Origin of the sequence: Bradyrhizobium sp. 45 (assembly GCF_023073155.1) — a bacterium.
Taxonomy (GTDB): Bacteria; Pseudomonadota; Alphaproteobacteria; order Rhizobiales; family Xanthobacteraceae; genus Bradyrhizobium; species Bradyrhizobium canariense_D.
Genome location: NZ_JADPIX010000156.1, coordinates 1 through 47909, shown reverse-complemented (window position 1 = coordinate 47909; position 47909 = coordinate 1). Strand labels below are relative to the sequence as shown.

Here is a 47909-nt window from a genome sequence, read left to right as displayed (position 1 = left end):
GGGCGGTGGCGGCGCTGCTGGGCGCGGCGGTGCCGCAGCCGGCGGAGGCGCTGCCGGCGGATGGGGAGGTGCAGCTGCGGGCGGCGGTGCGGCCGGGCGCGCGGGCGCCGCAGGCGGCGCGGCCGCTGGTGGTCCCTTCGGCGGCTGCTTCGGTTTTCCGTCAGGGCCGGTCTCTTGTGGCTGCGCCTGCGCGACGACAAGCGGCGGCGCGCCTTGTGCATGCGATGCGGAGCTTGCGAATTGCATCGCGGTCAGAGCCGTGGTGGCAAGCAGCACGAAACGAAGGTTGGTCATGTGGTGAACTTCCCCGGAAGGTTCTTTGACGAAGTGTTCGGATGAACAGCTACGCGTTAGGCCGGATTGTGGCGGACGAAGCGGACGCGGCCCGATTTATTTCTGCACGCAAATCACCTCACTATGGTGACGTTCATTGCGCATTCAGACGCAGGTTGCAATTGCCTCGGATCTGATGCGTCGCCTCATGCGCGATCCCGCGGCGGACTTGCATCCGTCGCGGGATTCGGCGTGAGCGGTCCGTTCGGTCCGCGTGATGGAATCTCTTCAGGCATGCGGCCCGGCAATTCGTCGGGCGGCGCTGGCGAGCCGGGCTCGCGCACCGGCGGTGCGATTTCAGGCTGCGGATTGCTCGGCGGAATCCCCGGCGGCGGTTCGGTGGGCGTACCGGGCGTCGACGGCGGTATCTCGGGCGGCTCGATCGGCATTACATAGAGACCTTGCGGTTGTCGCCGAGATCGGGGCGCGTGTTCGTCACCGCCGCGGCCGCCATCTTCACATAGGAAATCACGGTGCCGGGCGAGTCCCAGAACTCGGCATCGTCAGGCGTGACCTTGAGCACGCGGATGTTCGGATCTTCCGCAGAGTCCCACCACGCCTTGGCCGGCGTCGAGAACAGCTCCTTGATCTTGGCACGGTCATTGGAGATCATTGCGGTGCCCGTCAGCGACACGTATTTCTGGCTGCCGGCATCTGCGAACGACAGGTTGATGGACGGATTGCGCGCGATCTCCTCGTCCTTGTGACGCCGCGCGTCGGTGAGGAAATAAATCGTGTTCGCGTTGCGGTCGAGATAGGCGCTCATCGGCCGCGCGCGGAGCTTGTCGCCATCGCGCGTCACCAGCATCGCGAATCCGATCGTCTTCATCAGATCCCATACGCGGTCGACGTCGCGGGCATTGTCGTTGGCCATGTCGTGCTCCTTCTTGCAAGGGACGACAACGGCGCGCGCGGAACGAGGTTCCGGCCGAAGGATGGAACTTATCTATTCCGGCGCGTGGCAAACCGCCTCGATGTTGTGTCCATCAGGGTCGAGCACGAAGGCGCCGTAATAGGTCGGATGGTAATGCGCCCGGATGCCCGGCGGCCCGTTGTCGCGCCCGCCCGCTGCAATCGCCGCCTTGTAGAACGCGTCCACCGTGGCGCGGTCCTTCGCCAGAATCGCGACATGCACCGGCTTGTTCAGCGCGCCCTCGCCGCCGATCCAGAAATCCGGCTTGCCGTCGGCGCCGAAGCCGGCGGCTGGATCGTGTCCGGTCTGCTCCTGCGTGACCTCCATGATCAGGCTGTAGCCGAGCGGCGCCAATGCCTTGGCGTAGAACGCCTTGGCGCGCTCATAGTCGGAGACCGGGAAGCCCATATGGTCGATCATTCGTAACATCCGTTGTTCGTCGTCAGCGCGACAGGAACGTATTGCTCCGCGTCTTGCGCGCAACCACGAAACCGCGCGCGACCATGTCGGCGATACAATCGTCCCGCCATTCCTTTTGCGACAAATGCTCGATTACCACCGCGCGCGGCCATAGCAATTGCGGCGCGTCGCGGAAGAAGCCGATCAAAACGCGATCCTCGAAGCCCTCGACGTCGATCTTCAGCGCGTCCACCTTGGTGACGCCGGCCTCGCCGAGAATGCGCGTCAACCGCAGCGAGGGCACCTTGATCGCCTCGGCGCTGGCCGTGCCGGTGACGACATGCGTGGCACCGAGATTGTCGCCGCCGCTCTCGATCATCAGCTCGCCGTCGCTGTCGCCGGCGGCCGCCTGCACCAGGCGCACCTGCGTCGCTTTCGACGCGGCCTGGTTGAACGACAGCCGTCCAAACGTCATCGGATGCGGCTCGATGGCGATCACTTTGCCTGATGGCCCGACCTGTCGCGCCATCACCAGCGCGAAGGTGCCGACATTGGCGCCGACGTCGACGAACACGCCGCCCTCCGGGGTGTGCTGGCGCAGGAAGTCGAGCTCGTCGAGATTGTAATCGGGATTGAACAGCGCGCCGCGCTCGGTGGCGCTGCCCTGGTGATAGAAGCGGAACGATGCGCCCTGGTATTGCACGTCGATGGGACCACCGCGCAGCAGGTTCACCAATCGCGACAGCCAGGGCCGGAACGCGCCGCGCTTCAGCCCCGATTGTGTCGCGAGGCGAATGATCGCGGCCTGCGCCGCGTTCGGCGCAAACGCGCCGAACGGCGCGGACGAAGGGGCATTATCGGTCGCCAAGTCAAAGTCCTCGTTGCAAGCGGCGCATGCATAGCCGGTTTTGCCGGGGACTCCAACGCTCGATCCGGGCAACAATCTCTGGGTCGTCCCGGCCTTCGCCGGGACGACGAAGAAAAGAGACCGCCCCTCACGCCGCCTTTTTCGGCGCCTTGCGCTGGCGCAGGAAGCGGCCGAGCAGCTTGCGCTTGCCCTTGCGCGGGATCAGGTCGATATCGCTGACGAGTTTTGCGCCGCCCTTGCGGCGCTCCAGCACGATCTTGCGGCTGTGGAAGGCTTCCAGCTCGACACGATGCGCGACGCTGACGATGGTGGCCTTCGGCAGTTCGTCGGTGATCATCTTCATCATCTTGTCCTGGCTCTTCTCGTCGAGCGCCGAGGTCGCCTCGTCGAGCACGACGATATCCGGGTTGTGCAGCAACAACCGCGCGAAGGCGAGGCGCTGCTTCTCGCCGCCGGACAGCGTCTGGTCCCAGGGTGCTTCTTCCTCGATCTTCTCCTTGAGATGGTCGAGGCCGACCTTGTGCAGGGCCTCGCCGATCTCCTCGACCGTCCAGTCGTCTTCCGCGCCGGGATAGGCGACGGCACGACGCAAGGAGCCCGACGGCACGTAGGGTCGCTGTGGCAGCATGAACAGCCGCCGGTCGGGATGGAAATTGACGCTGCCGCCACCCCATGGCCAGAGCCCGGCGATGGCGCGCACCAGCGTGCTCTTGCCGGTGCCGGATTCGCCGGCCACCAGCAGCCGCTCGCCACGCTCGATCACCACCTCGGTCTCGCCGACCACGGCGGTGCCGTCATCGAGCGTGACGGAGAGATCCTTCAGCTCCAGCATGGCGTCATTGCTGGTCTCGCCGCGCTTGATGCGGCCGAAGCCGTCGCCCAGCTCGGCGCGCTCGAGGCCGTCGAGCGACATCATCAGCGAGGCGATGCGGCGAGCGCAGGCATTCCAGTCGGCGAGCCGCGGATAATTGTCGACCAACCAGCCGAACGCGCTCTGCACGATGGTGAAGGCGGAAGCCGCCTGCATCACCTGACCCAGCGTCATGCTGCCGTCGAGGAATTTCGGCGCGCACAGCAGAAGCGGCACGACCGGCGCAACGAGGCTCGATCCCTGCGACACCAGCGTGGTGCGCATGTGCTGACCCGCGAGCCGCGCCCATTGCCGCAGCACGTTGGTGAAATTGCGGTCGATGCCGTCGCGCTCCTCCTCCTCGCCGCCGAGCAGCGCGATGCTCTCGCCGTTCTCGCGCACGCGCGTCAGCGTGTAGCGGAAATCGGCCTCAGCCTGGTTCTTGTCCTCGGAGACCTGCACGAATTGGCGGCCGATCACCAGGATCGAGCCCGATGCGATTCCCGCATAGAGCATCGCGGCGATCACCAGGAAGCCGGGAATGGTCACCGACGATCCCGCAAGGGTGACGGTGAGCGCGCCGCCGATCGTCCAGAGCACGACGATGAAGGTCACGGCCGACAGCAGCGCGGACGTCACGCCGGCGAGAAAATCCACCGGAGAATCGGTCGCGACGCGCAGATCCTCCGCGATCCGGTATTCCGGATTCTTGTGGTCGCCGCTGACGAGATTGAGCTGGTAATAGCGGCCGTTGCCAAGCCAGCGCGTCAGCACGCTTGCCGTCAGCCACGCCCGCCAGCGCCGCTGGATGCCCATGCGCGCGAACACTTGTGCCACGCCGAGCACGATGCTGCCGATCGCGAGCGGGAAGAATACCGCGGTGAGATGGAAGACGGTGGACGCCTCGCGCTTCTCGATCGCGTCGAAGATCGCCCGATTCCAGACATTGATGCCGTATTGGAAGCCGACGGTGAGGACGATCAGCAGGCCGAGGCCGACGGAGTAGAGCCACGCAAGCCGGTCGCCGTTGCCGCCCCAGAAGCCGCGCGCGCTGATCCAGAAGCGGGTGAGGAGATAGTCCTTGCGGGCCTGCTCGGCCTCTTCAGGCGACAGCTCCGGGTCGGGCTCGACCAGCTCGGGCGGCGGCGGAGCCACTTCCCCGCCGGTCTCGCCGATGATTTCGACGATGGGCGGCTTCTTGCCCGATTCGCGTTTTCTGACCGGCTTTTGCATGGCCGGATAACGCAAGCTAAATCAAAAGGTTCCCGTAGGTTCCGGGCGTCAGCTCACTCGGCGGCGCCGTCGCGCACCCGGCGCCGCGCGACCCGGTGCAGCACGCGCGATAGCTGATCGATCGCGTAGGGCTTCTGCACGAGCTCGAAATCGACCTTGCCGTCCTGGGACAGCGCCTCGCTGTAGCCGGTGGTCAGCACGACCGGCACGCCGATGCCGCGGTCGCGGACCGCCTGCGCGAGATCGAGCCCGGTCATGCCGGGCATCACGATGTCCGAGAAAACGACATCGAAGCGATCGGCATCCATGACCAGCTCGGCGAGTGCATCGGTTGCGTTGTCGATCAGCGTGACGCTGTAGCCGAGCTCGGTGAGGCCGTCGGCCGCGAAATTGGCGAGTTCGATATTGTCCTCGACCAGCAGCACCGACATGCCGCTGCCGGCCACGGCCGGGGCCGTATTCGGTGCCTGCCGCTGCGGCAGCAAATCCGGCGCCACGCGCGGCAGGTAGAGCGAGAAGGTGCTGCCGTGGCCGACCTCGCTGGTGACTGTCACCTCGCCGCCGGACTGCCGGGCGAAGCCGAACACCTGCGATAGGCCGAGACCGGTGCCGTGGCCGATCTGCTTGGTGGTGAAGAACGGTTCGAAGATGCGCTCGAGCCGCGTAGCCGGAATGCCGATGCCGGTGTCGCTGACGGCAATGCCGACGAAACCGTGTTTGCCAGCAAGGTCACGGCCGCCTGAAAGATCAGGGTTGCCCGAGACGGGAGCCCGCGTGTCCGCAATGGTCGCCGCGGCCTCGACGTTGAAGACGATCCTGCCCTTGCCGTGCATGGCATCGCGCGCATTGGTCGCCATGTTGATCAACGCCGTCTCGAACTGGCTTGCATCGGCATTGACGAGGCAGGGCTCGGCCGGCAGCCGCATCGCGATTTCGATCGCGGGTCCGAGCAGCGTCGCGAGCATGTCGTGCAGCGACTGCAACCGCGCGCCGACGTCGAACACCTCCGGCTTCAAGGTCTGGCGGCGCGCGAAGGCGAGCAGCTGCGATGTCAGCTTGGCTGCGCGCCCGACCGCGTCTGCGATGGCCGTGATGTAGCGCTGGCGCCGCTCCTCGCTCAGCTGCGGCCGGTTCAGCAGGTCAACGGAGGCGCGAATCACGGTCAGGAGGTTGTTGAAGTCGTGCGCGACGCCGCCGGTGAGCTGGCCGAGCGCCTCAAGGCGCTGGCTGTGCTTGAGCGCCTCCTCGGCTTCGCGCCGCGCGGCGGCCTCGGCCTGGAGATGCTGGGTGCGCCGGAACGCGAACGCCAGCAGCAGAAACAGCAGCGCGGTGGCGGGAATGCCGAACACCAGATGCTGGCCCATGGTGGCGAACCAGCGCGCGCGGATCGCCGAGGTCTCCAACCCCGCGCTGACATAGATCGGGTATTCGGCGATGCGTCGGTAGCCGATGCGGCGCTCGACCTCGTCCCATGGCCAGGCAATGGTGATGAGGCCATGCTCGGGGTGAGCTGCGATGCTGCGGCCGACCGGCCCGTTAGGATCGAGCCTGAGGTCGCGATCCAGCCGCGGAAGATGCGCCAGCACCACGCCGTCGGTGCGTCCCATGGCGAGGAAGCTGCCAGGGTCGGAGCCGATCCGGGCATAAAAGCTCTCGAAATATTCCGGGAGGACAGAGGCCTGGATCACGCCGATGAAGCTGCCGTCGTCGGAGCCGCGGCGGCGGCTGACCCCGAAGAAGCGCGCGCCCTGATAGGGCTGGCGCGGCGTCAGGGGAACACCGATGTAGCTGCCGATGGTCTGGTCGACATGGGCGGCAAAGTAGTCGCGGTCCGCAAAGCTCTGCGCCGGCGGCGGCGAGGCCAGGCTGTTGACCAGCGACTTTCCGTCCGCATCGAAGATCCATGCCGATTTGAGCTGCGGCAGCGAATCGGAGAGTTGCTTCAGGCGGCGGTGCAGGGCCGGCTCGCGCGAGCGGATGATGTCGTCGGGCATGCCGCGCACCACCTCGTTGATCTCGGCGAGGCTGCGGTCGATGGTCTCGAACACCTTGAGCGCATGCTCATGCGCGACATCGAGGGTGCGCTCGATCTCGCGGTCGGCGATATCTTTCGTCGAGGTGTAGGAGATCGAGGCGGCGATCGCGAACAGCGCAATCGGCAGCGCCAGGGACGCAGCCATCATCCACTGCAGCAATCTCAGCGAATTGCGTTGTGCGCCCTGCACGGTCGCTCCGGTCCCACGCCGGAGAGCTTACTTGAATTTCGCGCCGGGAAGGAAGCGGCTTGTGGCGGGAACCAGAGGTTGCAACCCGCCTGCTTGCGCGCGCAGGGGTGCAGGCAAAATCTACTCGAACACCTGCCCGTCGTAGAATGCCCCGGCCGTTCCGGCCGGGGATCGCAGCATGAATGACGCCTAGATCTGGCGCTCGACCATCTTGAGCTTGAGCTCGGCGATGGCTTCCGCCGGGTTGAGGCCCTTCGGGCAGGCCTTGGCGCAGTTCATGATGGTGTGGCAGCGATAGAGGCGGAACGGGTCCTCGAGATTGTCGAGCCGCTCGCCGGTCGCCTCATCCCGCGAATCCGATACCCAGCGGTTGGCCTGGAGCAGCGCGGCGGGACCGAGGTAGCGCTCGCTGTTCCACCAATAGCTCGGGCAAGAGGTCGAGCAGCAGGCGCAGAGGATGCATTCATAGAGGCCGTCGAGCTTCTCGCGGTCTTCGTGGCTCTGCTTCCATTCCTTCTGCGGCGTCGGCGAGGTCGTCTTTAGCCACGGCTCGACCGAAGCGTATTGTGCATAGAAATTGGTGAGGTCGGGGATGAGGTCCTTCACGACAGGCTGGTGCGGCAGCGGATTGATCTTCACCGCGCCGTCCTTCACGTCGTGCATCGAGCGGGTACAGGCCAGGGTGTTCTGGCCGTCGATGTTCATCGCGCAGGAGCCGCAGACGCCTTCGCGGCAGGAGCGGCGGAAGGTCAGCGACGGGTCGATGTTGTTCTTGATCCAGATCAGGCCGTCCAGCACCATCGGCCCGCAATCATGGGTGTCGACGTAATAGGTGTCGACGCTGGGAGTCTTGCCGTCGTCCGGATTCCAGCGATAGACGCGGAATTCACGGACCTCAGTCGCGCCCGCGGGCTTCGGCCAGGTCTTGCCGCCTGATATCTTGGAGTTCTTCGGAAGTGCGAATTCAACCATTTCGATAAAGCTTTCGCTGTTCGCTCAGTACACGCGCGCCGTTTAGTAAACGCGAGCTTTGGGCGGGATGTACTGGACGTCGTTGGTCATGGTGTAGTCGTGAACGGGGCGGTACTCGATCTTGACCTTGCCGGAATCTTCCAGCCAGGCCAGCGTGTGCTTCATCCAGTTCTTGTCGTCGCGCTCGGAGAAGTCCTCGCGGGCATGCGCGCCACGGCTCTCGGTGCGGTTGGCGGCCGAGTTCATCGTCACCACCGCCTGCGAGATCAGATTGTCGAATTCGAGCGTCTCGATCAGGTCGGAATTCCACACCAGCGAGCGGTCGGATACGGCGATGTCGATGATGCCGCTATGGACCTTCTCGATCAGGTTCTGGCCTTCGCTCAGGATGTCGCCGGTGCGGAACACCGCGCAATTGTTCTGCATCACGTGCTGCATGCCTTCGCGCAGCTTCGCGGTCGGCGTGCCGCCGGAGGCGTAGCGGTAGTGGTCGAGCCGGCCGAGCGCCAGGTCGGACGAATTCGCCGGCAATTCCGGCTGGCTGGCGTTCGGCGTGAGCTTCTCGGCGAGGCGCAGCGCCGCGGCGCGTCCGAACACGACGAGGTCGATCAGCGAGTTGGAGCCGAGGCGGTTGGCGCCGTGCACGGAGACGCAGGCGGCCTCGCCGATCGCCATCAGGCCGGGGATGATGGCGTTGTCGTCGCCGTCCTTCTTGGTCAGGACTTCGCCGTGATAGTTCGTCGGGATGCCGCCCATGTTGTAATGCACGGTCGGCACAATTGGGATCGGCTCGCGCGTCACGTCGACATTGGCGAAGATCTTTGCGGATTCCGAGATGCCCGGCAGGCGTTCGGCCAGCACCGCGGGATCGAGATGGTCGAGATGAAGGAAGATGTGGTCCTTCTTCTTGCCGACACCGCGACCTTCGCGAATCTCGATGGTCATCGCGCGCGAGACGACGTCACGCGAGGCCAGATCCTTGGCGGAGGGCGCATAGCGCTCCATGAAGCGCTCGCCCTCGGAGTTGACGAGATAGCCGCCTTCGCCGCGCGCGCCTTCGGTGACGAGACAGCCCGAACCGTAGATGCCGGTCGGGTGGAACTGCACGAACTCCATGTCCTGCATCGGCAGACCGGCGCGCAGCACCATGCCGCCGCCGTCGCCGGTGCAGGTGTGCGCCGAGGTGCAGGATGCATAGGCGCGGCCATAGCCGCCGGTGGCGAGGATCACGGTCTGGGCGCGGAAGCGGTGCAGCGTGCCGTCATCGAGCTTGAGCGCGATAACGCCGCGGCAGGTGCCCTGGTCGTCCATGATCAGGTCGATGGCAAAGAACTCGATGAAGAACTCGGCCGCGTGACGCAGCGACTGGCCGTACATCGTGTGCAGCATGGCGTGGCCGGTGCGGTCGGCGGCGGCGCAGGTGCGCTGCGCCTGGCCCTTGCCGTAGTCCATGGTCATGCCGCCGAACGGGCGCTGGTAGATCTTGCCGTCTTCGGTGCGCGAGAACGGCACGCCCCAATGCTCGAGCTCGTAGACCGCCTCGGGCGCGTTGCGCACCATGTATTCGATCGCGTCCTGGTCGCCCAGCCAGTCCGACCCCTTCACGGTGTCGTACATGTGCCAGCGCCAGTCGTCCTTGTGCATGTTGCCGAGGGACGCCGAGATGCCGCCCTGCGCCGCGACGGTGTGCGAGCGGGTCGGAAACACTTTGGTGATGCAGGCGGTACGAAGACCGGCTTCGCTGCAGCCGACCACGGCGCGCAGGCCTGCGCCGCCGGCGCCGACCACGACGACATCATAGGTGTGATCTTCGATCGGATAGGCTTTGCCGTTGGTGGCGGGAGCGCCGTTGCCCTTGCCATTGGTCTCTGTGGCCATGGGTTTAGACTCCGGAGGAAAGTTTCAGGATCGCGTAGGTCGAGGCGAGCGCCACGGCGAACGAGAAGAAGTTGTTGAGCATGATCGAGATGAGCTTCAGCTTCTCGTTATGGATGTAGTCCTCGATCACGACCTGCATGCCGATCTTCATGTGCCAGGCGCTGGCGAAGATGAAGAGCAGCAGGATCACCGCGATCGGCAGCGAGCCGAGAATCTGTGCGGCGCCGGCCTGGTTGCGGCCGAGCAGCATCATCACGATCACGATCACGGGGATCATCAGCAGCGTCATGGCGACGCCGGTGATGCGCTGGCGCCAGAAATCGGAGGTGCCCGAATGCGCCGCGCCGAGATTGCGCACGCGGCCGAGCGGGGTGCGCATGGAGGAGCCCTGCGGGGCGCCGTGGGATTCGTCGAAACTCATCGTCCGCCTCCGATCGCGTAGGCGATGATCCAAATGAGGACCGTGAGCACGATGCCGCCGATCAGGGCGCCCCAGGTCAACGCTTCGCGCTCATTGGCCTTGAAGCCGTAGCCGAGGTCCCAGACGAAATGCCGGATGCCGCTGAGCATGTGGTGCATCAGCGCCCAGGTGTAGCCGAACACGATCAGGCGGCCGATGATGCTGCCGGTGAAGGCTTGGACGTGGCTATAGGCGGCGGGGCCGGAGGCCGCCGCAATCAGCCACCAGGCCAGCAGCAGCGTTCCGGCGTAGAGGGCAATTCCGGTGGCGCGATGGACGATGGAAAGCGCCATCGTCAGGGTCCAGCGGTAGGTCTGAATGTGCGGCGAAAGCGGTCGTTCGATCCGTGCGGTCATGGGCTTCAATTGCTTTATTGCGGCCCAGCATGGGGCGCGCGGGGATCGCGAAAGGTCGGCTCTATTTACGGAGTCGATTTCACCTGCGCAATCACCAAATCGCCATAAACCGAACTTGAGTTCAGCTCTAGGCCCTTGATGTAACAAGGCCAATCGGAGACTTGGTATACCAGAGGGGTGGCGCACCGGCTAAAGATAGAATATAAATTCACCTCTTGTAATGAGAACCCGAGACGCATTGAAATTACTATTGGAACGGCTCCAAGCCGCTGCGGGCCGGCCAGGGTTCGAGCCAGTCAGTTCATGACGTTCGAACCGGTAGGGATGGTCGGCAAGCAATCTCCAAGTTCCGCGAAGCGCGCCGATTTTTCGCGAGACGGGCGGATATGCGCAGTCCGCATCCCACCCCGGACCGGAGATGCGGCGGTCGACCCGACAAATCAGATCGCCTAGAGCATTGCGGGCAGCCGTTTCCGAGCGATGCATCGGAGAAGTTGCGACCCATCGCCGGGGCAGGTCAGGGGTGATTGCGGGACTTGATATCAAGGAGATCGCCGAACTCGCGCTGCTGCTGATCGCAACCGGCGCGCTCTCCGGATTTTTGGCCGGCGTGTTCGGCATCGGCGGCGGCGCGATTCTGGTGCCGGTGTTCTACGAGTGCTTCCGCATCGCCGGTGTGCCGCTCGAGGTGCGCATGCCGCTCTGCATCGGCACTTCGCTCGCTGTCATCATTCCGACCTCGATCCGTTCGTTCCAGGCGCACTACAGGCGCGGCGCCGTCGATCTTGCGATCCTCCGGGTCTGGTGGCTGCCGATCCTGATCGGCGTCGTCGCCGGCAGCGTGGTCGCGCGTTACGCGCCGGAGCGACTGTTCAAGATCGTGTTCGTCGCCGTCGCTTGGTCGGCCGCGGTACGGCTGATCTTCGCGCGCGAGAGCTGGAAGCTCGGCGATGATCTGCCGAAGGGCCCCTTGATGCGGATCTACGGCTTCTGCGTCGGCATTTTGTCGACGTTGATGGGCATCGGCGGTGGCCTGTTCTCGAACCTGCTGATGACGTTCTACGGCCGCCCGATCCACCAGGCAGTGGCGACATCGTCGGCGCTCGCGGTCTTGATCTCGATCCCCGGCGCGCTCGGCTACATCTATGCCGGTTGGCCTGCGGCGGTGAGCTACCCGGCCGTTGCAGCCCTGCAGGTCCCGTTCGCGCTCGGTTACGTCTCGCTGATCGGCGCGGTCCTGGTGATGCCAATGAGCCTTGTGACGGCACCGCTCGGTGTGAAGGCTGCGCATGCAATGTCGAAGCGGACGCTGGAAGTCGCGTTCGGGTGCTATCTGTTCATCGTCGGCAGCAGGTTTGTGATGAGCCTGGTGGGTGGGCACTAATTGACGGACCGGTCCTTCAATCTCACTTCGCTGTGGCCCCACATTTGAAGATTGCCTTGCGCCTCCAGGAGGTCGGCCTCAACCAACGCCTGAATGCGGGCCGCAAAGACCTCAAAATCGACGGGAGCCGCTAGCGCTTCTTCCTTTTCGACCCTCTCAACCGCGCAGTACAGGACCATTGCGAACTTCTGCCATCGCGACTTCATGACAGAGAAAATGACGCGATCCAAATCGGTCTCCAGCATAGAGGACGGAAGTGAAACGTCTTCCCACCGGAGTGTGCTGTCGATGGTGGCAGGCCGTCCCGGCGGTTCAAGATCCGGAAATCGCTTGTAGATCAATCGCAGAAGCTTGAATTGCAAATGGAAAACCGCCGTTACGAGCGGATCTGCAAACAGCTTTCGGCCGTCATCGCCAACATCGACGATCGCGGCCTCCGCTCGCCGGAATGCTGCGGCGGCATCGAGCAGGTGCTTGTGTATCTTCTTAGCTTGCTCTCGGTTCATGTCCCCCCAGCCCGGAGCAGTTGCGCCCCTATTTCTTCGCGTAAAGATCCTTGTACGTATCCCGCAGCACGTTCTTCTGCACCTTGCCCATGGTGTTGCGCGGCAGCTCGTCGACCACGAAGACCCGCTTGGGCATCTTGAACTTGGCCAGCCGGCCGTCGAGCGCCTTCAGCACCGCGGCCTCGGTCACATCGGCGCCCTTGTTGCAGACCAGCACCGCCGTGACGCCCTCGCCGAAATCAGCGTGGGGCACGCCGATCACGGCGGATTCGATCACGCCGGGCATGGCGTCGATCTCGCTCTCGATTTCCTTCGGGTAGACATTGAAGCCGCCGGAGATCACGAGATCCTTGCCGCGGCCGAGAATATGGACGTAACCCTTGGCGTCGATCTTGCCGAGGTCGCCGGTGATGAAGAAGCCGTCGTCGCGGAATTCCGCCTTGGTCTTCTCCGGCATGCGCCAATAGCCCTTGAACACGTTCGGGCCCTTGACCTCGATCATGCCGATTTCGTCACGGGGCAGCTCCTTGCCGGTCTCGGGATCGGTGACGCGTACGGACACGCCGGGGAGCGGAAAGCCGACCGCGCCGGGCACGCGCTCGCCGTCATAGGGATTCGACGTGTTCATGTTGGTCTCGGTCATGCCGTAGCGCTCGAGCACCGCGTGCCCCGTGCGCGCCGACCATTCGCGATGGGTTTCGGCGAGCAGCGGCGCCGAGCCCGAGACGAACAGCCGCATGTGCTTTGTGGTTTCGCGCGACAGCGCAGCGTTCTGGAGCAGACGGGTATAGAACGTCGGCACGCCCATCAGCACCGTGGCACGCGCCATCAGCTTGATGATCAGATCCGGGTCGAGCTTCGGCAGGAAGATCATCGATGCCCGCGCAAACAGCGTCACGTTGGTCGCCACGAACAGGCCGTGGGTGTGGTAGATCGGCAGTGCGTGGATCAGCACGTCCTTGTCGGTGAAGCGCCAGAAGCCGACGAGCGAGAGCGAGTTCGACGCCAGATTGTCGTGGGTCAACATCGCGCCCTTGGAGCGGCCGGTGGTGCCGGACGTGTAGAGGATCGCGGCGAGATCGTCGTTTGCGCGCGCCACCGTGGTGAATTCGCTGCTCGTCTTGTCGGCGGCGTCCGTCAGCGAGCCCTTGCCGTCAGGCCCGAGCGTCTCGACTTTGGCCTTCACCTTGGCGGCGATGGGGGCGAGGCCCTCCGCCTTGGCGGGATCGCAGACCACCAGCGAGGGCTCGGCATCGCCGATGAAGTAGTCGAGCTCGTTGAGCGTATAGGCGGTGTTGAGCGGCAGATAGACTGCGCCGGCCCGCACCGTGGCCAAATACAGCACGATGTTGGTCACGGACTTCTCGACCTGCACCGCAACGCGGTCGCCGGGCTTCACGCCGCGCGCGACCAGCACATTGGCCATCTGTCCGGCCCGGGCGATCAGATCACCATAGCTGATGCGGACCCCGTCATGCGTCTCGATCGCGAGGCGCTTCGGATCGTCGAGGCCGTCGAACAGGCGGGAAAACAGATTGGCGTTGGCAGCTTGGTTCATGCAAGATTTCCTCGACCGCAAGGCTTGACCGCAACGATCGTCAGAGGCCGGTCAAAACCGAGGGCTGGATTAGCAAAAACCGCCCCGATGAAGCAACGGAGACAGTTTGCATGACCAAAAACGGGAAACGCGTGGCCTGGGTGACAGGCGGGGGCAGCGGGATCGGGGAGGCCGGCGCCGAGGCGCTGGCGGCCGACGGCTGGACGGTGGTGGTTTCGGGCCGGCGCAAGGACGCCCTGGATACCGTGGTCGCGAAGATCGCCCAGACGGGCGGGGCCGCCGAGGCCATCGCGCTGGACGTGTCGGTCGCCGCCGCGGCCCAGAAGGCGGCTGATCAAATCGTTGCGAAGCACGGCCGGATCGACCTGCTGGTGAACAATGCCGGCATCAATGTCCCTAAGCGGAGCTGGAAGGACATGGAACTGGAGGGCTGGGACCAGCTGGTCCAGGTCAATCTCAACGGCGTGCTCTATTGCATGCGCGCGGTGCTGCCGACGATGCGCAAGCAGCAGGACGGCTCCATCATCAACGTCTCGTCCTGGGCCGGCCGCCACGTCTCGAAAATGCCGGGCCCGGCCTACACCACGACCAAGCATGCGGTGCTGGCGCTGACGCATTCCTTCAACATGGACGAATGCGTCAACGGCTTGCGCGCCTGCTGCCTGATGCCGGGCGAGGTGGCGACCCCGATCCTGAAGCTGCGCCCGGTGGTACCGAGCGAGGAGGAGCAGGCCAGGATGCTGCAATCCGAAGATCTCGGCCGCACCATCGCGTTCATCGCGAGCATGCCGGCGCGGGTGTGCATCAATGAACTGCTGATCAGCCCGACGCATAATCGCGGGTTTATCCAGACGCCGCACAACAGGGATTGAGCGGCAGGTAGATCGTCGAGGCGCGTCATTGCGAGCGAAGCGAAGCAATCCAGCGGTGCATCCGCGGTGGCAGCCTGGATCGCTTCGTCGCTTCGCTCCTCGCAATGACGCCCCCCACGGAGAACCACGCACTTAGTTTCACCCATCACAAAGAAGTTTTGTTCGAAACCGCTTCGCAAACGCTCCCGTAGTTCGAGCCAACGACGGCGCTGCTGCTTCACACTCGCAGGTCGCAGCCACTGTTGTTGCCCAACTCGAACGCCGGCAATCGCCGGTCACAATCCAATCGGGAGACCCTCCATGTCGAAGCGTATTGCCTATCTCACCGCTGCGGCCTTCAGCGCGCTGGCCATCACCGCGACCGTCGTCGCGCCCGCCCGCGCCGAGGAAAAGACCGTCATGGTCGGCGGCGCCGCGATGTTCCCGTCCAAGAACATCGTCCAGAACGCCGTCAACTCGAAGGACCACACCACGCTGGTGGCGGCGGTGAAGGCGGCCGGCCTGGTGCCGACGCTGGAAGGCAAGGGTCCGTTCACGGTGTTCGCGCCGACCAACGCCGCCTTCGGCAAGCTGCCGGCCGGCACCGTCGACACTCTGGTGAAGCCCGAGAACAAGGCGACGCTGACCAAGATCCTCACCTACCATGTCGTGCCCGGCAAGCTCGAGGCGTCCGACCTCACCGACGGCAAGAAGATGAAGACCGCCGAAGGCGAGGAGCTGACGGTGAAGAAGCAGGACGGCAAGGTCTGGATCCTCGACGCCAAGGGCGGTACCTCGATGGTGACGATCTCCAATGTCAACCAGTCGAACGGTGTAATCCATGTGGTCGACACCGTGCTGATGCCGGCGACGTAAACACCGCGCCGTCCGGCTTCATCCCCGAACCGGATGCGACGAAATGGCGAGCCGGGGGTACCCGGCTCGCTTTATTGTGACCACGATAGCCAGCCGACATGGATTCGATGCCGAACAGGGCGTAACGAAAGCGGAAGCATCGGCGTATAATTGCTGTCAGACGATGTTCAGGACGGAACCGCCATGTCGAGCCTCACAGTCACCGACGAGCAGGTCAGCGCCACCCCGGCCAAAGTGATCCAGCCGGCCTGGGTCCGGGTCATGCACTGGATCAACGCTTTCGCCATGATCCTGATGATCCTGTCGGGTTGGCAGATCTACAACGCCTCGCCGCTGTTCGGTTTCAGCTTTCCGCGCGAGTACACGCTCGGCGGCTGGCTCGGTGGCGGCCTGCTCTGGCACTTTGCGGCGATGTGGCTGTTGATGATCAACGGCCTTGCCTATCTCGTCACCGGCCTTGCCACCGGCCGCTTCCGGAAAAAACTGCTGCCGATCACCCCATCCGGCGTGCTCCACGACGTCAGGGCTGCGCTGACCTTCAAGCTCGGCCATGCCGATCTCTCCGTCTACAATTACGTCCAGCGCGTGCTCTATGCCGGCATCATATTGATCGGCGTGATCATCGTGCTGTCGGGGCTGGGAATGTGGAAACCGGTGCAACTGCACTGGCTCGTGTCCCTGTTCGGCGACTATCCGACCGCGCGCTACATCCATTTCTTCTGCATGGCCGCGATCTGCGCCTTCCTGGTCATTCATGTTTTACTCGCGCTGCTGGTGCCGAAGAGCCTGCGCGCGATGATCATCGGCCGTTGAGTGGAGAGAGAGTCATGGCGAAGCGCTCATTCCTGATCCCGGGCGTCGACAAGCGGCTGCTGATCAAGGATTCCATCAAGACGATGCCAGAGGTCAGCCGCCGCCGCTTCATCGCGGGCGGCGCAAGCCTCGGGGCGCTGACGCTGCTCACCGGCTGCGACGTGATCGACTCGTCCTCCGCGGAGGAGATGCTGAAGTCGGTTTCGAAATTCAACGATGCCGTGCAGGATTTCATCTTCAATCCCGACGCGCTGGCGCCGACGTTTCCCGAGAGCGCGATCACAAAACCGTTTCCGTTCAACGCCTATTACGATCTCGACGACGCGCCCGATGTCGACGGTGCCGACTGGAAGCTCGAAGTCCGCGGTCTCGTCGAGAACAAGAAGTCGTGGACGCTTCCCGAGCTGTACAAGCTGCCGCAGGCTACGCAGATCACCCGTCACATCTGCGTCGAGGGCTGGAGCGCGATCGGCAGCTGGACCGGTACACCCATGCGCGACTTCCTTAAGCTGATCGGCGCCGACACCCGCGCAAAGTATGTCTGGTTCCAGTGCGCCGACAAGGACGGCTACAATTCTCCGCTCGACATGCGCACCGCGCTGCATCCGCAGACCCAGATGACGTTCAAATATGCGGGCGAAATCCTGCCGCGCGCCTACGGCTTCCCGATGAAGATCCGCGTGCCGACCAAGCTCGGCTTCAAGAACCCGAAATACGTGGTGTCGATGGAAGTCACCAACGACTACAAGGGCGGCTATTGGGAAGACCAGGGGTACAATTCGTTCAGCGGAAGCTAGCTGTTGTCGTCCCGGCGAAGGCCGGGGCCCATACCGCGAGGTCTATCGATTTTCGCTAGATGCCAATCCCGAACGACCAGTCTTCCCCAAAATGCTCCCTGTGGTTATGGGTCCCGGCCTTCGCCGGGACGACACTTGTTATGAGGCCGGCTCCACTTTCCGCTGGCACAGCGCGGCAACCGCGCCCAGCGCCAGCAGCGCCGCCGACACATTCAGCGCGTAACTCAAGCTCCCCAGCGCGTCCGTGATCGCGCCGACCACGATCGGGCCCAGCGTCTGGCCGACGCCGAACGAGATCGTCATCGCCGCGATCGCGGTCGGCCACACCTCGGGCGGATAGTTGAAGCGCACGAAGGCGGTGGTCGAGCCGACTACGGCGAAGAAGGCGACGCCGAACACGATCGCCGAGACCGCGAGCCATGCCGGCGAATGCCCGAGCATCGGCAGGGCGGCGCCGAGCGCGTTGGTGCCGAGGATGATGGCGGTGGCAAGACCACCGCGATCGAGCGCGAGCACGCGGCGCCAGGCCCACGGCGTGACGAAGGCGCTCAAGCCAATCAGGCTCCAGAACGCGGCCTGCGCTGCGGCCCCGCCGCCGCCGTCGCGCACATAGGCGATCATGAAGGTCATGTAGGCGATGTAACCCGCGCCAAACAGGAAGTAGCCGGCGAGGTAGATCAGCACCGGAAAAATGGCGAAGGCGCCGTGGCCGCCTTGCGAGAAACGCACGCCGCTCTCGATGCGGACCAGGAACAGCGGCACGGTCATGACGACAGACAGCAGCGTCATCGCCCACCACACGATCCACCACGAGCCCGGCCCGAAATATTGCAGCGTGAACGGGGCGATCAGGCCCGAGGCGAGAATGCCGATGCCGGGTCCGGCATAGAACAGGCTCAGCAGGAAATTGGCCCGCTCCGGGCGCGACTGCGCAATGGAAGCGGCCAGCGCGCCGCCGGCGACGAAACCGGCCGCGGCGCCAACGCCCAGCACGAGACGGGCCAGGCTCAGCGCAACGAAGTTCCCGGTCAGCGCGCAAGTCGCAAGCGCGGCGACGCAGGCCAGGGTTCCGCCACGGATCGCGGCCGACCAGCCGACCCGTTCGATCAACCGGGATGCCACAAGCGCGCCCGCGAGGTAGCCGACGGCGTTGATGGTGTTCATGAAACCGGCCGCCGAGTAGGACCAGCCGAGGTCCTCCCGCATGTCGGGCAGCACCAGCGAATAGGCGAAGCGGCCGATACCCAGCCCAACCGTCGCAGCCAGCGACAGGGTCAGGATCAGCCGCGCGGGATGGGCGTCGGGCGGGGGACGTTCAGGGGCGTGCAAATGGGTACTCCGGCATGCGCAGTGTGGCAGGCCCTGCCCGCGTTGCACAGAACCGAAGCGGCAATGGTGTCTTGCCAAGCACGCAACGCCGCTCTAGCACTCCGGCCGAAATCGACCTCAGAGGAAACGACCATGGCGACCCACAAACTGCTGCTGCTTCCCGGCGACGGTATCGGCCCCGAGGTGATGGGCGAGGTGAAGCGGCTGATCGACTGGCTCAGTTCGGCGGGGATCGCCAAGTTCGAGACCGACACCGGCCTCGTTGGCGGTTCGGCCTATGACGCACACAAGGTGTCGATCTCGGAAGGCGACATGGCCAAGGCCAAGGAGGCCGACGCCATCATCTTCGGTGCGGTCGGCGGTCCCAAATGGGACGCGGTGCCCTACGAGGTGCGCCCCGAAGCCGGCCTACTGCGCCTGCGCAAGGATCTCGGTCTGTTCGCCAACCTCCGTCCCGCGGTCTGCTACCCGGCGCTGGCGGAGGCCTCCAGCCTGAAGCGCGAGGCGGTCGAGGGCCTCGACATCATGATCGTGCGCGAACTCACCGGCGGCGTCTATTTCGGCGAGCCCAAGACCATCACCGATCTCGGCAACGGCCAGAAGCGCGCCATCGATACCCAGGTCTACGACACCTATGAGATCGAGCGCATCGGCCGCGTCGCCTTCGAGCTTGCGAAGAAGCGCAAGAACAAGGTGACGTCGATGGAGAAGCGCAACGTCATGAAGTCGGGCGTGCTCTGGAATGAGGTCATGACCCAGGTCCACAAGCGCGAATATCCCGACGTCACGCTCGAGCATCAGCTCGCCGATTCCGGCGGCATGATGCTGGTGAAATGGCCGAAGCAGTTCGACGTCATCGTCACCGACAATCTGTTCGGCGACATGCTGTCCGACATTGCTGCGATGTTGACGGGATCGCTCGGCATGCTGCCCTCGGCCTCGCTCGGCGAGGTCGACGTCAAGAGCAAGAAGCGCAAGGCGCTGTACGAGCCCGTGCACGGCTCGGCGCCTGATATCGCAGGCCAGGGCCTCGCCAATCCGATCGCGATGATCTCGTCCTTCGGCATGGCGCTGCGCTACTCCTTCGACATGGGCGCGCTCGCCGACAAGGTCGACGCCGCGATCGCCGCGGTGCTGGCCAGCGGCCTGCGCACCGCCGACATCAAGTCGGAAGGCACCACTGCCGCCTCGACCACGCAGATGGGCGAAGCGATCTTGAAGGAATTGCAGAAGCTGCACGCTTAGAGCCGTAGCCCGGATGGAGCGAAGCGAAATCCGGCGTTCTTCCCGCGTGTCGAAAATCCCGGATTGCGCTTCGCTCCATCCGGGCTACACGACAAACAAAAATGGCCGGGCGCGAGCCCGGCCATTTGATTCGGTCGATATGTCCGCCTCAGTACAGCGGGAAATTCTGCGGATAGCCGCCAACATCCTGCGGCGTGCTCAGCGGCTGGCGATCGATCGGGCGGTTGAGATTTTCGCGCGCGAAGGTCGGATAGCCTACCGCCGGCGGGAAGGCGTAGTCGGAGAACTTGCGGTCGCCCGGATTGACCTCGGTGCCGCCGTCGAGCCAGGAGCGCTTGCTCACATAGATGCGGGTGCGGCCCTGCTGATAGCTCGAATTGGGGCCGCTCGGGCCGTAATAGTGACGGCCGCTGTCATAGCGCTGCTTCTTGGTGTCGGCCGAGGCGGGTGTCGCGAAGGCTGAGGACATGGCAATCACGGCGCCGGCCGTAAGCCACATCGCCAGTTTGTTCGCGGCAGAGAAATTCGAGCTCATCACGTCCCCTTCAGGCGGCAAGCCGCCAATCAATTTCACGCTCATACTAACCCGGCCGGGGCGGCTGCAACTAGGTCTATTGGGTCACACCAGCGCTGAATAATCGTGCGCGCCGGCAAAAGTTGCATGGATACAGCCACTTGAGCTTGATGCCGATCAGAGCGCGCCGCGCAACTGCGCATTGGCGGCGCCGAGCAGCCAGTCCGACGCGCCCGGGGGCGCGCAGGGGCGGCGCTTCAGCTCCGCATGGGCGAACAATTCGGCCAGCTTCGGCTCGTTGCCCGAGGTCAGCAGCGTTAGCCGGTTCAGCGTGCAGGCGATCGCGGCGCGCCGCGCAGGCAGGCTGTCGCCCTGGCAGGAGAATCCGGAGATCTGGAGCGCCGGCTCCTCGCTGCGCTTGAGGTAGCCGAGGCAGGCCCGCGCGCCCTCCGCCGGACCGGTCGGCTGGAATAGGGCGACGGGGCCGAATTTCGTGTCGATCAGGCCGGCTTGCTCCAGCGGGGTCGCGGTGCCCAGTCCCATCCGGACGGCCAGATCCATTGTTGCTGGACGCGTCACGTCGAATTCGCCGCCTTCCCGGTAAATCTCGAGCTCGGCCACGGTCCTGTCTGCCTCGCTGGCCCAGCGCATCACGTCCCTGCGGCCGCCTTCGGGATGCCTGAAGATCGCGTAAGAAGCTGTTTTTTCTGACGAATCGAGCCGGCTAAGGGCGAAGGCCGGAGGCGACCGGTCGGCCACGCTCCAATCGGGCTTCAGCGCCGGATCATCGTCGCGCAAGTTGGGCAGCTGGCCGAGTGCGGCAAGGCCGAGGATGGCAAACAGTACCAAAATCCCCACATAGGCGAACAGGCGCGCCAGCGTGCCGACGACCTCGTCGGCGAAGGCTGCAAGCGCCAGATGGATCTGGGTGGGGTTTGCGGCCGTGCTGGCCTCGGGCGAGTGCATCCACGTCCCTAAGGCATGGTCCAACGTTGTCTTGAGGCCGGTTCTCGCATAGAAGCGCTGCTCTTCCTGTTTAAGCCTCAGCTTCAGGAAAGAGCTTTTTCGTCGGAGAGTGAACGATGGGTTACAAAGTCGCAGTCGTCGGCGCGACCGGCAATGTCGGACGGGAAATGCTCAACATCCTCGACGAGCGCAAATTCCCTGCGGACGAGGTGGTGGCCCTGGCGTCACGCCGCAGCATGGGCGTCGAGGTCTCCTACGGCGACCGCACGCTGAAGGTCAAAGCGCTGGAGCATTACGACTTCTCCGACGTCGACATCTGCCTGATGTCGGCCGGCGGAGAGGTGTCGAAGGAATGGTCGCCGAAGATCGGCGCCGCCGGCACGGTCGTGATCGACAATTCCTCGGCCTGGCGCATGGACCCGGACGTGCCGTTGATCGTGCCGGAAGTGAATGCGGACGCGACTGCGGGCTTCAAGAAGAAGAACATCATCGCCAACCCGAACTGCTCGACCGCGCAGCTCGTGGTCGCGCTCAAGCCCCTGCACGACAAGGCGACGATCAAGCGCGTCGTGGTCTCGACCTATCAATCGGTGTCGGGCGCCGGCAAGGACGCGATGGACGAACTGTTCTCGCAGACCAAGGCCGTCTACACCAACCAGGAGCTGATCAATAACAAGTTTCCGGCGCGCATCGCCTTCAACGTCATCCCCCAGATCGACGTCTTCATGGAGGACGGCTACACCAAGGAAGAGTGGAAGATGATGGCGGAGACCAAGAAGATTCTTGATCCCAAGATCAAGCTCTCCGCGACCTGCGTGCGCGTGCCAGTTTTCGTCGGCCATTCCGAGGCCGTCAACATCGAGTTCGAGAACCCGATCAGCGCGGACGAAGCACGCGACATCCTGCGCAAGGCGCCGGGTTGTCTCGTCATCGACAAGCATGAGCCCGGCGGCTACGCCACGCCGTATGAAGCCGCCGGCGAGGACGCCACCTATATCAGCCGTATCCGCGAGGACGCGACGGTGGAGAACGGTCTCGTGCTGTGGTGCGTCTCGGATAATCTACGCAAGGGCGCCGCGCTCAACGCGATCCAGATCGCGGAAGTCCTGATCAACCGCAAGCTGATCAGCGCGAAGAAGAAGGCGGCGTAAGCCGTGCTGCCGTAGGGTGGGCAAAGGCGCGAAGCGCCGTGCCCACCATCTTTCCACAATTGCTAGAAAAGTGGTGAGCACGCTTCGCTTTGCCCACCCCACAAGAGCTGCGGACCTACGCCATCTCGCGCGCGTTCCTGAATTCCTTCGCCGCCTTGTCCAGCACGAACAGTGATCCCTCCGCGACGCCGAAATAGGCGCCGTGGGTCTGCATCTGGCCGCTCTCGACCGCCTTCTGCACGAACGGGAAGGTCATCAGGTTTTCCAGGCTGCGGAACACCGCGGCCTTCTCGATGCGCTCGACGAATTGCGCCATGGTCTCGTGGTCGCGCTGCTCCACCACTTCGCCCGGCTTGATGAACATCTGCATCCATTTGCCGATGAAGTCGCCCGGCGTGAGCGGCTCGATCTTGTCGACGAAGGCGCGGATGCCGCCGCACTGGGCGTGCCCGAGCACCACGATGTGCTTCACCTTCAGCACCGTCACGGCATATTCCAGCGCCGCCGAGACGCCATGCGCGTTGCCGTCGGGCTGATACACCGGCACCAGATTGGCGATGTTGCGGACGACGAAGAGTTCGCCCGGCCCGACGTCGAAGATCACTTCGGGCGAGACGCGGCTGTCGCAGCAGCCGATCACCATCACTTCAGGGAACTGCCCCTTCACCGACAGCTCGCGGTAGCGGGTCTGCTCGGTCGGCAGCCGCTGGGTGGCGAAGGCCTTGTAGCCTTCCAGCAAATGCTCTGGGAATGTGGTCATGGCCTATGCCTAATCATATACCGCTGGGACGAACAAGCCTTTCGAATAGGCAGGCCAGATGCTATCGGCTTCGGTCGGAATGAGATGAGGAAACCGGAAGGAACGCTTGCATGACCCGCCCGCGCCGCAGCCATCTGTTCATGCCCGGCTCCAACCCCCGCGCGCTGGAAAAGGCGCGCAATCTCGCCGCCGACGGCCTGATCCTCGACCTGGAAGACTCCGTCGCGCCCGATGCCAAGGCAGTGGCACGCGATGGCATCGCGGCCGCGATCGCGGCCAAAGGGTTCGGCAAGCGCGAGATCCTGATCCGGACCAACGGCCTCGACACGCCCTGGTGGGCCGACGATGTCGCGATGGCGGCGAATGCCTCGCCCGACGGCATCCTGGTTCCAAAGGTTTCACGCGTGGAGGAGCTCGACACGATCGGCCGCCGTCTCGCCGAACTCGGCGCGGCGCCGACCGTAAAGGTCTGGGCCATGATCGAGACCGCGCGCGCGGTACTGCATGCCGAAGAACTCGCTGCCGCCGGGCGCGATCCAGCGCGGCGCCTGTCAGGCTTCGTGTTCGGGCCCAACGACATCTCGCGCGAGACGCGCATCAAGATGCTGCCGGGCCGCGCGGCGATGATCCCGATGATCTCCCATTGCATCCTGGCGACGCGCGCCCATGGCCTCGAAATCCTCGACGGCCCCTATAGCGACATCGCCAACTCCGATGGTTTCGCCACCGAATGCGCGCAAGGCCGCGATCTCGGTTTCGACGGCAAGACGCTGATTCACCCCTCGCAGATCGAAGCCTGCAACGCGATCTTCACCCCGCCGGAGGAGGAAGTCGCGCGCGCGCGAAAGATCATCGCCGCGTTCGAGCTGCCGGAGAACGTCTCGCGCGGCGCGATCCGTCTCGACGGCGCCATGGTGGAGCGGCTGCACGCCGACATGGCGCGGCGCACGATCGAGATCGCGGACGCGATTGCGGCGATGGGGAAGGGCTGAGGGCAGGCGGTTGCGCTCAAGCCGAACGAACATTGACGCGGTTACCGGTATGCTCGGGGAGCCGCGGTTCTCTGAACGACCACGATCCCGGCTTTTCCCGTTGCGGTGGTGAAAGACAATGCTACCCTCACGCTCGATATTGATCCGGGCAAGCATTTGATGCGCATTTTTTTCCTAGCAGTCCTTCTCGTTACGTCATTTCCATTCGCCACGCCGGCGCTTGCGCAGCAGGTTCGGGTTGCGCTCGTCATCGGTAACGGCGCCTATGAGAAGGTAGCCGAGTTGCCGAACCCGACGCGCGATGCGGCCGACATCGGCCGCGCGCTGGAGCGGCTCGACTTCAAAGTCACCCAGGTCAAGAACGCGACTGCGCAAGAGATGAGGAAGTCTGTCGTCGAGTTCGGCCGCTCTGCGGAGGGAGCAGACCTTGCGGTCGTTTTCTATGCCGGACACGGCATGGAGGTCAGCGGCGAGAACTGGCTGATTCCGGTCGGCGCAGAGCTGCGCAGCGATACCGACATCGAAAGCGAGGCCATCAGCCTGCGCTCGGTGAGCCTTCAGGTTTCGAAGGCACGAAAGTTGGGCCTTGTGATACTGGACGCATGCCGCAACAATCCTTTTGCCGCAAAGATGAGACGCTCGCTGAGCACCCGGGCCGTGGCTCGCGGACTCGCTCCGACGGAGCCATCCGATAACGTTCTGATTGCGTACGCCGCCCGGGACGGTACTACGGCAAGCGACGGGGATGGCCGGAACAGCCCATTCACGGCATCGCTCCTTCGCCACATTGAAACGCCGGGGCTGGAGATATCGTTTCTGTTTCGTCGTGTTCGTGACGACGTGATGGCGGCCACCAGACGCGAGCAGCAGCCTTTCGTATACGGCTCTTTGTCGAAGGAAGAGATTTACCTGAGAGCTCCGGTGGCGAGCGCTCAAGCGCCAGTCGCGTCGGCTCCCGCGCCTGCAGATGCCGCGGAGGACGAGAAGTTTTGGCTGGCTATCCAGACGTCCACGGTGGCAGGCCTCTACGAGGAGTTTCTGACCAGGTACCCCCGCAGCAGCCACGCCGCAGAAGCGCGCCAGCGGGTGAAGAATTTCAAGGCCAACGAAGTTGCGGTGCTCTCATCCCCAGCTGCCCCTCCGAAACCGGACGCAAAAACCGTCGTCCGAAATCTATTTGCGCCCGAAGATAACCAGAAAGTTGCAGCCATCGCGGCAGCTCAGCAACTCAAACTGCCAAGCTACGCTATATCGCCTGATCAGAATGATCCGCTCAATGCTAACTCCAGATTTGTCGGCGTGTGGTCCAACAAACGTGGATGGACGAATGGCAAAGGACGGTATGCCATGCTGATCGTTACGGAAGTCTCTGCCACCGGGTTAGCCAAGGGACACTACCTCTGGGGACCGCCGACAAAGGCATCGTGGGTGAAGGATGAGGCGGGGTACCGGTCGTTTGCCGAATACATTGTGAACGACAAATTTTCCATCAGCGGAACACCCGTCACCGTCAGGATGGACAAGAACGTCCTTACGCTGTCGTCCGTCAACAAGGAAAATCCAACTGAGAAGGCGAACATAGAGCTCCGCCCTGTCTGGAAGCTCGTGCCAGCGCCGGAGGATGCTTCAAGCAAGCGCGAGAAAACCTCGCAGCCTCGTGCCGCCAAAAAGGAAAGCGCGGCCGAACCGAGCCCGTCAGGCAATGTCAGTGGGACGAGCATGGAAGAGCGCTATCGTGCTTGCAGAAAACTCGTCAAAGGATTTGCCCGGCGCGAGGCTTGTGCCCGTACGGGCGTGATCTAGCACCGGCGGGACATCCTGCCGCTAAACTAATCCTTTGATAAGGGCAACGCCTTAGCGATGCGCGTGATCCGCACGGTCGAGCGACTCCAGTGTCGAGGCATTGGCGCAGAAGCCGTGATAGTTCTCCGCGGCGGTGCCGTCGGCCAGCTCGCGATCGCACTGGCCCTTGTGGCTGCAAAGCGCGCACACCCGCTCCATGTCGCGCAGCAGCAGCGGATGCGCGCGGCCGAGCCCTTCGGCACTGATGCCGAGCTGCTCCAGCATCTTCGGCAGCTCGTCGGCGGCGTGCTTGCCGTGACGGACCAGATCTTCCAGATCGTCAGGCGCGATCCGCAGGTCTTGCGCGATCCGGTCGAAATCGGCGCGGTCGAGCTGCCGGATCTCGTTCAGCTCGCGGCGATGCTTCAGCCAGCTTGCAAAGGACTCGATGAGGTCCTGGACAATGGGATAAGGCCTGGTTGCGGTGCTCATGCGAAGCTCCATTCGAACGACGGAATTGGAGCGAGATTAGGCACAATGGTGCAGGTGCGCGTTGCGCTGAATCAAATACAGCTCTCGTGTCCCGGACGCGCTGCAGCGTGAAGCGCTGCTCGCAGAGCCGGAGCCATCTCGCCGCATCGCTGGGCCCCGGCTCAGCAACGCACCGCTTCGCGCTGCGCTGCGTCCGGGCGCGAGAGCGCCGCACAGCGGAGAAAATTATGCGAACCGCTCCGCCGCCCACGCATACAGGCTGCCCGGGATCGGCTTCTCACCGCCGCGGCCCTTGGGCGAGATATGCAGGCCGATGATGTCGCGGTCGGTGACGAGGCCGAGATAGCTCGAGGGATCGAAGAACAGTTTTGGCTCGGCATGCACGGCGTAGAACGATTGCTTCGGCAAGGCGCAGTGCAGCTCGCCGGTGCGGCGCGCGAGCGCGGTGAGTGCCGCCGGCCCGAAGATCGCGACGCGGATGTCGGAGAGGCGGTTCGAGCCGCCGCGCAGGCGGCGCATCGCAAACGTGACGCGATGGCGCAGCGACAGCCAGTTCGGCGTCAGCTCCTCCTGCTCCATCAGCTCTTCGAAAGCGGCAACGATGCCGTGTTCAGGTGGAAGGTAAATCACGGAGTTGCCGAGCTGGCGCGGCCGCTCCCACGCGAAATAGGGCTTTGCCGGATCGATCTCGACGGGCCTGAGCAGCAGCACGTCGGCGTCGAGCCAGAGGCCGAGGTCCTTCGCCATCAGCTTCATGCGGAAGAAGTCGCTGAACTGAAGCGTGGTCCAGTCGCGCCAGCTGCCGTCCGGCTGCGGCGGTCGCAATCGTTCGGAGAACGCATGTGGCAGGATAGCTTCGGCATCGGCATTCTCGACGCCTGCGGGCAGGCCGGGAATGGTGTCAAAACTGTAGACCGTGACCTTGTGGCCGGCAGCCAGCTGCGAGCGCAGACAGGTCTGGCGCAAGGCGTCCATCGGGCCGTGCCAGAAGGTGACGATGTCGGGCAGCATGCGCGGAGCTTAGAGCATGATCCGGAAAAGTGTGCAGCGGTTTTCCGACAAGATCATGCTCGAAAGATACGGGATAATCAGAACAAAGAAAAAGCCCCGGCGCTTGTAGCACCGGGGCTTGAACAAAAACTTGAGATCAGGCCCAGGCGCGTTCGCGCTTTAGCTTGTCCTCATAGGTGTCGATCGAGGCCTTCTTCTCCATCGTCAGGCCGATGTCGTCGAGGCCGTTGATCAGGCAGTGCTTGCGGAACGGGTCGATCTCGAACTTGACCTTGCCGCCGTCGGGACCGCGGATCTCCTGGTTCGGCAGGTCGATCGTCAGCGTCGCGTTGGCGCCGCGCTCGGCGTCGTCGAACAGCTTGTCGAGGTCTTCCTGGGCCACGCGGATCGGCAGAATGCCGTTCTTGAAGCAGTTGTTGTAGAAGATGTCGCCGAACGAGGTCGAGATCACGCAGCGGATGCCGAAGTCGAGCAGCGCCCAGGGCGCGTGCTCGCGGCTCGAGCCGCAGCCGAAATTGTCGCCGGCGACCAGCACCTTCGCGTTGCGATAGGCGGGCTGGTTGAGGACGAAATCGGGGTTCTCGCTGCCGTCGTCCTTGTAGCGCTGCTCGGAGAAGAGCCCCTTGCCAAGGCCGGTGCGCTTGATGGTCTTGAGGTACTGCTTCGGAATGATCATGTCGGTGTCGACATTGATGATCTTCAGCGGCGCCGCGACGCCTTCCAGCGTGGTGAACTTGTCCATGGTTGCGCTTTCCCGGGATGGTCTAGGGAACCGGTATTTATCGCGATCGGGGCGGAAATCCTAGGCCGAATTCGGCAGATCTCGTCTGCCTAACCGGGCTCTCTGCTCAACCCGGCTCTTGAGCCTCGATCGCGGACATATCGTCGTCCGACAGGCCGAAATGATGGCCAATCTCGTGGATCAGGACGTGGCGAACGATATGGCCGAGGCTTTCGTCGTGCTCGGCCCAGTAATCCAGGATCGGCCGGCGGTAGAGCCAGACCATGTTGGGCAGCCGCGCCACGTCGGCAAAACTCTGCTGCGGCAGGCCGACGCCCTGGAACAGGCCGAGCAGGTCGAACTCGCTCTCGCATGCCATCTCGTCCAGGACTTCCTCGGTGGGGAAGTCGTCGACGCGGATGATCACGCCCTCGCACAGCCTACGAAACTCCGCCGGCAGGCGTTCGAACACTTCATGCGCCATCGCTTCCATCTCGGCCAGCGAGGGCGCTTTCAATTCCGTCCACATGGGCTTCTCATAGCGTGGGTTTCGCGGCGATGCATCCGGCTTTATAAGCGCGGCGAGGTTGACGAGCGCCGTCAAAACGGGGAGCGTAGGCCTCGAAGTGGACGTTCAGGTGGGCAGAAAAATGCGAGCGAAAACAGCGCTGACGCTACTGTGCATGGGGTTGTTTTCGCAGTTTTGCGTTGGCGCGGAGGCCCAGACCGCGGCTCCCGGGATCAGGCTGGCCCAAGCGGCCTCGCGAGACGATCTGCCGCCGCCGCGCAAGCGGACCCCGGCGCGCCTGCGCGTCACGCCCTATTACAGTCCGGATGGCGTCTATCCCCGCTACAATCCCGGTCCCGATGCGGTCCGCGAGTGCAACGCCACCTATGTGCAGGAATATCGCCCGAGCGGCACGGTGATCGTGCCGCATATGAGCTGCTACTGGCGCCGGGGCTGATACGAGCGCGATGCCGTCGCGCGCCGATGAAGCGCCATGTTGCAGGCAGAGGCCGTCATGATGAGATGGATCGCGTTGGCCGTCGCTGCCGGACTTGCCGCAGGCCTGCCTCACGCTTTTGCAGCGCATAGGGTGACGAAGCTGCCGGATGCCTCGGCAGGGCGCGCGGCGTTCGACGGAGGGCGACATGTGCGGCCCGACATCATGCATTACGCTCCGCGTCCTGATCCGCATTATTACGCGCGGCCGGTCTTCTACCGCCCCTATCCCTATGCCGTGCCGGCGCCATTCGTGTTCGGCTATGGACCGTGGCGGTGATGCACTAGCCTGCAGGCGCTTCCGCGGAATGCCGTTCATTCATGATGGGTTCACGTCGCTGTCCGTAATTTAATCTCGGGAGCGACCGCCAATGAACACGGATGACGCGAGCCGGGAGCGAGCGTCGCAACTCCGCTGTCCAGATTCAGGGAGAAGTCGATGCTGAGGATATTGGGTCTCAAGGCAAGCCGGATGCGCTTGCTCGGAATTGCGGCCGCCGCGACGCTGATGTTGTCGGCCGGCACGACGCGCCGCGCTGAAGCGATGACACCAGTCAATCCGACCGCGTTGCCTGCGGCGAAGGCCGCAAGTGACGACATGATCCAGGTTCGCCACGGCGGCGGCGGTGGTGGTGGACATGGCGGCGGCTTTCATGGCGGCGGCGGTTTCCACGGTGGAGGCGGCTTCCACGGTGGCGGAGGACATATCGGTGGCTTCCGCGGCGGTGGTTTCCACGCTGGTGGCTTCCGGGCCGCACCCGCCTTTCATGGCGGCGGCTATCGTTACGGCGGAGTTCGCCACTATGGCGGAGGCGGATTCCATCGCTACGGCATCTATCGTCCCGCCTATTACGGCCATCGCCATTTCCACCGGCGCTACTATGGCGGCTACTATCCCTATTACAGCCATCCGCGCCGCTGCCGGGTCATCTGGACCTATTACGGCCCGCGCCGCGTCTGCCGCTGGCATCGCTGGCACCATCCGTATCGCTATTGGTAAGCACGACCGAAATGAAAAGGGCGCCTCGACGGCGCCCTTGTTCATCCGGTGGCCTAAAGCCAATCCTTCAGTTTCCACGTCGCCGACGTCCAGCGCGTGAGGTTCTCCAGCTTCCATTGCTTGAACATCGCCGGCGGCCAGCGGCTGAGCTTCGAGGCCTCCTCGACCTCGGGCTTGGCGACCATGCGCAGCGGTGCCGCGCGCCGCCGGTGCTGGGGCGTCGCCGCGCTGATCAGATCGACATATTCAGGCTTGCTGGCCATGAGCTGGTGTCCTCGCGAAACGCTCGCGAGGACACAGTGTCGGCGCTGCCGATTAACGGCGGTTTGCCGCAATCACTCAAATTGCAGGGAGCAGCTTACCGCCACTCCCTGATGTCGACGAAGTGACCCGCGATCGCAGCGGCTGCGGCCATCGCCGGCGACACCAGATGGGTGCGGCCCTTGAAGCCCTGGCGGCCCTCGAAGTTGCGGTTCGAGGTCGAGGCGCAGCGCTCTTCCGGAGCCAGCTTGTCGGGGTTCATCGCGAGGCACATCGAGCAACCGGGCTCGCGCCATTCGAAGCCGGCCTTGATGAAGATCTTGTCCAGACCTTCAGCCTCGGCCTGCTCCTTCACGAGGCCGGAGCCCGGCACGACCATGGCGTTGACGCCGCCTGCGACCTGCTTGCCTTCCGCGATCTTGGCGGCGGCGCGCAGATCCTCGATCCGGCCGTTGGTGCAGGAGCCGATGAAGATGCGGTCGAGCTTGATGTCGGTGATCTTCGTCCCCGCGGTCAGGCCCATGTATTTCAGCGCGCGGTGCTTCGACAGGCGCTTGGCCTCGTCCGCGATCTTGTCGGGATCGGGCACGCTGCCGGTGACCGAGATCACGTCTTCAGGGCTCGTGCCCCAGGTCACGATCGGCGGCAGCTTCGCGGCATCGAGCCGCAGCTCGTGGTCGAAATGCGCGCCCTCGTCCGAGCGCAGCTTCTCCCAGTAACGCATCGCCGCGTCCCAGTCGGCGCCCTTCGGTGCCTTCGGGCGGCCGCGCAGGAAGTCGAACGCCTTCTGGTCCGGCGCGACCAGTCCGGCGCGTGCACCGCCTTCGATCGACATGTTGCAGACCGTCATGCGGCCTTCCATGCTGAGCGCACGGATCGCGTCGCCGGCGTATTCGAGCACGTAGCCGGTACCGCCCGCGGTGCCGATCTCGCCGATGATGGCGAGGATGATGTCCTTGCCCGTCACGCCATCCGGCAATTTGCCGTCGACAGTGACGCGCATGTTCTTCGCCTTCTTCTGGATCAGCGTCTGCGTCGCCAGCACATGTTCGACTTCCGACGTGCCGATGCCGTGCGCGAGCGCGCCGAACGCACCATGCGTCGAGGTGTGGCTGTCACCGCAGACGATGGTGGTGCCGGGCAGCGTAAAGCCCTGCTCGGGGCCGATGACATGGACGACGCCCTGACGCTTGTCGAACTCGTCGTAATATTCGATGCCGAATTCCCGGGCGTTGTCGGCCAGTGCCTTGATCTGCTCGATGCTTTCAGGGTCGGGGTTCGGCTTGGTGCGGTCGGTGGTCGGCACGTTGTGGTCGACGACGGCCAGCGTCTTCTCCGGCGCGCGCACCTTGCGTCCGGTGGCGCGCAAGCCTTCGAACGCCTGCGGTGAAGTGACCTCGTGCACCAGATGGCGATCGATATAGAGCAGGCAGGTGCCGTCCTCGGCTTCGTGCACCAGATGGTCGTTCCAGATCTTGTCGTACAATGTGGTCGGCTTGGACATGAGCGTCAGCTCCAGGAATGTTGTGTAGAGCGGGTTGCGCGGATAGCGCGCGGGCAACAAAATCGTCAGCGCAGCTTTTAGGCTGCGCGCGTAAGCTCTGACGTTGCCGAGGTCGCGAAGCGTCCGAAGAACCGGCCAGGCAGCCGCGAGCGATCGTCGATGACGACGCGCTTGACGGGCGAGAGGCTGGTCAAATCTGGAAACATTCCAAGAATATATAGCAGGCCGAACCGGAATCGCGAGGGCTTTGACGCGCACGGCTGACGCAACAAAAAAGCGCGGGGTTGGCCCCGCGCTTTTGGAAACTCGCCTGTAAGCGGAGCTTACTCGTTGACGGCAGCCGGACGGTCCTGCTTCTTCTCGACGATGCGGGCCGACTTGCCGCGAAGGTTGCGGAGATAATAGAGCTTGGCGCGACGCACCTTGCCGCGGCGCACCACCTTGATCGAGTCGATCATCGGCGACATCACCGGGAACACGCGCTCCACGCCTTCGCCGTACGAAATCTTGCGCACCGTGAAGCTCTCGTTGAGACCGCCGCCGGAACGGCCGATGCAAACGCCTTCATAGGCCTGCACGCGGGTGCGGTCGCCTTCGACGACCTTCACGTTGACGATCACGGTATCGCCGGGGCCGAATTCCGGAATCTCCTTGTTGGCGGAGAGCTTGTCGAATTGCTCTTTTTCGAGCTGTTGGATCAGGTTCATGGGTAAATCTCCATCGGCGCGCCCAGCCTTGGAAAACGGGGGCTGCGCGAAATTCGTTTATCCAGCCATTGCGGATGTGGCCGCTGCTATAAGGCAAGCCGGAGCGTTTGTCACCCGTCTGTCTTGTTTTTTGGCGTTTTTTGGCGTCCGCCCCGATTCGGGACTTTGCGCGGGATCCGGGCCCACAAATCCGGTCGCCGGGCCGCGGTCAGGGCCTCGGATTCCTCCCGCCGCCAGCTGGCGACCTTGGCATGGTCACCGGAGGTCAGGATCTCCGGAATCGGGGTTCCCTCGAACCGCTGCGGCCGGGTGTATTGGGGGTATTCGAGCAGGCCGTCCGAGAAGCTTTCCTCGGTTCCCGAGGCCTCCTTGCCCATCACGCCCGGAAGCAGCCGAACACAGGCGTCGATCAGGGCCAAGGCCGCGATTTCGCCGCCGGAGAGGACGTAATCCCCAATCGAGACCTCCTCCAGGCCCCGCCCGTCGATCACGCGCTGGTCCACCCCCTCGAACCGCCCGCAGACGATCAGAGGACCCGGGCCCTTGGCGAGTTCGAGAACCCGGGCCTGGGTCAATGGCCGACCCCTCGGGCTCATCAGCAGTTTCGGCCGGTCCGGCCCGATCCCGGCGGCATCGATCGCGGCCGCCAGAACATCGGCCCGAAGCACCATGCCCGGTCCGCCGCCGGCCGGGGTGTCATCGACACTGCGGTGGCGGTCGGTGGCCGAGGCCCGGATGTCCCGCGCCTCCAGCTCCCAGAGCCCGCCAGCCAGCGCCCGGCCGGCCAGGCTCACGCCCAGCGGCCCCGGAAACATCTCCGGAAACAGCGTCAGCACCGTCGCGCGCCAGGGTGAGGGGTTGGTCATCGGATCTCAGTTATTGTCGTCCCGGACAAGCGGAGCGCAGATCCGGGACCCAGAACCACCGCACTTCGTTTGGCGACGGCTGGCGCGATCAGCTTAGCTAAAAATTCTGGCACTGTGGTTATGGGTCTCGGCCTTCGCCGGGACGACCCGGGGAGGGATCCTCGCCCGCGATCTCCTGCGGCAGCGCGATCACGACGCGGCCGCCGGCGATGTCGACCTCCGGCACCACCGCATCGGTGAACGGCAGCAGCATCGTGGTGCCTGTGGGCGGCGCAATCTCGATGATGTCACCGGCGCCGAAATTGTGGATCGCGAGCACGCGGCCGAGCGCATCGCCGGCCATGGTGACGGCGGCGAGCCCGATCAGATCGGTGTGGTAATATTCGCCCTCGTCCGTCGCGGGCAGCTTTTCGCGCGCGACGTAGAGCTCGATGCCGTTGAGGCGCTCGGCCTCATCGCGAGTCGTGACGCCCTTGAACGTTGCAACCAGATGATCCTTGGCCGCGCGCGCCGTTGCGACCTCGAACTGGCGCTTGCCGTCCTTGGACGAAAGCAGACCGTAGCTCCGCACGGCAAACGGATCTTCCGTGAAGGTCCACAGTTTGACCGCGCCGCGCACACCATGCGCGGCGCCGATCCGCGCGACGCAGACCAGCGCCGGCATGATCTGGCCTTAACCCTTCGCGGCGGCTTCGGCCTGCGCCTTGCGCTCCTTGCGCGGCACGGCCTTCTCGGGGTTGTTGCGCACTTCGCGCTTCTTGACGCCGGCGGCGTCGAGGAAGCGCGATACACGGTCCGACGGCTGCGCGCCCTTGGCGAGCCAGGCCTTCACCTTGTCCATGTCGAGCTTCAGCCGGGTCTCGTTGTCCTTCGGCAGCAGCGGGTTGAAATAGCCGAGACGTTCGATGAAGCGGCCATCGCGCGGAAAGCGCGAATCGGCGACGACGACGTGATAGACGGGACGCTTCTTGGTGCCAGCGCGGGCGAGACGGATAACGACGGACATCTAAGTTCTCCTTCAAAGTACGTTTTGTTCGGTTGATTGGTATTCCGCGTTGCGCGAGACCGCTGCGATCTCCCGCGACGAATTCCTCATTTCTTCTTGCCAGGGAAACCGCCGAGACCCGGCAGCATCGGCTTGCCGCTCAGCCCGGTCAGGCCCGGAACGTTCGGCAGACCCTGGCGCAGCCCGGCAGGTAGATCCTTCGGCAGGCTGGGCAGACCCTGTCCGCCGCCACCCTGCATCTTCTCCTGCAGCGCCTTCATCTCTTCCGGCGAAGGCGGCTTCATGCCGCCGCCAAAGCCCATCGCCTGCGCTATGCCCGCGAGCGGACCGCGCTTGCCGGAGCCCATGGCCTTCATCATATCGGCCATGTTCCGGTGCATCTTGAGCAGCTTGTTGACCTGCTCGACGCTCTGGCCGGAACCTGCGGCGATGCGCTTCTTGCGGCTGGCCTTGAGCAAATCGGGATGACGGCGCTCGTCGCGCGTCATCGAATCAATCACCGCGACCTGGCGCTTCAAAATCTTGTCGTCGATGCCGGCGGCCGCGATCTGGTTCTTCATCTTGGCGATGCCGGGCATCATGCCCATCAGGCCGCTGATGCCGCCCATATTGGCCATCTGCAACAGCTGCTCGCGCATGTCGTTGAGGTCGAACTGACCCTTGCGCATGCGCTCGGCGGTGCGCGCGGCCTTTTCGGCATCGATGTTGGCGGCAGCGCGTTCGACCAGCGAGACCACGTCGCCCATGCCGAGGATGCGGCCGGCGATACGATCAGGATGGAAATCCTCCAGCGCATCGGTCTTTTCGCCGGTGCCGAGCAGCTTGATCGGCTTGCCGGTGACCGCGCGCATCGACAGCGCGGCGCCGCCGCGGCCGTCGCCGTCCACGCGCGTCAGCACGATACCGGTGAGGCCGACGCGCTCGTCGAAGGCGCGAGCGAGATTGACGGCGTCCTGGCCGGTGAGGCTGTCCGCCACCAGCAGCACTTCATGCGGATTGGCGGCGGCTTTGATCGCTGCCGCTTCCGCCATCATCTCTTCGTCGAGCGTGGTACGGCCGGCAGTGTCGAGCAGCACGACGTCGTAGCCGCCGAGCTTGCCGGCCTCGAGCGCGCGCTTCGCGATCTGCGCCGGCTGCTGGCCGGCGACGATCGGCAGCGTCGGAATGTCGAGATCGCGGCCCAGGACGGCCAGCTGCTCCATCGCCGCGGGACGGTAGATGTCGAGCGACGCCATCAGCACCTTGCGCTTGTCGCGCTGGACCATGCGACGGGCGAGCTTTGCGGTGGTGGTGGTCTTGCCGGAGCCTTGCAGACCGACCATCATGATCGGCACCGGCGGCACGGAATTGATGTCGATGGTCTGGCTTTCGGCGCCGAGCGTGTTGATCAGCTCGTCATGGACGATCTTGACCACCATCTGGCCTGGCGTCACCGACTTGACGACGGTGGCGCCGATCGCCTGCTCGCGGACCCGCTCGGTGAAGCTGCGCACCACCTCTAACGCGACGTCGGCTTCCAGCAGTGCGCGGCGCACTTCGCGCATCGCGGCGTCGACGTCCTTTTCGGTCAGCGCACCGCGCCCCGTCAGACGATCGAGAATGCCGCCAAGCCGTTCCGACAGATTGTCGAACAATGCCGTTGTCCTTTTTTCACCTCTCCCCGCAAGCGCGGGGCGAGGGAGCAGAAATCCAAACACCTTCACGCCCGAGGGCGCATCGCGCTGTCGGGCGTTGGCCTCTGGCCTCTGGGACCAGTCGGCGGGTCGAAAAGAAAGCCTTTCCGAGAAGTGCCGGGGTTAAACGCCGCTGACGCCCGAAAGTCAAGGAAAGTTAGGGTGGCCGGGGCTGCTTTGGAAGGCAAAGCCTTGAAAAGATGAACTTTCCGGCGGCGGGTTCCTTTTCCGCAGACCCCGCCCATATAGCGGTGATGTCCTCCCCCTCCGACCATCTTTGAAGCCAGTTCCGTGCCGATCACCCGCCGCCGCCTTTTCGGACTGCTCGCCGGTGCCGGCGCATTGGTCGGCGTGCCCTCCCTTTGGATGTCCCGCATGAAAACCTATGACGGCCGGGTCTCCGACCATTTCGACGGCCTGAACTTCTTCGATCCGGACGGCGTGCCGCCGAAATCGCTTCGTGAGGTCCTGCGCTGGCAATTCGGCGGCAAGCGGCAGCGCGCGACTTGGCCGGATTGGGCGCCGAGCCCCCATGCCGACGCCCCGCCCGACCGCGTCCACGGCGACAAGGTGCGGCTCTCTTTCGTCGGCCACGCCAGCTGGCTGATCCAGACCGGCGGCCTCAATATTCTCGTCGATCCCGTCTGGTCGACGCGGGTCTCGCCCGTCAGCTTCGCCGGGCCGAAACGGCACAACGATCCCGGCATTGCGTTCGACAAGCTGCCGAAGATCGATGTCGTGCTGGTCTCGCACGGCCATTACGATCATCTCGACATGGCGACGCTGTCGCGGCTCGCCAAGAATTTTGCGCCGCGTGTGGTGACCCCGCTCGGCAATGACGTCACGATGCGCAGCACCGATGCGACGATCAAGGTGGAAGCGTTCGACTGGCATGATCGCGTCGAGCTCGGCGGCGGTATCGCCGTGACCCTGGTGCCGACCCGGCACTGGTCGGCGCGCGGCATGTTCGATCGCAACAAGGCGCTGTGGGCGAGTTTCGTGCTGGAGACGCCTGCGGGGAAAATCTACGTCGTCTGCGATTCCGGCTACGGCGATGGCGGGCATTTCCGCCGCGTCGCCGAGAGGCACGGGCCGCTCCGCCTGGCGATCCTCCCGATCGGCGCCTATGAGCCGCGCTGGTTCATGCACGACCAGCACATGAACCCGGAAGACGCGGTGAAGGCGCTCGCGGATTGCGGCGCGCAAGCCGCACTCGGGCATCACCACGGCACGTTTCAGCTGACCGATGAAGCAATCGATGCGCCGGCGAAAGCGCTGGTCGAGGCGCTCGATGCCGCGAAGGTTCCGCAGGAAAGATTTGTGGCGATGAAGCCGGGGCAGGTGGTGGAGATCTAGCTTCGCCGTCGCTTCGAACCCGCTGTCGTCCCGGCCTAGTGCGCAATTGCGGCCGGGACGACAATCGAGTCTGTAGCGGCAGCTGCCCCTACTGCTCTTTCGCCTTGATCGCCCAGCTCACATTCACCGTCACCGCTAGCGTTTCCTCGCCCGGCGCGACCGCGGCCTGCGGTACGGCCATGGGAGCTGCGGCCATGCGTCCCTTGAACAGCGGCATCGGGGCGCCGCCTTCGGAGACGCTGAGCGGTGCACCCAGCGTGACGCCGGTCGCCTTGGCGTAGATCTCCGCTTTGCGGCGGGCGTCTGCGACAGCTTTCTCGCGGGCATCGTCGAGCAGTTTCGAGGCCTGCGTAACCTCGAAGGAGATGTTGCCGATATCATTGGCGCCGGCGCCGACCAGCGTGTCGATGATGGCGGCGACCTTGGTCACGTCGCGGATCTTCACGGTGACGCGGTTTGAGGCGCGGAAGCCGACCACGGGCGAGGCGCCGGTGGATTTGTTCTGGCCGTATTGCGGCTGCAGCGACAGCCGCGAGGTCTGGTAGTCCTTCTCGTCAATGCCTGCGCCCTTCAGCGCCAGCAGCACCTTGCCCATCGCGGCGTTGTTGGCGTCGGAGGCTTCCTTCGCAGACTTGGCGTCGTTGGCGACGCCGGCGTCGATCTGCGCCAGATCAGGCGCGGCGGAGATCGTGGCTTCGCCGCTCACCGAAATCGCGGACGGAAAATCGTCGGCGAGCGCAGGCGTTGCCAGCATCGTGGCGGCAAAGGACGCAACAAGGGAGGTCAAAAGGATGGCAGGCTTTTTCATCGGTTTCACTTCAGCGGCACGAAAACATTGATCACGAGCTTGTCCTCCGCCGTCTTCAGGGGATCGGTGAGGTATTCCTCGATGAAGGTGTCCTTGGCTTCCAGCTTCTTGTCGTCGAGATGATTGGTGATCGCCTCATAGGTGTTGTCCATGTTGTCGTAGGAGCCGCGATGAACGAATTTCAGCGCCTTGCCCTCCGGCGATTTGCCGACGCTCATGTCCTTGGGCAGGTTCTTCGGGTCCTGCTCGACCGGGATCTCGGCTAGGAAGGTGAAGCCGGTGTCGTCGGTCGAGGTGTAGACGATCATCGAATTGCCGGCGTGCTTGATGCCCTGCTTGTCCAGCAGCGTGTTCAGCGCCTTGAAGGCGTCAATCAGCGTGTCGAAGGCCGAGTCCCAATTGGCAGTGCCCTTGACCATCAAAACCTTCTTGGACTCGAGCGTGGTCTCCTGGCCGAAAGGATCGGCCGTCTGCACGGGAGCCGGCGTCGCGGCGGCAGCCGGGGGCGGAGTGGCCGGGCTGGGTGACGCACTGGCGGCTGGCGAGGGCGAGGTTGCAGGGGACGTTGCAGGGCTTGGCGTGGCGCTGGCCGCCGGCGAGGGCGTGGCGACGGGGGCAGCGCTCGCGGCCGGGGCGGGCGAAGCCGACGGGGCCGGCGAGGGGCTCGCTGATGCGGCCGGTGCCGGGCTCGGCGTTTGGGCCAGCGTGGCGGACAGACTAAACGACAAGGCCGCTGCCGGGATCAGCGCGGCCAAAACGAGACGACGAAACCTGAACATTTTTATTCTCCCCAATAGCTTATCCGCCAAGGCCTTACGTCCCCGAAGCCTTAGCCCGGCCGCATGTCCCGGATCGCGCGAATTGCGCCGTTCTAACACGCGAGCGCCGAATTCGTCCCATGACAGATGCGTCATGGCAGCGTCCTGGCTCTTGTCGGCAAATCACTGGCCAAGAGGGCCAAGGATCGCCATATAAGGCAGGCGAAATTCGGGAATTTTCATGAGCGCGCTGGCCAACCACGCATTTGCCAAGATGAACGGCATCGGCAACGAGATCGTCGTTGTCGACATGCGCGATTCCACCTCAAAGGTCACCCCGGACGATGCCCGCGCGGTGGCATCGCCGCGAGGCGGCGTGCCCTACGACCAACTCATGGTGCTGCAGAAGCCGCGCTTCGACGGCACCGAAGCGTTCATCAGCATCTACAACAGAGACGGCTCCGAGGCCGGCGCCTGCGGCAACGGCATGCGCTGCGTCGTGCGGCGCATCTTCGAAAAGACCGGCCAGAGCACGGCAACGTTCGAGACGGCCGCGGGCCTGCTCAATGCCTGGCAGGGTCCGGCGCCGGATCTTTATACGGTGGACATGGGCGCGCCGAAGTTCGGCTGGCAGGACATTCCGCTCGACCAGGAATTTCGTGACACCCGCTACATCGAATTGCAGATCGGCCCGATCGACAATCCGATCCTGCATTCGCCCTCGGTGGTCAGCATGGGCAATCCGCATGCGATCTTCTGGGTCGATGACGTCAACGCCTACGACCTCGAGCGTTTCGGTCCGCTGCTGGAGAACCATCCGATCTTCCCGGAGCGCGCCAACATCACGCTAGCCCATATCGTCGATCCCCAGCACATCACGATCCGCACCTGGGAGCGCGGCGCCGGCCTGACCAGGGCCTGCGGCTCGGCCGCATGTGCCACGGCGGTCGCGGCGGCGCGGCTGAAGCGCGCCGAGCGCAATGTCGAGATCACGCTGCCCGGCGGCAAGCTCGGGATCGAATGGCGCGAGCGCGACGATCACGTGCTGATGACGGGCACGGCGACCTTCGAATATGAAGGCCGTTTCGATCCGGCGCTGTTCGCGCCGGTCGGGTGATGAGCGTCGACATCGTCACCTTCGGATGCCGCCTCAATGCTTTCGAGGCCGAGGTGATCCGCCGCGAGGCCGAGGGCGCGGGCCTTTCAGATGCCATCGTCATCAACAGCTGCGCCGTCACCAACGAAGCGGTGGCGCAGGCGAGGCAGTCGATCCGCAAATTGAAGCGCGAGCGGCCGGGAGCGCGCATCGTCGTCACCGGTTGCGCGGCGCAGACGCAAAGCGGCATGTTCGCCGAGATGGCCGAGGTCGATCGCGTCGTCGGCAATGACGACAAGATGCGGTCGTCTGCGTGGCGCGAGGCGCGTACGGCGTTCGATCTCGGTACGAGCGAAAAAATCGCCGTCAGCGACATCATGGCGGTGAAGGAGATGGCGCCGCATCTCATCGACGGCTTTGCGAGCGGGCTGCCCCGCGTGTTCGTGCAGGTGCAGAACGGCTGCGACCATCGCTGCACCTTTTGCATCATTCCGTTCGGGCGCGGCAATTCGCGCTCGGTGCCGATGGGCGCCGTGGTCGATCAGGTCCGGGCATTGGCCGAGCGCGGCCATGCCGAGATCGTGCTGACGGGCGTCGACCTCACCAGCTACGGCACTGACCTGCCGGGCACGCCCAAGCTCGGCATGCTGACGAAGCAGATTTTGCGGCATGTGCCGGAGCTGAGGCGCCTGCGCATCTCCTCTATCGATTCGATCGAGGCGGACAGCGATCTGTTGGATGCAATTGCTGAGGATTCGCGGCTGATGCCGCATCTGCACCTGTCGCTGCAGTCCGGCGACGACATGATCTTGAAGCGCATGAAGCGGCGGCATACGCGCGGCGACGCCATCGCGTTCTGCGACCAGGTCCGCCGGCTGCGCCCGGATATCGCGCTGGGGGCCGACATCATCGCGGGCTTTCCGACCGAGACCGAGGAGATGTTCTCGCGCTCGCTCGATCTGGTCGAGCAATGCGGCCTGACGTTCCTCCACGTCTTCCCCTATTCGCCGCGTCCCGGCACGCCGGCCGCGCGGATGCCACAGGTGGCGGGCGGTGCAATCAGAGAGCGTGCGAAGCGGCTGCGCTCGGCCGGTGAGACCGCGCTCCTGCAGCGGCTGCAAGCCGAGATAGGCGCCACGCGTGAGGTGCTGATCGAGAGCGACGGTCAGGGACGGACGGAGCATTATCTGCCGGTGGCGATTGCGGGCGAGCGTGTGGGGAGTGTGGTGTCGCTGCGGATTGCCGGTCGCGATGGCGCGCGGCTGACGGTGTGATGCTTCCTTCCCTTCTCCCCTTGTGGGAGAAGGTGGCGCGAAGCGCCGGATGAGGGGTTGCTTCCGCGTACTCAACTCAATGTGGACTCGCGGAGAGAGACCCCTCACCCGTCTCGCCGCTGCGCGGCGAGCCACCCTCTCCCACAAGGGGAGAGGGAAAAACTACAACGCCCGCACCTGCCAGAAGCGCAGCGTCCGCCGCGCATTCTCCGGGGTCATGCGCGCGTAATGGCTTTGAGCCCTTGCGATATCGGCCGGCTTCATCGCGCCGCTCGCAAAGCGGCTTTCGAGCACGGCGGCGGTGGTTTCCCAGCTGAGCTGCGCTGCCTTGCACGGCACCAGCAGGCCGTCCTCGCGCAGGCTTTGCATCAGCGGGCGGATGACTTCGACAGTCGATCCCGACAATGCCGCCAATGCGGCCACCGCTTCTTCATAACGGCGCTGTGTTGCGAAGCCGAGCAGCGTCGCTTCGCTGAGCTGGCCGGTCGCCCTGAGACCTGCGACGGCGCGCTTGGCGCCTTCGAAATCGCGGACACCCGACATCTCGCGCTCGACACCGACGGTGACTGCGGCGATCGCGCTCTGGATCTCCTCGAACAGATGCGGCGGCGCGCGCGACAACAGGCGGGTCCGCACGGCCTCGCTCGCCGAGCGCAGCAATTGACGGCGCAGGTCTGACGGCAAATCGACGCGGACGCCGACGCTGACAGCGAGCTCGGGATCGGCCTCCGCCTGTCCGACGATGACGGCAAATCCGCTTCCGGAGACGCGCGCGCCGGGATTGGCGGCGAGCCGCCGGCTGACGCTGGGATAACGTCGCGCCAGCAATGCATCGGTGACGATCTCCTTCAGCCACCAGCGTCCGGCGACCGCGAGCAGATGCGGCTCGCCCTTGGATGATGCGATCTGCACCAGCGCGCCGTCGTCGAGGCGCGCGGATTCCTGCAGCACGGGACCAGCGATGCGGATTTCGTCATTGTTGGCGAGGCGGCGAATGACCGATGGCGGCGCCTGCGCGATCGGCGCGAGCTGCGCGCTGATCTCGGCGAGCGCTACGCGCGCGCCCATGTCGGCGATGGCGCGGAGCTCGATGGTGCCGATCATGCGATCGAGCACGTCGTCAAACAGTGCGATCTGCTCGTCGTCGAAACTGCCGGCGGAGGACAGGAACAGGTCGGTGACGCGGCGGGCTGTTGCCAGGCCCTTTTCCGCCGAGCCAGTCCGAAGCGCGGACTCGACCTCGTCGATGATCGATAACTCGGCCGTGGACATGACGCGCAGCTCGTCCTGAGCAGATTGACGGAAGCTTGTTCTAAGCAACCGCTATCATTAGAGACGAGCACTGAACGTTTCGTAAACTATAGGGGGCGCTGCGCGGCCTCCTCACCATGAGGGGCGAGCAGTCGGGCTACTCCCCGTTCCACCCGCAGGCGCGGAGCCGCTCGTGCATGTGGGGCGGGGCAGGCGCCACCACGCGGACCGGCTCCTTGTTGCGGGAGATCGGTACCACGATCTCGCGGGAATGCAGGTGCAGCTTCGGCTCGCCGAAGCGCGGGCCGTTGCCGTAAATGTTGTCGCCGAAGATCGGCCAGCCGGTCGCCGACGAATGCACCCGCAATTGATGGGTCCGCCCGGTCACCGGTTCCATGGCGAGCCAGGTCAGGCCATCGCCCCGGCCCATCACCTTCCAGTTGGTGATGGCCTTCTGGCCCTCGGGATCGGGCTTCTGCCACCAGCCTCGCTCGGCGTTCAGCCGTCCGAGCGGCATGTCGATGGTGCCTTCGTCCTCGGTGGGGCCGCTCTCGACGATGGTCCAGTAGGTCTTGCCGATCTTGCCATGCTTGAACAGCAGGCCGAGCGACGCCGTCGCCTTGCGATGGCGGCCGAGCACGAGGCAACCCGAGGTGTCCTTGTCCAGCCGGTGGGCCAGCACCGGCGGCCGCGGCAGGCCGAAACGAAGCGCCTCGAAGGAGGTTTCCAGATTGGCACCGCCCTTGGGTCCGCGATGCACCGGCAGGCCGGCCGGCTTGTCGATGACCAGCATCAATCCGTCGCGATGGAGCACGCGCGCCAGGATTTCGTCGGCCGTCAATTCGGGAACATCGAGCAATTGCAGGACTTTCGGTCAAGACTTTCGTTTGCGAGCCGGAACGGCTAACACACCGCCACCATGAACGATACCACCCCCGAGACCCCCAAGCTGAGCTGGTGGCGCCGCCTGTCCGACGGGCTGAAGCGCACCTCGTCCTCGCTCGGGACCGCGGTCGCCGACCTCGTCACCAAGCGCAAGCTCGACCGCGCCATGCTCGACGATATCGAGGACGTGCTGCTGCGCGCCGACCTCGGCACCTCGGTCGCGGTGCGGATCGCGGATGCGGTTGGCACGGGACGCTACGACAAGGCGATCTCGGCGGACGAGGTCAAGGACGTCGTCGCGACCGAGGTCGAGAAGGTGCTGGCGGCGGTGGCGAAGCCGCTCGAGATCGACGCCGGCAAGAAGCCGTTCGTCATCCTCGTGGTCGGCGTCAACGGCTCCGGCAAGACCACCACCATCGGAAAACTCTCGCAAAAATTCGCGTCCGAAGGCCGCAAGGTGATGCTGGCCGCCGGCGACACCTTTCGCGCGGCGGCGATCGAACAGCTCAAGGTCTGGGGCGAGCGCACCAGGACGCCCGTCATATCAGGCGCGCAAGGCTCGGATTCGGCGAGCCTCGCCTTCAACGCGCTGACGGCGGCGAAGGAGCAGGCCGTCGACCTGCTCCTGATCGACACCGCCGGGCGGCTTCAGAACAAGGCCGAGCTGATGAACGAGCTCGAAAAGGTCGTGCGCGTCATCCGCAAGGTGGACGCGACTGCACCGCATGCGGTGCTGCTTGTGCTGGACGCCACTGTCGGCCAGAACGCGCTGTCGCAGGTCGAGGCCTTCCATCGCACCGCAGGGGTCACCGGTCTCGTGATGACGAAGCTCGACGGCACCGCCCGCGGCGGCATTCTGGTGGCGCTCGCGGAGAAATTCAAACTGCCGGTGCATTTCATCGGCGTCGGCGAAGGCGTCGACGATCTCGCGCCGTTCACCGCGCGTGATTTCGCCCGCGCCATTGCCGGAATCGAAAGCTGAAGAATGGACAAGACCCAGCCGCATCCGCTGTTCAAGCTTGCGACCGAGCTCGGCCCGCTGCTCGTGTTCTTCTTCGTCAATGCGAAGTTCAATCTGTTCGCAGCGACCGGCGCCTTCATGGTCGCGATCGTCGCGGCGATGATCGCCTCCTATGTGGTGACGCGCCACATTCCGATCATGGCGATCGTGACGGGCGTCATCGTGCTGGTGTTCGGCACGCTGACCTTGGTGCTCCACGACGAGACCTTCATCAAGCTCAAGCCGACCATCATCTACGCTTTGTTCGCCGCGATCCTCGGCGGCGGCCTGTTGTTCGGCCGCTCCTTCATCGCCGTCATGTTCGACCAGATGTTCAATTTGACGCCGCAGGGCTGGCGCATCCTGACGCTGCGCTGGGCGCTGTTCTTCGCCGGCATGGCGGTGTTGAACGAGATCGTCTGGCGCACCCAGAGCACCGACTTCTGGGTCAACTTCAAGGTGTTCGGCGTCACGCCGATCACCATGATCTTCGCCATCGCCCAGATGCCGCTGACCAAGCGCTATCACCTCGAGCCGGCGTCGCTGGAAGCGAGCGAGGCCGAGGCGGGCGATGTGAGGAAGGGTTGAGCTCTCAACTCATCATTGCCGGTTGCGGCCACACACTCAACTGTCATCGCCGGGGCGATCCAGTATTCCAGAAACGGTTGTGAGATACGGAGAGGCCGCGGCGTACTGGATGCCCCGGTCAAGCCGGGGCATGACAGCGGTGTTTGGGGTTGGGTCCTTCGCTCACACTGACGACAGAGCTAGCTCCCCGCCGCCTTCAACGCGTTCTCCATCTGCGGCAACAGCACCGTCCGCAAATTCTCCGGCGTGATCGGTCCCACCAGCTTGTAGACGATGGTGCCTTCGCGACCGACGACAAAGGTCTCCGGCACGCCATAGACACCCCATTCGATCGAGGCGCGGCCGTTGGCATCGACGCCGACGTGGCCGAACGGGTTGCCGTAGCGCCCCAGGAAGCGCCGCGCATTGTCGGCGGCATCCTTGTAGTTGATACCGACGAGCTGGAAGCGCTTGTCTTTTGCCAATTCGGTCAGCAGCGGCGCCTCGTCGTGGCACGGCACGCACCAGGACGCCCAGACATTGACGAGGCTGACCTTGCCCTTGAACGCGGCGGGATCGAGGCCGGGGATCTGCACATTGTCAGCCTGCAATCCCTCGAGCGGCGGCAGCGTGGTTTGCGGCGCGGGGCGTCCGATCAGCGCAGACGGAATTCGCGAGGGATCGCCGCTGCCGAGCCGGAACCAGAACAGCAGCGCCAAGCCGATGAAGGCGATCAGCGGCAGCACCATCAGGAAGGTGCGGCGCTGCGGCGGAGCGGACGTCGATTGCTCGCTCATGATTGATCTCTCATGCTCGATCTCTCATGGCCGATCCGTCGCGCTACGGCCGGAGCGGCGGGTCACGCCGCTGCGCTCGAGCTCGCGCAGGCGCTGTGTCTGGCTACGATGATCGAGCACGATCCAGCCGATCAGGATCACGACCACAAGGGCGGCCGCGGCATAGGATGTCACGATGAAAGACGCATAGGGACCGAGCGACATGATCATGCAGCCCCAGCTTCTTTTGACGTGCTGCCTTCACGCGAGCCGGTGCCGACTTCTGCAAACGCCACACGGCTCGCCTGCATCATCTGCAGGGACCGCACGCGCCGTCGCAAAATCTCGTTGCGCATCGCAGCCAGATGCAGCGTGACGAACAGCAGGGTAAACGCGACCGCCATCACCAGCAACGGAATCAGGAATGATCTGTCGAGCGACGAGCCGCCCATCCGCATCACCGAGGCCGGCTGGTGCAGCGTGTTCCACCAGTCGACCGAGAACTTGATGATGGGCAGGTTGATGGCGCCGACTAGGGTCAGCACGGCGGCGGCGCGCGCCGCGCGGGAGGGCTCGTCGACCGCGCGCCACAGCGCCATCAGGCCGAGATACATCAGGAACAGGATCAGCACCGAGGTCAGCCGCGCGTCCCATTCCCAATAGGTGCCCCACATCGGCCGGCCCCACAGCGAGCCCGTGAGCAGCGCAAGGAAGGTGAAGCTGGCGCCGATCGGGGCGGCCGCTTTGGCGGCGACGTCGGCAAGCGGATGCCGCCACACCAGCGTGCCGAGCGAGGCAATGCTCATCACGCCCCATACGAACATCGACAGCCAGGCATTAGGCACGTGGATGAACATGATCTTTACCGTCGCGCCCTGCTGATAGTCGTCGGGTGCGGTGGCAGACTGATAGAGCCCGATCGCGAGCAGGATGATGGTCGCGGCCGCAAGCCATGGCAGCAGCCGCGCCGTCAGCGCGAGGAACCGTGTGGGGTTGGCGAGGTCGATCAGCGTCATGGTATCCTGATAATCACCGGTAAGCGCTCACGCAATCAGCACGAAAGTCCGCAGCGAAAGTTGATCGGGGTCAAGGTCAGTCCAGCCCATCTCAATCCAGCCCATGCTTCAGGCTCGCCGCAGCCGCGAAGGGGCCGATCACGAGACTGACCAGCGACAGCGCGCACAGGATCGAGAACGGCGCGCCGAACGTCATGGGTCCGACGATCGCCGCCTGCGAGGCTGCGACGCCGAAGATCAGCACCGGTATCGACAGCGGCAGCACCAGGACAGCTATCAGCAAGCCGCCACGATGCAGCGTCACCGCCAGCGCCGCACCGACCATCCCGGTAAATGTCAGCGCCGGGGTGCCGGCGAGCAGTGTCAGCGCCACAGCACCGGTTGCGACCATGTCGAGGTTGAGCAGCAGGCCGAGCACGGGGGTTGCGACGATCAGCGGCAGGCCGGCGGCCAGCCAATGCGCCAGCGCTTTCGACGCGCAGGCGAGTTCCAGCGGGGTCCGGCTCATCGTGATCAGGTCGAGCGAGCCGTCCTCGTGGTCGGCCATGAACAGCCGGTCCAGGGTCAGCAGGCTCGCCAGCAGCGCCCCCAGCCACAGGATGGCGGGTCCGAGCCGCGACAGCAGTGCCAGGTCCGGCCCCACAGCAAACGGCATCAGCACCACCACGGTCAGAAAGAACAGCACGCCAATCAACGCCCCGCCCCCGACGCGGAGCGCGATCCGGATATCCCGGCGGATGAGGGCAGACAGGGCGGTCATGCCACTGCTCCCAGAGGTGAGGAGGCAGCGTCGGCCGGTTGCGCCGGGCGAGCTGCGCTCCCTCCCCCCTTGTGGGGGAGGGCGGGGGAGGGGGGTAGCCCCGAGGA

General features: G+C 64.5%; 52 protein-coding genes and 1 pseudogene. 17 read left to right on the top strand and 36 right to left on the bottom strand.

The features are described 5' to 3' along the window. The 11 genes and pseudogenes from IVB42_RS41710 to sdhC form a co-directional block, all read right to left on the bottom strand. Positions 1-294, bottom strand: a pseudogene (locus IVB42_RS41710) (OmpA family protein); the annotation flags it as partial. A gap of 185 nt (positions 295-479) precedes the next feature. Further along, positions 480-722, bottom strand: a complete 243-nt coding sequence (locus IVB42_RS41705; protein ID WP_018459772.1) for a hypothetical protein — start codon at positions 720-722, stop codon at positions 480-482. Next, positions 722-1207, bottom strand: a complete 486-nt coding sequence (locus tag IVB42_RS41700) for a pyridoxamine 5'-phosphate oxidase family protein (protein WP_018459773.1) — start codon at positions 1205-1207, stop codon at positions 722-724. The genes IVB42_RS41705 and IVB42_RS41700 overlap by 1 nt, the downstream gene beginning before the upstream one ends. A 72-nt stretch (positions 1208-1279) precedes the next feature. Beyond that, a complete protein-coding gene (locus IVB42_RS41695; protein ID WP_007598770.1) occupies positions 1280-1666 on the bottom strand; it encodes a VOC family protein in 387 nt (128 codons plus the stop codon). Positions 1667-1688: 22 nt separating this feature from the next. Further along, positions 1689-2513 carry an FkbM family methyltransferase gene (locus tag IVB42_RS41690; protein WP_018459774.1) on the bottom strand — a complete coding sequence of 275 codons (825 nt, stop codon included), beginning with the start codon at positions 2511-2513 and terminating at the stop codon, positions 1689-1691. Between the two features lie 127 nt (positions 2514-2640). After that, entirely contained in the window at positions 2641-4596 is a 1956-nt protein-coding gene (locus tag IVB42_RS41685) for an ABC transporter ATP-binding protein/permease (protein ID WP_026233875.1), read from the bottom strand. A gap of 53 nt (positions 4597-4649) precedes the next feature. After that, positions 4650-6821, bottom strand: a complete 2172-nt coding sequence (locus IVB42_RS41680; RefSeq protein ID WP_247295784.1) for a hybrid sensor histidine kinase/response regulator — start codon at positions 6819-6821, stop codon at positions 4650-4652. 189 nt (positions 6822-7010) lie between these two features. Beyond that, positions 7011-7793 (bottom strand): succinate dehydrogenase iron-sulfur subunit, encoded by a 783-nt coding sequence (locus IVB42_RS41675; RefSeq protein ID WP_018459776.1) that lies wholly within the window; start codon positions 7791-7793, stop codon positions 7011-7013. Between the two features lie 42 nt (positions 7794-7835). Further along, positions 7836-9671, bottom strand: a complete 1836-nt coding sequence (gene sdhA / locus IVB42_RS41670; protein ID WP_018459777.1) for a succinate dehydrogenase flavoprotein subunit — start codon at positions 9669-9671, stop codon at positions 7836-7838. 4 nt (positions 9672-9675) lie between these two features. Then, positions 9676-10092 (bottom strand): succinate dehydrogenase, hydrophobic membrane anchor protein, encoded by a 417-nt coding sequence (sdhD, locus tag IVB42_RS41665; protein WP_247472218.1) that lies wholly within the window; start codon positions 10090-10092, stop codon positions 9676-9678. Then, positions 10089-10487: a succinate dehydrogenase, cytochrome b556 subunit gene (gene sdhC, locus IVB42_RS41660; protein ID WP_018459778.1), complete on the bottom strand. Its 399-nt coding sequence runs from the start codon at positions 10485-10487 to the stop codon at positions 10089-10091. The genes sdhD and sdhC overlap by 4 nt, the downstream gene beginning before the upstream one ends. A 523-nt stretch (positions 10488-11010) precedes the next feature. Between sdhC and IVB42_RS41655 the strand changes: the two genes are divergently transcribed. Then, positions 11011-11871, top strand: coding sequence for a sulfite exporter TauE/SafE family protein (locus tag IVB42_RS41655; RefSeq protein WP_018459779.1), 861 nt, complete (start codon positions 11011-11013; stop codon positions 11869-11871). Here IVB42_RS41655 and IVB42_RS41650 read toward each other — a convergent pair. Together IVB42_RS41650 and IVB42_RS41645 are read right to left on the bottom strand one after the other, a co-directional pair. Next, a complete protein-coding gene (locus IVB42_RS41650) occupies positions 11868-12377 on the bottom strand; it encodes a hypothetical protein (RefSeq protein WP_247393737.1) in 510 nt (169 codons plus the stop codon). The two genes, IVB42_RS41655 and IVB42_RS41650, sit on opposite strands and share 4 nt — an antisense overlap. A 28-nt stretch (positions 12378-12405) precedes the next feature. Continuing rightward, on the bottom strand, positions 12406-13935 hold the full coding sequence (locus tag IVB42_RS41645; RefSeq protein ID WP_018459781.1) for a malonyl-CoA synthase: 1530 nt from the start codon (positions 13933-13935) through the stop codon (positions 12406-12408). Positions 13936-14045: 110 nt separating this feature from the next. Here IVB42_RS41645 and IVB42_RS41640 point away from each other — a divergent pair, with 110 nt between their 5' ends. The 4 genes from IVB42_RS41640 to IVB42_RS41625 all read left to right on the top strand — a co-directional run bounded on the left by IVB42_RS41640 (position 14046) and on the right by IVB42_RS41625 (position 17272). Then, positions 14046-14807: an SDR family NAD(P)-dependent oxidoreductase gene (locus tag IVB42_RS41640; RefSeq protein WP_018459782.1), complete on the top strand. Its 762-nt coding sequence runs from the start codon at positions 14046-14048 to the stop codon at positions 14805-14807. A gap of 300 nt (positions 14808-15107) precedes the next feature. After that, entirely contained in the window at positions 15108-15662 is a 555-nt protein-coding gene (locus IVB42_RS41635) for a fasciclin domain-containing protein (protein WP_018459783.1), read from the top strand. Positions 15663-15845: 183 nt separating this feature from the next. After that, positions 15846-16475 carry a cytochrome b/b6 domain-containing protein gene (locus IVB42_RS41630; protein ID WP_018459784.1) on the top strand — a complete coding sequence of 210 codons (630 nt, stop codon included), beginning with the start codon at positions 15846-15848 and terminating at the stop codon, positions 16473-16475. A 14-nt stretch (positions 16476-16489) separates the two neighbouring features. Further along, positions 16490-17272, top strand: coding sequence for a molybdopterin-dependent oxidoreductase (locus tag IVB42_RS41625; protein WP_204512876.1), 783 nt, complete (start codon positions 16490-16492; stop codon positions 17270-17272). 138 nt (positions 17273-17410) lie between these two features. Here the strand turns inward: IVB42_RS41625 and IVB42_RS41620 are convergent, their stop codons facing one another. Continuing rightward, a complete protein-coding gene (locus IVB42_RS41620) occupies positions 17411-18601 on the bottom strand; it encodes a YbfB/YjiJ family MFS transporter (RefSeq protein ID WP_018459786.1) in 1191 nt (396 codons plus the stop codon). A 132-nt stretch (positions 18602-18733) separates the two neighbouring features. On the opposite strand from IVB42_RS41620, the gene leuB reads away from it, so the two are divergent. Further along, on the top strand, positions 18734-19846 hold the full coding sequence (leuB, locus tag IVB42_RS41615) for a 3-isopropylmalate dehydrogenase (RefSeq protein ID WP_018459787.1): 1113 nt from the start codon (positions 18734-18736) through the stop codon (positions 19844-19846). A 148-nt stretch (positions 19847-19994) separates the two neighbouring features. Here the strand turns inward: leuB and IVB42_RS41610 are convergent, their stop codons facing one another. Continuing rightward, positions 19995-20381 carry a hypothetical protein gene (locus IVB42_RS41610; RefSeq protein ID WP_018459788.1) on the bottom strand — a complete coding sequence of 129 codons (387 nt, stop codon included), beginning with the start codon at positions 20379-20381 and terminating at the stop codon, positions 19995-19997. A 156-nt stretch (positions 20382-20537) separates the two neighbouring features. Then, a complete protein-coding gene (locus tag IVB42_RS41605) occupies positions 20538-21326 on the bottom strand; it encodes a hypothetical protein (RefSeq protein WP_018459789.1) in 789 nt (262 codons plus the stop codon). Positions 21327-21442: 116 nt separating this feature from the next. Between IVB42_RS41605 and IVB42_RS41600 the strand changes: the two genes are divergently transcribed. Further along, positions 21443-22477, top strand: coding sequence for an aspartate-semialdehyde dehydrogenase (locus IVB42_RS41600; RefSeq protein ID WP_018459790.1), 1035 nt, complete (start codon positions 21443-21445; stop codon positions 22475-22477). A 115-nt stretch (positions 22478-22592) separates the two neighbouring features. Here IVB42_RS41600 and IVB42_RS41595 read toward each other — a convergent pair whose 3' ends face one another. Then, positions 22593-23237, bottom strand: a complete 645-nt coding sequence (locus IVB42_RS41595) for a carbonic anhydrase (RefSeq protein WP_018459791.1) — start codon at positions 23235-23237, stop codon at positions 22593-22595. A 110-nt stretch (positions 23238-23347) separates the two neighbouring features. On the opposite strand from IVB42_RS41595, the gene IVB42_RS41590 reads away from it, so the two are divergent. After that, a complete protein-coding gene (locus IVB42_RS41590) occupies positions 23348-24229 on the top strand; it encodes a CoA ester lyase (protein WP_018459792.1) in 882 nt (293 codons plus the stop codon). Between the two features lie 108 nt (positions 24230-24337). Further along, positions 24338-26032 carry a caspase family protein gene (locus tag IVB42_RS41585; RefSeq protein ID WP_247295776.1) on the top strand — a complete coding sequence of 565 codons (1695 nt, stop codon included), beginning with the start codon at positions 24338-24340 and terminating at the stop codon, positions 26030-26032. 51 nt (positions 26033-26083) lie between these two features. On the opposite strand, the gene IVB42_RS41580 is transcribed toward IVB42_RS41585, so the two are convergent. From IVB42_RS41580 to IVB42_RS41565, 4 genes are all read right to left on the bottom strand, one after another. Further along, positions 26084-26503 carry a hypothetical protein gene (locus IVB42_RS41580; protein ID WP_026233876.1) on the bottom strand — a complete coding sequence of 140 codons (420 nt, stop codon included), beginning with the start codon at positions 26501-26503 and terminating at the stop codon, positions 26084-26086. A 225-nt stretch (positions 26504-26728) separates the two neighbouring features. After that, positions 26729-27514, bottom strand: a complete 786-nt coding sequence (locus tag IVB42_RS41575; RefSeq protein ID WP_018459794.1) for a hypothetical protein — start codon at positions 27512-27514, stop codon at positions 26729-26731. Positions 27515-27650: 136 nt separating this feature from the next. Then, positions 27651-28256: a 3-isopropylmalate dehydratase small subunit gene (gene leuD / locus IVB42_RS41570; RefSeq protein ID WP_018459795.1), complete on the bottom strand. Its 606-nt coding sequence runs from the start codon at positions 28254-28256 to the stop codon at positions 27651-27653. A 106-nt stretch (positions 28257-28362) separates the two neighbouring features. Next, the gene (locus IVB42_RS41565; RefSeq protein WP_026233877.1) at positions 28363-28764 is read right to left on the bottom strand and encodes a metallopeptidase family protein; all 402 of its coding nucleotides are present in this window, start codon (positions 28762-28764) and stop codon (positions 28363-28365) included. Between the two features lie 154 nt (positions 28765-28918). Here IVB42_RS41565 and IVB42_RS41560 point away from each other — a divergent pair, with 154 nt between their 5' ends. The 3 genes from IVB42_RS41560 to IVB42_RS41550 all read left to right on the top strand — a co-directional run bounded on the left by IVB42_RS41560 (position 28919) and on the right by IVB42_RS41550 (position 30238). Next, complete coding sequence (locus tag IVB42_RS41560) at positions 28919-29200, top strand: hypothetical protein (RefSeq protein ID WP_018459797.1); 282 nt, start codon at positions 28919-28921, stop codon at positions 29198-29200. A gap of 57 nt (positions 29201-29257) precedes the next feature. Continuing rightward, entirely contained in the window at positions 29258-29518 is a 261-nt protein-coding gene (locus IVB42_RS41555; protein ID WP_026233878.1) for a hypothetical protein, read from the top strand. Positions 29519-29677: 159 nt separating this feature from the next. Further along, a complete protein-coding gene (locus IVB42_RS41550) occupies positions 29678-30238 on the top strand; it encodes a hypothetical protein (RefSeq protein ID WP_026233879.1) in 561 nt (186 codons plus the stop codon). Positions 30239-30291: 53 nt separating this feature from the next. On the opposite strand, the gene IVB42_RS41545 is transcribed toward IVB42_RS41550, so the two are convergent. From IVB42_RS41545 to ffh, 7 genes are all read right to left on the bottom strand, one after another. Then, complete coding sequence (locus tag IVB42_RS41545; protein ID WP_018459800.1) at positions 30292-30501, bottom strand: hypothetical protein; 210 nt, start codon at positions 30499-30501, stop codon at positions 30292-30294. A gap of 95 nt (positions 30502-30596) precedes the next feature. Beyond that, entirely contained in the window at positions 30597-32003 is a 1407-nt protein-coding gene (gene leuC / locus IVB42_RS41540; RefSeq protein WP_026233880.1) for a 3-isopropylmalate dehydratase large subunit, read from the bottom strand. A gap of 323 nt (positions 32004-32326) precedes the next feature. Then, positions 32327-32710 (bottom strand): 50S ribosomal protein L19, encoded by a 384-nt coding sequence (gene rplS / locus IVB42_RS41535; protein ID WP_018459803.1) that lies wholly within the window; start codon positions 32708-32710, stop codon positions 32327-32329. Between the two features lie 110 nt (positions 32711-32820). Next, entirely contained in the window at positions 32821-33576 is a 756-nt protein-coding gene (gene trmD / locus IVB42_RS41530) for a tRNA (guanosine(37)-N1)-methyltransferase TrmD (protein ID WP_247397655.1), read from the bottom strand. Between the two features lie 118 nt (positions 33577-33694). Further along, the gene (gene rimM, locus IVB42_RS41525; RefSeq protein WP_018459805.1) at positions 33695-34240 is read right to left on the bottom strand and encodes a ribosome maturation factor RimM; all 546 of its coding nucleotides are present in this window, start codon (positions 34238-34240) and stop codon (positions 33695-33697) included. A 9-nt stretch (positions 34241-34249) separates the two neighbouring features. Then, positions 34250-34582, bottom strand: coding sequence for a 30S ribosomal protein S16 (gene rpsP / locus IVB42_RS41520; RefSeq protein WP_007598827.1), 333 nt, complete (start codon positions 34580-34582; stop codon positions 34250-34252). Between the two features lie 86 nt (positions 34583-34668). Beyond that, positions 34669-36216, bottom strand: a complete 1548-nt coding sequence (ffh, locus tag IVB42_RS41515; RefSeq protein ID WP_018459806.1) for a signal recognition particle protein — start codon at positions 36214-36216, stop codon at positions 34669-34671. A gap of 330 nt (positions 36217-36546) precedes the next feature. On the opposite strand from ffh, the gene IVB42_RS41510 reads away from it, so the two are divergent. Further along, positions 36547-37611, top strand: coding sequence for an MBL fold metallo-hydrolase (locus tag IVB42_RS41510; RefSeq protein ID WP_247397653.1), 1065 nt, complete (start codon positions 36547-36549; stop codon positions 37609-37611). 88 nt (positions 37612-37699) lie between these two features. Here IVB42_RS41510 and IVB42_RS41505 read toward each other — a convergent pair whose 3' ends face one another. Both IVB42_RS41505 and IVB42_RS41500 read right to left on the bottom strand, forming a co-directional pair. Next, positions 37700-38419, bottom strand: a complete 720-nt coding sequence (locus tag IVB42_RS41505; protein ID WP_018459808.1) for an SIMPL domain-containing protein — start codon at positions 38417-38419, stop codon at positions 37700-37702. A gap of 5 nt (positions 38420-38424) precedes the next feature. Continuing rightward, positions 38425-39198, bottom strand: coding sequence for a GyrI-like domain-containing protein (locus IVB42_RS41500; protein WP_026233881.1), 774 nt, complete (start codon positions 39196-39198; stop codon positions 38425-38427). Positions 39199-39418: 220 nt separating this feature from the next. Here IVB42_RS41500 and dapF point away from each other — a divergent pair, with 220 nt between their 5' ends. Then, on the top strand, positions 39419-40294 hold the full coding sequence (gene dapF, locus IVB42_RS41495; RefSeq protein WP_018459810.1) for a diaminopimelate epimerase: 876 nt from the start codon (positions 39419-39421) through the stop codon (positions 40292-40294). After that, on the top strand, positions 40294-41547 hold the full coding sequence (gene mtaB, locus IVB42_RS41490) for a tRNA (N(6)-L-threonylcarbamoyladenosine(37)-C(2))-methylthiotransferase MtaB (RefSeq protein ID WP_247391069.1): 1254 nt from the start codon (positions 40294-40296) through the stop codon (positions 41545-41547). The genes dapF and mtaB overlap by 1 nt, the downstream gene beginning before the upstream one ends. Before the next feature lie 162 nt (positions 41548-41709). On the opposite strand, the gene IVB42_RS41485 is transcribed toward mtaB, so the two are convergent. Continuing rightward, positions 41710-42819 (bottom strand): DUF2336 domain-containing protein, encoded by a 1110-nt coding sequence (locus tag IVB42_RS41485; RefSeq protein WP_247397647.1) that lies wholly within the window; start codon positions 42817-42819, stop codon positions 41710-41712. A gap of 136 nt (positions 42820-42955) precedes the next feature. Then, a complete protein-coding gene (locus IVB42_RS41480; RefSeq protein WP_026233882.1) occupies positions 42956-43657 on the bottom strand; it encodes an RNA pseudouridine synthase in 702 nt (233 codons plus the stop codon). 60 nt (positions 43658-43717) lie between these two features. On the opposite strand from IVB42_RS41480, the gene ftsY reads away from it, so the two are divergent. Further along, complete coding sequence (gene ftsY, locus IVB42_RS41475) at positions 43718-44665, top strand: signal recognition particle-docking protein FtsY (RefSeq protein ID WP_018459814.1); 948 nt, start codon at positions 43718-43720, stop codon at positions 44663-44665. Positions 44666-44668: 3 nt separating this feature from the next. Then, positions 44669-45271 (top strand): septation protein A, encoded by a 603-nt coding sequence (locus IVB42_RS41470; RefSeq protein ID WP_007598838.1) that lies wholly within the window; start codon positions 44669-44671, stop codon positions 45269-45271. A 179-nt stretch (positions 45272-45450) separates the two neighbouring features. Here IVB42_RS41470 and IVB42_RS41465 read toward each other — a convergent pair whose 3' ends face one another. The 4 genes from IVB42_RS41465 to ccmB all read right to left on the bottom strand — a co-directional run bounded on the left by IVB42_RS41465 (position 45451) and on the right by ccmB (position 47802). After that, a complete protein-coding gene (locus tag IVB42_RS41465) occupies positions 45451-46047 on the bottom strand; it encodes a DsbE family thiol:disulfide interchange protein (RefSeq protein ID WP_018459815.1) in 597 nt (198 codons plus the stop codon). A 24-nt stretch (positions 46048-46071) separates the two neighbouring features. Further along, on the bottom strand, positions 46072-46257 hold the full coding sequence (gene ccmD, locus IVB42_RS41460) for a heme exporter protein CcmD (protein ID WP_018459816.1): 186 nt from the start codon (positions 46255-46257) through the stop codon (positions 46072-46074). Continuing rightward, the gene (locus IVB42_RS41455) at positions 46254-47042 is read right to left on the bottom strand and encodes a heme ABC transporter permease (RefSeq protein ID WP_018459817.1); all 789 of its coding nucleotides are present in this window, start codon (positions 47040-47042) and stop codon (positions 46254-46256) included. Before IVB42_RS41455 ends, ccmD begins: the two co-directional genes overlap by 4 nt. Before the next feature lie 91 nt (positions 47043-47133). Then, complete coding sequence (gene ccmB / locus IVB42_RS41450; RefSeq protein ID WP_018459818.1) at positions 47134-47802, bottom strand: heme exporter protein CcmB; 669 nt, start codon at positions 47800-47802, stop codon at positions 47134-47136. Positions 47803-47909 lie beyond the last annotated feature (107 nt).

Bases quoted from the DNA above. Each gene is read 5' to 3' on its own strand.
- IVB42_RS41545 (WP_018459800.1), bottom strand. From the start codon at position 30,501: ATGGCCAGCAAGCCTGAATATGTCGATCTGATCAGCGCGGCGACGCCC.
- IVB42_RS41555 (WP_026233878.1), top strand. From the start codon at position 29,258: ATGATGAGATGGATCGCGTTGGCCGTCGCTGCCGGACTTGCCGCAGGC.
- IVB42_RS41695 (WP_007598770.1), bottom strand. From the start codon at position 1,666: ATGATCGACCATATGGGCTTCCCGGTCTCCGACTATGAGCGCGCCAAG.
- IVB42_RS41470 (WP_007598838.1), top strand. From the start codon at position 44,669: ATGGACAAGACCCAGCCGCATCCGCTGTTCAAGCTTGCGACCGAGCTC.
- sdhD (WP_247472218.1), bottom strand. From the start codon at position 10,092: ATGAGTTTCGACGAATCCCACGGCGCCCCGCAGGGCTCCTCCATGCGC.
- sdhA (WP_018459777.1), bottom strand. From the start codon at position 9,671: ATGGCCACAGAGACCAATGGCAAGGGCAACGGCGCTCCCGCCACCAAC.
- IVB42_RS41625 (WP_204512876.1), top strand. From the start codon at position 16,490: ATGGCGAAGCGCTCATTCCTGATCCCGGGCGTCGACAAGCGGCTGCTG.
- ccmD (WP_018459816.1), bottom strand. From the start codon at position 46,257: ATGATCATGTCGCTCGGTCCCTATGCGTCTTTCATCGTGACATCCTAT.
- rpsP (WP_007598827.1), bottom strand. From the start codon at position 34,582: ATGTCCGTCGTTATCCGTCTCGCCCGCGCTGGCACCAAGAAGCGTCCC.
- ccmB (WP_018459818.1), bottom strand. From the start codon at position 47,802: ATGACCGCCCTGTCTGCCCTCATCCGCCGGGATATCCGGATCGCGCTC.
- leuC (WP_026233880.1), bottom strand. From the start codon at position 32,003: ATGTCCAAGCCGACCACATTGTACGACAAGATCTGGAACGACCATCTG.
- IVB42_RS41455 (WP_018459817.1), bottom strand. From the start codon at position 47,042: ATGACGCTGATCGACCTCGCCAACCCCACACGGTTCCTCGCGCTGACG.
- leuB (WP_018459787.1), top strand. From the start codon at position 18,734: ATGGCGACCCACAAACTGCTGCTGCTTCCCGGCGACGGTATCGGCCCC.
- IVB42_RS41595 (WP_018459791.1), bottom strand. From the start codon at position 23,237: ATGACCACATTCCCAGAGCATTTGCTGGAAGGCTACAAGGCCTTCGCC.
- IVB42_RS41580 (WP_026233876.1), bottom strand. From the start codon at position 26,503: ATGAGCACCGCAACCAGGCCTTATCCCATTGTCCAGGACCTCATCGAG.
- ftsY (WP_018459814.1), top strand. From the start codon at position 43,718: ATGAACGATACCACCCCCGAGACCCCCAAGCTGAGCTGGTGGCGCCGC.
- IVB42_RS41635 (WP_018459783.1), top strand. From the start codon at position 15,108: ATGTCGAAGCGTATTGCCTATCTCACCGCTGCGGCCTTCAGCGCGCTG.
- IVB42_RS41605 (WP_018459789.1), bottom strand. From the start codon at position 21,326: ATGCACTCGCCCGAGGCCAGCACGGCCGCAAACCCCACCCAGATCCAT.
- IVB42_RS41610 (WP_018459788.1), bottom strand. From the start codon at position 20,381: ATGAGCTCGAATTTCTCTGCCGCGAACAAACTGGCGATGTGGCTTACG.
- IVB42_RS41590 (WP_018459792.1), top strand. From the start codon at position 23,348: ATGACCCGCCCGCGCCGCAGCCATCTGTTCATGCCCGGCTCCAACCCC.
- IVB42_RS41575 (WP_018459794.1), bottom strand. From the start codon at position 27,514: ATGCTGCCCGACATCGTCACCTTCTGGCACGGCCCGATGGACGCCTTG.
- IVB42_RS41485 (WP_247397647.1), bottom strand. From the start codon at position 42,819: ATGTCCACGGCCGAGTTATCGATCATCGACGAGGTCGAGTCCGCGCTT.
- trmD (WP_247397655.1), bottom strand. From the start codon at position 33,576: ATGACCAACCCCTCACCCTGGCGCGCGACGGTGCTGACGCTGTTTCCG.
- IVB42_RS41550 (WP_026233879.1), top strand. From the start codon at position 29,678: ATGCTGAGGATATTGGGTCTCAAGGCAAGCCGGATGCGCTTGCTCGGA.
- IVB42_RS41505 (WP_018459808.1), bottom strand. From the start codon at position 38,419: ATGAAAAAGCCTGCCATCCTTTTGACCTCCCTTGTTGCGTCCTTTGCC.
- IVB42_RS41700 (WP_018459773.1), bottom strand. From the start codon at position 1,207: ATGGCCAACGACAATGCCCGCGACGTCGACCGCGTATGGGATCTGATG.
- leuD (WP_018459795.1), bottom strand. From the start codon at position 28,256: ATGGACAAGTTCACCACGCTGGAAGGCGTCGCGGCGCCGCTGAAGATC.
- IVB42_RS41465 (WP_018459815.1), bottom strand. From the start codon at position 46,047: ATGAGCGAGCAATCGACGTCCGCTCCGCCGCAGCGCCGCACCTTCCTG.
- IVB42_RS41675 (WP_018459776.1), bottom strand. From the start codon at position 7,793: ATGGTTGAATTCGCACTTCCGAAGAACTCCAAGATATCAGGCGGCAAG.
- sdhC (WP_018459778.1), bottom strand. From the start codon at position 10,487: ATGACCGCACGGATCGAACGACCGCTTTCGCCGCACATTCAGACCTAC.
- IVB42_RS41600 (WP_018459790.1), top strand. From the start codon at position 21,443: ATGGGTTACAAAGTCGCAGTCGTCGGCGCGACCGGCAATGTCGGACGG.
- dapF (WP_018459810.1), top strand. From the start codon at position 39,419: ATGAGCGCGCTGGCCAACCACGCATTTGCCAAGATGAACGGCATCGGC.
- IVB42_RS41500 (WP_026233881.1), bottom strand. From the start codon at position 39,198: ATGTTCAGGTTTCGTCGTCTCGTTTTGGCCGCGCTGATCCCGGCAGCG.
- IVB42_RS41560 (WP_018459797.1), top strand. From the start codon at position 28,919: ATGGGGTTGTTTTCGCAGTTTTGCGTTGGCGCGGAGGCCCAGACCGCG.
- IVB42_RS41705 (WP_018459772.1), bottom strand. From the start codon at position 722: ATGCCGATCGAGCCGCCCGAGATACCGCCGTCGACGCCCGGTACGCCC.
- IVB42_RS41685 (WP_026233875.1), bottom strand. From the start codon at position 4,596: ATGCAAAAGCCGGTCAGAAAACGCGAATCGGGCAAGAAGCCGCCCATC.
- IVB42_RS41565 (WP_026233877.1), bottom strand. From the start codon at position 28,764: ATGTGGACGGAATTGAAAGCGCCCTCGCTGGCCGAGATGGAAGCGATG.
- IVB42_RS41630 (WP_018459784.1), top strand. From the start codon at position 15,846: ATGTCGAGCCTCACAGTCACCGACGAGCAGGTCAGCGCCACCCCGGCC.
- rplS (WP_018459803.1), bottom strand. From the start codon at position 32,710: ATGAACCTGATCCAACAGCTCGAAAAAGAGCAATTCGACAAGCTCTCC.
- IVB42_RS41650 (WP_247393737.1), bottom strand. From the start codon at position 12,377: ATGAACCGAGAGCAAGCTAAGAAGATACACAAGCACCTGCTCGATGCC.
- IVB42_RS41645 (WP_018459781.1), bottom strand. From the start codon at position 13,935: ATGAACCAAGCTGCCAACGCCAATCTGTTTTCCCGCCTGTTCGACGGC.
- rimM (WP_018459805.1), bottom strand. From the start codon at position 34,240: ATGCCGGCGCTGGTCTGCGTCGCGCGGATCGGCGCCGCGCATGGTGTG.
- IVB42_RS41640 (WP_018459782.1), top strand. From the start codon at position 14,046: ATGACCAAAAACGGGAAACGCGTGGCCTGGGTGACAGGCGGGGGCAGC.
- mtaB (WP_247391069.1), top strand. From the start codon at position 40,294: ATGAGCGTCGACATCGTCACCTTCGGATGCCGCCTCAATGCTTTCGAG.